Raw genomic sequence first — 57,671 nt, forward strand, 5'->3', positions numbered from 1 at the left:
TAATTTCCATAGCAAATACTTTAGACGCAAATGGCCGAGTTCTAGAGACTTCCATTTTTTCAGCAATATATTCAGCGAGCGTTTCTGCTGGATCATCATTGACAGTAGCTTTGTCAAAGCTAGAATTCCAAATCGCCATTATTTGCTGCAGTACTGCTAAGTAAACGCCTTGTTTAGACTTAAAATAGTACAACACATTTGTTTTTGGTAAACCTGCGCCATCTGCAATTTGTTGTACCGAGGTACCTTTAAAACCATGCTTTGCAAACGCCCGCTCTGCAGCCTTTACGATCGTTGCTTTATTTTTAGCGCCAATACGCCCATCTAAAGCAGCTTTTGTTGTCATTCTACATTTTCCCTTTTAGAAACTTCAATCTAATGATTTCAATACATAAAAAACGATTAGAGAGGCATCCCACCTTCATTTCGATATAAGATCATATTTTATGCATAGCGTCTCTTAATCGGCTGCGCATAACTATCCTAATGTTGCCATAACTCTGTGCAAATTCAATATCTATCGCCCTAATATGAAGCACATTCGATTGCGCCTTATCTCTAAGCAAACAGATTAAAAAAACCGAAAGCTAGCAAAATTAAGCGCTACCACAGTAGATCAACTTATTTTTTGTAAATCATCTATGCTTAGGTATATAACTTGCTAACATAAACCGCAAGATTTTTTTGACCATTTGGTCTGTTTTTTATAATGAAACACATATATAGTAATGACTCAACGATATCATGAAATTTAAGAGAGTGCTCGATGATTGAATTTTTATTAAATGATGAGCTTGTGCGTATCGAGCACGAAAGAGCCGATTTAACCGTGCTAAATTACCTACGTGATTCACGCGCGATGTGCGGGACAAAAGAAGGTTGCGCGTCAGGCGATTGCGGCGCCTGCACAGTTGTCGTTGCCGAACTTAACACAGAACAAGCATCGTCTCGACGCTTAAACTACTACTCCCTAAATAGTTGCGTTACATTTTTATCGGCGATTCACGGCAAACAGCTCATTACGGTAGAACACATCGGTAATACCTCAAACATGCACCCGGTGCAACAAGCCATGGTAGATAATCATGGCTCACAATGTGGTTTTTGTACACCTGGCTTTATTATGTCGATGTTTGCACTTTACCATTCAGATAAAACAACAAACACTGAAAAAGAGGCGACCTTAGCGCGACACCACGTGACAACGGCTCTCTCTGGGAATTTATGCCGCTGCACTGGCTATCAGCCTATTATTAATGCCGCACTGGAGGCATGTTCAAATACACCAAATGACGCATTTACGGCAAATGAAGCGTTCACTATTACTCGTTTGATTGACATAAACAAAAATACTGATATCGGTACCGAACAACTCATCCTTCCGACCACAAGAGCTTTGCTGAAACAAGCATTGAACAAATATCCCAGAGCTCGATTAGTCGCCGGTAGCACCGATTTAGCATTGGAGCATACGCAGCAATTAAATGCGTTAGACACACTCATTAGCGTATCGCATATACCAGCGCTTTCGCGCATTGAACAACGCCCAGATAAACTAGTGTTTGGTGCAGCGAGTCCATTAAATAAAATCCATGACGTACTCACGCAGTATTTTCCGATGCTCGACGAAATCGTCGAACGTTTTGCCTCACTCCCTATCCGCAACCAAGCAACATTGGGCGGTAACATTGCAAACGCCTCTCCTATCGGCGATATGCCGCCTGTTATGTTGGCCTTAAATGCTAACGTTTTAGTCGATAGTGGAGACAGTGTGAGAAAAATACCAATAAACGAATTCTTCGTAGATTATCGAAAAACTAAGCTCCAAAAAAATGAATGGATTGATGCGATTGAAGTACCGCTGCCTGAAAGCAAAAACCAAATTAGAGCATATAAGATTTCGAAACGTTTTGAAGACGATATTTCCGCAGTATGCGCTGCATTTAATTTAGCATTAGATGAAAAAAATTGTATCAAGGCCCTTTCGACAGGATTTGGTGGCCTTGCGGCTACACCGATACAAAGTAGCTTGCTGCAAGACTCGCTCATTGGGAAACACTGGGCGTCTAAAGAAACCTTAACCCTTGGAAAGTCGATACTGCAAGATGCCTTTGCTCCAATTGACGATGTGCGTGCTAGTGCCGCGTATCGAAAAACGGTGGTAGTTAACCTTTGGCATCGCTTTTGGTTAGAAACCAACACAAGCACTCAGCAAATTGCTACGAGGGTGATTGAACATGCGTAAACTGGTAGAACAAAGCGCTGTTATTTCTGAAAACCTTCATGCCAATAAGCAAGTAGGTAAAAGCAAAAGACACGAAAGCGCCACGCGGCAGGTCTGTGGCAACGCGCGTTATGTCGATGACATGCCCGAGCCAAGCAATACCAAATACGCGGCAATTGGCATTAGCCAATCGACAAGTGGCAAAATTTCAAATGTTAATTTGGAGAAGGTCCGTGCGAGCGAAGGCGTTATTGACGTCATCACCGCTAAGGACGTACCAGGCCATGTTGACATTGCCCCGGTATTTGATGGCGACCCGGTGCTTGCTGACGGCGAAATAAAATTTAATGGTCAAGCAATATTTGCGGTATTAGCAGATTCGATAATGAATGCAAGACGCGCTGCTTTGCTTGGCAATATCGACATAATTGAGACGCCACATATTTTAGACGTTGATGCGGCTCACGAAGCAACTAGATTTGTGCGTCCATCACACGAAATGCAGATGGGTGACGCAGATAAAACAATGGCATTGGCTGAGCTTACGCTCGAAGGCAGCTTATCCGTTGGCGGGCAAGAACATGTTTATCTAGAGGGACAAGTATCACTCGCCGTGCCTGAAGAAGAAGACCGCATGCATGTTTATACCTCAAGCCAGCACCCTAGCGAAGTACAAAAACTTGTGGCCGAAGTATTGGATATTAAGCTTCACAAAGTAGTGGTAGATATGCGCCGCATGGGCGGCGGTTTTGGTGGTAAAGAAACACAAGCGGCACAATGGGCATGTATTGCTGCGCTTTTGGCAAGTCGCAATAATTGTGCAGTTAAAATTCGCTTACCGCGACAACAAGATATGATGGTGACAGGTAAACGGCATCCATTTGAAAACAGCTTTAAAGTTGGTATTAACAACAATGGCATAATTCAAGCAACCCAAGTTATTGTTAACGGCAATTGCGGACATTCTCCGGATTTGTCCGACGCGATTGTCGATCGCGCCATGTTTCATGCTGACAACGGCTACTACTTAGGTGATAGCCACATTGCAGGGCATCGTTTGCAAACAAACATGGTATCACATACCGCCTATCGCGGTTTTGGTGGACCACAAGGCATGATTATGGCTGAAGCCATAATGGACGCCATTGCACGTAAAACAGGGCAAGATCCGCTGACCACACGACTTAATAACCTATATGACGATGCAAAGAGAAACACTACGCAATATGGCATGACGGTCGAAAATAATTTACTGCCAGATATCTTAAGTAAACTTGCGGAATCAAGTGATTATTGGCAACGTCGCGACAGCATCAAAACCTTCAATCAAACTCACGCTATTCTGAAAAAAGGCTTGGCGATTACACCGGTTAAATTTGGTATTTCATTTACCGCTAAGCATTTAAATCAAGCGGGCGCATTAGTGCATGTTTATACAGATGGTAGCATACAGGCAAACCATGGCGGCACTGAGATGGGGCAAGGTTTACACACTAAAATTGCGCAAATTACTGCAAATGAATTTGGTGTTTCTGTTGATGATGTAGATGTTACTTCTACACGCACCGATAAAGTACCTAACACCTCGCCAACGGCAGCGTCGAGTGGTACTGATCTGAATGGCAAAGCAGTACAAAATGCTTGCTTCAAAATTAAATCTGAACTTGCGCAATTTTTTGCATCACAACATCAAGCAAAAGCAGAAAATGTGAGATTTGCAAACAATAAGGTTTACGTCGATGAACATTGCATCGACTTCGTTGCGCTTGTACAGCAGGCATATGTTGGTAGAGTCTCTTTATCAGCCAATGGCTTCTATAAAACGCCAAAAATCCATTACGATAGAAGCACAGGCAAAGGCCGCCCGTTTTTCTATTTTGCCTATGGTGCTTCAGTGTCAGAAGTAACTATTGATACCCTCACTGGCGAATATGTTGTCGATAGAGTCGACATACTCCACGATGTTGGTGCCAGTCTAAACCCAGCAATTGATAAAGGACAAATTGAAGGCGGCTTTATACAAGGCATGGGTTGGTTAACCACTGAAGATTTGCGTTGGCATGAAGACGGTCGACTAATGAGTAACAACCTTGCCACCTACAAAATACCGGCAATAGGCGACACACCTAAAATATTCAATGTCGACTTATACGATCGGCCGAATACAGAAGACAGTATTTATCACTCGAAAGCAGTAGGAGAGCCGCCTTTCATGTTAGCCATATCTGTTTGGTGCGCACTGAAAGATGCAATTTCGAGCCTAAGTAACTACACGGTAGATCCACAACTGGATACACCAGCAACCGCTGAACGCGTGCTAAACGCCGTGAATGATATGCAAGGTGGTATTTGATGAACAATATGGCAAGCATCCCTGTCAATACGTGGTTTGAAGCTTTGTATCAATGCCAGCAACAGGGACGATCGTATGTACTAATCACGGTATTGCAAACCGCCGGTTCTACTCCCCGCGAAGGCGGTACCAAAATGCTTGTTACCGAAGATGCTCAGTTCGATACCATCGGTGGCGGGCATCTTGAATTTGACGCCATAACAAAAGCAAGAGAATTGTTAATTCAAAACGAGCAACAACAATATATTCACTCTTATCCGCTCGCAAGCGCCCTAGGCCAATGTTGTGGTGGTGCAATGAAAGTACTATTTGAAGTACAAGTACAACATACGCAACATATTGCTATTTTTGGCGCTGGGCATGTAGCACAGGCTTTAGTCCCTATATTAGCTCAACTGCCACTGCAAATACGCTGGGTTGATAATCGCGCGTCGTTACTTGAAGAGTTTATAGGCACTATGCCGTCAAATGTCGAATGTGTCATAGATGACGACCCAAGCGCTGAGATGGCATCGCTCCCTAAAGATGCATGGGCAATAGTGTTAACCCATAATCATCAATTAGACTATGACTTAGTTGAATGTGGTTTAAAAACGAGCCGACTTAACTTTTTGGGTATGATTGGTTCAAACGCAAAAGCTAAACGATTCAAAACACGTTTAGCAAATCGAGGGTTTACCGAATCTCAAATTACATGCCTTAGCAGCCCGATAGGTAACTTGGATATTTCAGGTAAACGGCCAGTAGAAGTCGCGGTGTCTATTAGTGCACAATTAATAAACCTCCTCAACAATACTAGCAGCAAAAAAACCGAAACGCCGCAAGAACCTGCGACGCACAAAGCCCAAATTAATAACACTAGTGAGCAACTAGTATGACAATGACGATTAATACCTTGAATACACTGACGACAGTGGACGCCATCAATTGGTTTATGCAAACCTGCACTGCCTCCCGCTGGTGCAAATTAATGGCGAGCAATCGCCCCTACAACGACACGATACAATTAAAAGAACAAGCGTTGCGTTGTTGGGGCGAGATGCAAACTGAAGATTTTTTAGAAGCGTTTGGTGGTCACCCCATGATTGGTGATTTAAGTACATTACGTAAAAAATATGCAAACACCAAAGCATTGGCATCAAATGAGCAAAGCGGCACTCAAGAAGCAAGCGACGCAGTTTTACTTAATTTAAAAACGCAAAACCAAGCATATTTGGACAAACATGGATTTATATTTATAGTGTGTGCTAGTGGGCTTTCTGCCCAAGCAATGCTCGATATGTTAAATGCACGCATTACAAATACTACCGAATCTGAATTTGTCAACGCGGCGGCAGAACAGCTAAAAATAACCCAACTACGCATTGAAAAAGCATTTGGAGAAAAAAGTGCATGAATAGCTTATCCAGTCACGTATTAGATACTACGACAGGTAAACCTGCTGCAAATATGCAGATTAGCTTAACCGCGCCAGACGGAGAAACGGTATCATCCATCACAAACGCAGATGGAAGATGTAAAGAGTGGGGAGAGATAACATTTGTTGCCGGTACCTATTCTCTTCGCTTTCATTGTAAAGAGTACTTGTTAAATACTCACAGAGAGAGCTTTTACCCACATGTCGATATTGCCTTTGATATCACCGAAAACGGCGGGCATTACCATGTCCCCTTACTCATATCACCTTATGGTTTTAGTAGTTATAGAGGTAGTTAGTAAGTGATATCAACGCCATATATATACAGAGCTAATATTGCGCATTTTCCCAAAGTGAGTACCTCACCCAAGGATGATTTAATCTATCAAAAAGATGGCGGTTTGGTAGTGAAAGGCGACAAAATAATTGCGTTAGGCGAATATGCCGCAATAAAAGCAGCATATCCTGACGCAGTGACAATTGACTACAGTAACAAGTTAATTGTGCCAGGCCTAATTGATGGACATGTGCATTTTCCGCAAACAGAAATGATTGCTAGCTATGGCGAACAGCTGCTGACATGGTTAGAACAATATACCTTTCCAACAGAATGCAAATTTTCGTCGTTTGATTACTGCCAAAAAATGGCTGATATATTTCTGTCGCAATTAGTTGCAAACGGCACAACGACCGCCCTTGCCTTTTCTACCGTTCATTCCCACTCTGCTGATGCGTTATTTGCCGCCGCCTCTAAGCGCAATATGGCAATGATCACCGGGAAGGTGTGTATGGACAGGCACTGCCCAAATGAACTCAGTGATTCCGCTGAAAGCGCCGTTTCAGATAGCGAAGCTCTAATAAAAAAATGGCATGGCCTGGGACGAAACCTATACGCTATTACGCCAAGGTTTGCGCCAACAAGTACAGACGCACAGCTCAACGCCTTGGGCGAATTGGCCGCCGACTATCCAGACGTATTTATTCAGACCCACTTGTCTGAAAACCTTGAAGAGATTGAATGGGTTAAACAACTATTTCCTGCACGCAAAAGCTACTTAGATGTGTATGCACATTTTGGCCTATTGCGGAAAAGAGCGGTGTTTGGCCACTGCGTACATATGACTGACGATGATTGGCAAAGTTTAGCGGATGCTGGCGCAACCGCCGCCTTCTGTCCTAGCTCAAACCTATTCTTAGGCAGTGGTTTTTTCGACAAGGCAAACGCCGACAAATTTAATGTAAATATTGCGCTTGCCAGTGATGTGGGCGCAGGAACAAGTTTTAATTTATTACGCACCTATGGCGAAGCATATAAAATTAGCCAAATAAATGGTGCACCAATAGACGCATTAAATGGACTATACATGATGACGCAAGGCGCCGCTGCCGCGCTAGATCTCGAGGCAGACATAGGCAACCTAAATCCCAATAGTTTTGCTGATTTTGTCGTCTTAGATCCTCATTTTAATGACTTGTCTACCTTGAGAATTGACGCAAACGCTGAATGTGCAGACATTCTCTTTGCCTTATCAATTTTGGGCGACGAACGATGTATTAAACAAACCTATATTGCCGGTGTCGCGCAATTGGGAACAACCAACTCTCATAAGGAATCCGTAAATGCCGTGGCTTGATTGGTTATCACTCGCCGTAAGATGGTTTCACGTAATCGCAGGTGTCGCCTGGATTGGTGCGTCATTTTATTTTATATGGCTAGACAATAGCTTACGTGAACCCCCTCAGTGGAAAAAAGACAAAGGCATTAAAGGCGATTTGTGGGCAGTACATGGTGGCGGGTTCTACGAAGTAGCAAAGTATGCATACGGCCCTGAAAAAATGCCAAGTACGCTTCATTGGTTTAAATGGGAAGCTTATACTACATGGATGAGCGGCTTCGCCCTGCTTATTCTGGTGTATTACTTTGGCGCCTCTGCTTATCTAATTGACCCAAGCATTAAAGCAATGTCGGAAAGCCAAGCTATCACAATGGGCGTTGCATATATCTTTGTCGGTTTAGCCGTATATGAAGTCGCATGCAGAAGCCCTTTGGGCAAATACCCAAAAATCTTTGCATTAGCATTAATGTTGTTTATTACCTTTGCTACATGGTTAGCGACACAGTGGTTTAGTGGGCGCGGTGCATACATTCATATGGGCGCACTCATTGGCACAATCATGGTTGGAAACGTGTTTTTCAATATCATGCCCGCACAGCGTAAAATGGTAAACGCTGTAAGCAACAAGCTAGACATTGATCCTGCATGGGGCGCAGGTGCAAAGTTACGTTCTGTGCATAACAACTATTTCACGCTTCCATTGCTATTCATCATGATAAGTAACCACTACCCTATGACTTATCAACATGAATTGAATTGGTTAGTTTTAGTGTTGATCATTGCCATTTCAGCTTGGATAAGACATTTCTTTAATTTAAAGCACTTAGGTATTGTTAAACCAGCAATATTAGTATCAGGCTTCGTTGCGATGCTTGCTTTAGCTGCATGGGTATCATGGCCTAAATCGCCAGCACCGGCTACAACTGAACATTCGCATGTGAGTGATGGCGGCTTAGCCAATGTTAACATACCTTCGAAAGAAACCGTGCAAACGCTTATCAAAACTCACTGCGCGGGCTGTCACTCCGCAGCACCGACTGATGAGGTGTTTAAAATCGCCCCATTAGGCGTCATTTTAGATACTTGGGAAGATATTGAACGTTTAGAAAATCAAATCATCCATCGCACGACTGTCACGCGAGACATGCCATTTATGAATAAAACGAAAATGACAGACGAAGAACGAAATTTGTTGACCATTTGGCATACGCGAGAAAAGCCCTAGTTGACAACGCATCATTTACGACGCGCTTTAAACACTTCAAACAAGTCGGCAGGCAGTTTTTTTGCTGACTTGTTAATGAATGTTTGGTCGTTTTCAATAGCGCTATTTTCACTTAATGCTGCATGCCCTCCATTCCGGCGACGGATTTTTTTATTCACTTGGTTTGCAACGATTTTCACATTCTTAGTGGATGTAAATCGGTATTCGATGGCATTTGGATAAGAGTGTAACAACACTACCTTATTGTTTTTAACGATAGTGTTAGGTGACTCTTCTAAAACAATACCAACATCAGCACTGGGGTGCGTTAAGTCCGCATGAACAATCATATTATTCATAATTACGCCAGCCTCGTTTTTTAGTCCTTGCAAGCCAAACCCAATACCTCTGTCTGAATTAATAATGAGATTATTCGTCACTACATTATTCGCGCTGCTATTCCACAAGTGAATCGCATGTTCAGCGACGCGTTTTTCTGGGCTTGCAATGCCAAAAAACTGATTATTGCGAATAAGCCATTGTTTTCCACCATGCATATCTATCCCTCCAATGTAATATTGAGGTCCAACACCCGCGGTATATGCAAATACGCAGTCTTCAATGCGCCCGAGGTCTGATGATACGTTTTGCTGTGCATTCGAGCTCACTTTAACAATCTGCTCTCGCGCATTTTGCAATCGACAATTTTTAATGGTTGTGAAGTCTGCGTCAGACTCACCGGCAATTTGTATTATGTGGTTGGGCGAGCCTTCAGCGGTCAAGCCACTAAGCGTGAAGTATTTCCCAGATACACGAATGAGATTAAATACTCTAGGCATCTTAATCATGCCAGGGCCTTTTAATACCACTGATGATGGCGCATTGTCCGCTGAGCGAATGGTAATATAATCACCAGTAACATTTAATGTCGAGTGTAATAGATACGTTCCGCGTCTAATGACTATTGCTGTGCGCGAATTAGCATTTGCTTGAGACACAGCTGCATATAATTCCGCCTCATTTTTTACGACGATTTTATCTAGCGATACCTTTGCGCGATGCAGCTCTGAATGTGCCGAATCAACGTTAGCGATACGTTTGTCGACAGCGTTTGTTTCTGCATTTACCTTAACGCTGATAACGCATGAAACGAGAGCCAAACACAGATTAATGAAGCTAAACGCCTTTATTATTCTTGTCATTGATTAAGGTCGTTTTCCACGCCATATTTTTTTGCATGCTGAATTAGTTGCTCACTATTTAAGTCGTCGGCAAAACAACAATTACGTCCATTCGCTTTGGCTTTATATAGCGCAATGTCTGCTCTTGATATCCAGTCTCTAGCACTTTCATGTTCCAAAAATTGTGCAATGCCAGAAGACACCGTGACATTTAAGTCAACATTACACCACGTCGCTTTATTTACCTCTTGCCCCAAATACATCGCCAATTTTACAGCGTCTAAAATAGCGGTTTGTTCCAATACAATCACAAACTCTTCTCCACCGTAACGAAACTCCTGGTCCAATTGTCGATACATCCACCCTAGACTATCTGCTTTCTACCATACTAATGTAGCATAGTAGAAAGCTGACACAAGAACCTCGCCCCTAGGGTGTTTGCATTAGGCGTTCACTAATAAAACTTGTATGCGTGGTAACCACATAAACGCTGCGGCACCGATGACACCAATTGCAGTAACAGCAGTACCCAAGCCCATCATTATGCTCACACCAACTACGCGAAGTGTATTGCCTTGTTTTCTAGCCCAAAAAACGAGCTCAACTATCAGCATCGGCAATAGGTAACAGGCGAACGAAAAAAACATGTCTGCCGGACCATCAAAAGTATTGTTATTACCATTTGGACCTTGGTTTATTATAAACCATCCCATCATGTATAAACGTAGCGTCCAAACACCATTCACAAGCATGAAGCTATGCACCGCCCATCGTTTGTGCGCATCAACTCTACCCTTGCGGGCATATCGCCATGCCAAATAAACGGCAATAGGAATTAATAAACCATTTATGGTAACACCAACTGCGCCAATATCACTGAATCTAGACCCTCTGATCCACGTTAAATATAAACCTGTTAACGCGCCAATCAGGCCCAATAGTAAAAAAAGACGACCATTCCAACGATGAAAGGCTGGGTAGCGCAATTTGATGTGTGGCACAAGTTGTAAAACACCACAAAAACTCAATATTGCGGCCGGTATCAAATGCGCAAACAATATAAAATTGCCTTTGTGATCCCCCACAATTAGCCCTGTTATCATGTGCGAAAAATCGGCTGACATAGGCTTACCTGAAATCACAGGCAATACCGATATTAAAAAAACGTAAACAGCAAAAAACCACTGTCCAACCAATGCCACAACAAACCATGACTTCACCAAGGTATTCAAGGATTGTTGTGGACTACTTAGTCTAAAAAAGGCCAATGTATTGTGTAGCGGAGCTGTTGTATTTCCATTCATACTGATTATCCAATATTGCTTAAACCAGCAGAAATTATCGATACAATCGCATATATATTCTCGCCGAATTCGGAATTTGATACCAAAAACACAAAGGTATGGGAGTAAATTGAGACACATTGCTTTACAAATGCTATTCGCGTTTTGTGCTAACAGCCAATAAACTACTAACACAATGCTTGACTGAATTTATGTAATCATATGTCTCTTCACTCTATCTATTTGCTTTTTTTAGTCATTAGTTTAAGCATGCTTATTGCCCAACTAATGGTAAAAAAGAAAAAAGCCGTTCATTTAGCGTTTGCAGCATTTAGTGGTTCGATGGCAATGGTCGCCGCTCAGCACCTTAGTGCAGAAAGTTTAGGTCCTTATCAGTATCTCATTGCACTGGGCACCTGTGTGACTTGCAACGGTTGTTGGTTAGTTGCAAGAGGTTTGTTCAGAACGCAGAATGCCATTCAATTAAGACATATTGTGTTTGCCGGCATCATTGGCATATTGGTTGTATTTATTCAAAGCATAAAGATGGCCGATGCATTTGGTGCAGGCAGTTCAACACCACTAGATACTATTTCACACTTTATTGGCGCCATTACAGAACTATTGTCTTCCACTGTATTAATGCTCACTGCTTGGGAGGCGATAAGAGGCTTTAACAATGACACAAAAATAATGCGTTACCAACGCATGATGTTTTTAGGCGTATTCGGCAGTGCTGTATTTGCGTGTTCAGTCATTGCGACAACGTTTATTGAGCCTAGTCGTTTTAGTAATGTTTTTCCTTGGTTTGTAGTTGTTTCGGCCATTAGTATTTTAGTGACGATTCAAGCAATTTTACTTTGGCAACACTATGATTCAATTGCAAACAAACGCAAATCATTGGCAAATACTATTCCTCAACATTGTAATGATACCAGCAGTCAGAATGCGGCGAAAACTAATAGCGTATTAACAATACCAGACGACGAACAACTGCTGATTGATGCTCTAAAACGTTTACTAATTGACGAAAAACTCTTCTTGCAGAACAACCTAAAAATGCAAGATATAGCCGCTCGGCTAAACGTACCTGAATACAGAGTAAGTAGAATAATTAGGACATATTTTGAAGCTAAAAACTTTAACCAATATGTAAATCAACTGAGGGTGGCCTACGCTAAAGACTTACTTGAAACACCAGATTACAATCATTGGACAATACTCGTCATAGGCTTAGAAAGTGGTTTTGCTTCAATTGGACCATTTAATCGCGCATTCAAAAGTGTATTTAATTGCTCTCCCAATGCATATAGACAAGACTTTCACAACAACAGTAACAATCGTAATTTAGAATTTAAAATCGATGAAAAAGCACCTATAAACAGTTAATAGGTGCGTATTCTATTCATCGATTTTTTCGAGGGAAAAAGGAACATACCCGAAAACGAACAAATAATAATAATGAATTCTAAAGATATATTTGTCAGTTTAGCCAAAATAGCACCTGTCCCTGCCCCTAAAATAATACTATTTATAAGGACATTCGAAAATTTAGGTGCTAATAAACAATGACAATGAGGACAATTAAAGTAATCCTCATTGACGTTTTTTCTAATCCAATTAAAAGATATTTTTTGCTTACAAGAGGGACAACGCCTACTAAACATATTTTTATCCTTTTGTGGAAACCTAGTAATGGAAGCCTTATTTTATAGAAATCCAGTGCTCTAGTTCAGTTAAAAATAGCGCTAGAACAATCTACTATCTCCTAGCTCGCACAACATATCGACTGAAAATTAACAGTGGCAAAGAACGTTCTAATTGAACCATATTGCAGAGATTTAAAGTAGGTAGAATTGCGACATTTCGAAAACAGTTTTTTTAAATATGTTGAGAGAGTTACCTAATTGATTCCTTCTCGGCTACTTAGCCAGTAGTGGATCTTCCTTATAGATTAAATACCGATAGCCGTTAGCAAAAATAAATGAAAATAGGAGTAAAGATAAATGCGCGAATTAAATATGAACGAAATGAGTGATGTCATGGGTGGCGTCAGAGCGGCAGTTGCGATTAGTGTATTAGGCTATATAGGCGGTCGAATTGCTAATAGCGTTGAATCGTACATTAAAAATAGAGAAAGAACGGAAAGCTCTGGTGGGCAAATGAATCAAGGTAGACGACTATCCCAATAAACAATTTTCTTTAATAGATGGGAATAAGGTAAACTTATTCCCGATTAAGAGGCTGCCATCTAATAGAGCAGTTAAATTACGTAAATAAGAAGCAAATTGGTTACAGTTTGGAGAATACTTTTTGAAAAACACACATACAATAAGCACTTGTTAAGCTCATGATCACCTTTCCTCCGTACATTGTTATTTGGATAAAAAACCTTGATTTTATACCCTATTGTATAGTCGTAGGTTTAATCAGTTTTATTGGCGCGTATACCATTTCACTTGGGGCAGAATTCTTCGGGATCAATTTGGAAGGCCAATTAAACGAATATACGACAAGTATCGATTTATCGATGCGTGGCCTGCTAATTATCATGTTTGTTGCGCCCATTGCCGAGACAATACTACTGTGCGCTTTTGTCAGTTTGCTAATAAAAAGTAAACTAAGCAATCAACAATGTTGCGTAATATCGGCTTTGGTTTGGGGAGCGCTACACGGACTTTTGGCACCCATCAAATTCTTAACCGCGACATGGACTTTTTATTTATTCAGTATTAGTTACGTCTTTTGGAAGCGGAAATCGCTCAAAAAAGGGCTCATAGCAGCCGCTATACCTCATATTATTTTAAATACACTGGGCATGGCCATTATACTATTGTCCTAGCAGCACCTCGCTTTTTACCAGCTATTTAGGTCGCTGAACGACAAATGGTTCAGTAATCCCTGCATATTCATTTGCGCCTAAACGTGCAAGAGGATGTACCTTTTCGGCATGCACTTTTAAGCGTAATTTATCGTCCATCGACGTTATATCTTCGTTAAGATAAATATGCTTTATCTCAACAAAAATTAACGCTTGGCTGGTGTTATCTAAATACTTAACTTCAAATAAATCACATGCAAAAGCAATGTCACATTCTTTTAATCGAGGCAGTTGAAAACCTTCAAAATCCACCGTAGTCAGGACATTGTCAGGCGCGTGACTGTTTATTGCATCTAGCTCTGACTCACCGTGTGCTAAGGTAGCTGCAGACTGCGTCACGGCTGTGGCTTGCTTAGCGCATGGAATGTGAATGACCATTTTTTTATTTTCAAGCACATTACTTAGCGTATCCTTATTTTCACACGTGGGTTTCTTGCCGACAGACAACATTAATAAAGCTGGGTCACTGGATACCGCCGTAAAATATGAAAACGGCGCTAAATTGAGTACACTATCATTGTCAATTACAGACTCAGTCAATGCCCATGCAATGGGTCTTGGAATAACGGTTTGCGTCATCAAGTGGTAACGTTCGCTGGCTGAGTATTCTGCAAAATTTATGTTCATATTCCGGGCATCTTCATGTAAGTGTGTTTTAATTGATGTATTATTTTATTGACCTGTATATCTGATTTATGGACACGTGCTATTCAGCGTCATCCTCATGAGAAGTATCATCAGAATGCGCTAGCGCCTCATCTTCAGTATTGTATTTTGCGTCAATTGATTTGGTGGTGTTTACACCTAATTTTTTAAATGCTTGCGCTTGATTAATTAAGTTACCTCTGCCTGTAGATAATTTGTTCATCGCTGCATCGTATGACCTATTGGTTAACTCAATGTTTTTACCGATTTTTTCCATGTCACCGACAAAATTCGCAAATTTATCGTACATTTTTCGCGCTTGCTCAGCTATTTTAGCCGCATTTTGATTCTGATATTCATACTGCCAAATATTGTGAATAGTACGCAAGGCCACTAACAAATTGGTTGGACTAACCAATAAAATCTGATTATCTAAGGCCAGTTTAACTAAGCTTTGGTCACCTTCAATAGCCGCAATGAATGCCGACTCCACTGGTACAAACATCAGGACGTAATCAAGCGTTTTAAGGCCTTCTAGGTCTTGATAGTCTTTTTTACTAAGCCCTTTAATATGTCCACGAATTGAGTTCACATGCTCTTTAAGTGATTGTTCTTTCACTGTTTTATCTTCGCTATTTACATAACGCTCATATGCTACCAACGAAACTTTTGAGTCAATGACAATGTCCTTGTTATCTGGCAAGTGAACGACAACGTCGGGTTGATAGCGCTTCCCCTCTTGATTAACAGTACTCTTTTGCACTTCATACTCATGACCGCTGCGTAAACCGGACTCTTCGAGTACTCGTTCAAGCACGATTTCCCCCCAATTTCCTTGCTGCTTATTGTCGCCTTTTAGGGCATTCGTTAAAGCAGCGGCTTCTTCGGTAATTTTCTGGTTTAACTCTTTTAAGCCTAAAATTTCAGACTTCAGCGCCGCGCGCTCTTTGCCTTCAGACACATATTGGTCAGTAATTTGCTTTTTAAAATCATCTATTTGCAATTTTAATGGGCTCAATAACTGATGTAGTCCTGATTCACTGGTTTTGGTAAATTTTTCAGACTTTTGTTCAAATATCTTATTCGCAATATTTTCAAACTCAGTCCCCAAACGCTTTTCAGCCTTATCTAACACATCCAACTTTTCTTGCATGTGTTCGCGCTCTTTTTCGATAGATGACTTCAAAGCTGAGTTTTCAGCACTAACTTTCTGTATTGTTTCTAGTTGCATTTCCAAGCGAGCTTGCAAGTCTGCTTTATCTTGCACAAGCTGATCTAAGTGGCTCACTTTTTGATGCATTTCACCCAATACACGTTGATTGTGCGTATTGGTATTTTGTAATGCATCTATCTTCGCGTCGTTTGCTTGATTATCGATGACTTTTTGTTGTTTCAATTCCGCAATTTCTGCTTGCAAGGCTTCGATTTTATCTACTGATTGTTGCTGTTGAAAATGCCATATTTCATTGTTTTTCTCTGCTTCAATACAAGCATTTCTATGCTTTTTATTCGTGTTCATCAACACAATCAAATAGATGATACAAACGATAAGTAAGATGATCGGTACAACTATGCTTATTTTAAACAGTGTCGATAATGCCAAAAATGCGTCCATTGAGCTTGCTCATCTCCATATTACTCTTTTAGTAAACGAAACAAAAAAGGCTCACAGCAACTGTACTATAAGCCTTTAACATAACTGACAAGTTTAATGCGGTCAGTACTACTTAGAAAGCTCAGTGTCTAAATCAGCAATTTTAGCTTTCCAAATGGCAGGGCCAGTTTCGTGAGCATTAGCCCCTGTACTATCAACGGCCACGGTCACCGGCATATCTTCAACATCAAATTCATAGATTGCTTCCATGCCTAAATCCTCAAAGGCGACTACCTTTGCATTTTTTATTGCTTTAGAAACCAAATACGCCGCGCCGCCAACAGCCATTAAATAGACAGATTTATGTTTAGCGATACTTTGTACTGTTGCAGGGCCTCGCTCTGCTTTTCCAATCATGCCAATAATGCCTGTATCTTCTAGCATCAAATCCGTAAATTTGTCCATACGCGTTGCCGTCGTTGGCCCTGCAGGCCCTACCACTTCGTCACCCACTGCATCTACGGGTCCAACGTAATATATGAATTTGTTACTAAAGTCGACGCCTTCTGGCAAACCTTCACCATTGTTAAGCATGGTCTGAATACGTTTGTGAGCCGCGTCACGACCCGTTAACATCTTCCCGCTCAACAACACCGTTTCACCCACCTTCCACTCTTGGATATCATCTTTAGTCAGCGTATCCATATTAACTCTGCGAGTGTCTTTGCCAACTTCCCACGTGACTTCCGGCCAATCTTCAAGCGCTGGCGCTTTTAATTCAGCAGGACCACTGCCGTCTAGGTAAAAATGCGCGTGGCGTGTTGCCGCACAATTAGGGATCATCGCAACAGGTTTAGACGCTGCATGGGTTGGCACGGATTTGATTTTTACATCAACGACTGTCGTCAAGCCACCAAGCCCCTGGGCACCTATACCTAATGCATTCACTTTATTGAAGATATCAACGCGTAATTTTTCTTCTGTTGTCTCAGGACCCCGCGCCAATAACTCAGGCATGTCAACTGGATCCATCAACGACTCCTTAGCAAGCACGGCCGCTTTCTCTGCTGTGCCACCAATACCTAAACCAAGCATGCCGGGAGGGCACCAACCTGCGCCCATCTGTGGCAAGGTCTTTACCACCCATTCAGCAATATCATCGCTTGGGTTCAGCATAACCATTTTAGATTTGTTCTCTGAGCCGCCCCCTTTTGCAGCTACCATCACCTCTATTTTATCACCGGCAACCATGTCGATATGCACCACTGCTGGTGTGTTATCTTTGGTGTTTTTACGTGCACCTGCGGGATCTGACACGATTGATGCACGTAAAGGGTTATCTGGGTTGAGATAAGCGCGGCGAGTCCCCTCATCTACCATTTCCTGTACTGTCATATCTGTTTTGTCCCACTGAACGGCCATGCCTATTTTAACAAAACAAGTTACAATCCCGGTATCCTGACAAATAGGGCGTTTTCCTTCAGCAGACATCCTAGAATTAATGAGAATTTGTGCCATCGCATCTTTTGCCGCTTGGCTTTGTTCTTTGTTATATGCATCCTCTACCGCTTTCACATAGTCTAGGGGGTGGTAATAGGAGATGAACTGAAGCGCGTCTTCAACGCTATCAATGAAGTCTTGTTGACGAATAGTGGTCATATCTTCCTCATAAAAGTATGTTGCCGAGAGATTTTCGCAAGTATACTACCGTTAAAGTGTCGATAGACCAACAAAACCAATACTTACTTTCGCCAGTTTTTAATTATCGGGAGTAAAAAAAGCGTTGTCGGCGTAAAATTTAGGCAAATCGCACAATTTGCATCAATACTACGTTACGAATAAACGTCGATGAAAACACATCGCAGAGAAGAATGTCGCAGCAAAAAATACAAATTACAAAAATAGACTTGCCGTATTCTACAAGTCATGAATTGTTTAGGCATGTTGAAGCACAGGCGTGGTCAATATTACTAGATACGTCAAATAACCGCCTAAGCGACGGACGATACGATATTATCGTGCACTCGCCAACGTTTACGTATGAGTTTTGGGCAACTACCGGCTCAGGGAAAAGTAAAGTCACAACATACAATGAACATCACTCCTTACCTAACGTAAGTACGCAAACTTGTCCGTATACCGCCTTGTCGATACTTCAAAAAGCATTTGATGCCAAGGTAATAAAAGACATTTCAGACGAAAACGAAACGCTGTCTAATTTACCCTTTAAATTAGGTGCAATGGGGTTGTTTGGTTACGACGTTAATACTGCTACGGATAAAATCAGAGACAACTCGCCAACGCAATACGCACTGCCCGATATTGCAGTCGGTTTTTACGAACAATCACTTATTTTCGACAATTACACTGGGAATATTTATCATTGCAGCGCCGTTAGCAATACTGATGCTTGGTTAGCGCCTTTTTTCAGGCGTTTACCCAAAACCCCAACGTCTTTTCAATTGATGTCGTCTTGGTCTTCTAACATGTCAGAAAAAAGTTACTGCGCTAAGCTGGCAGAAATTGATAACTATTTGCGAGCAGGCGATTGTTATCAAATTAATTTTGCGCAGCGATTTAATGCGAGTTATTACGGCTCTGAATGGGAAGCATATCGATTGCTTAGTTCAAAAAACAAAGCGCCGTTCTCTGCGTTTATAAGACTAGAAAATGCCGCCGTACTAAGTGTGTCGCCTGAGCGCTTTTTAAAAGTCAAAAACAGACATGTAGAAACAAAGCCGATTAAAGGGACACGTAAGCGTGATGATGATCCCAATGTCGATCAAGCGTTAGCAAGTGAACTACAAGCCTCAGAAAAAGACCGTGCAGAAAATTTGATGATCGTAGACTTGTTACGCAATGACTTAAGTAAGCACTGCAAACCATTTTCAGTTCAAGTCCCATCGCTATTTTCTTTGGAAAGTTACCCCGCCGTTCATCACCTCGTTACCACCGTTATTGGCGAACTAAAAGAAGAAGCAAGCCCATTTGAACTTTTAAAGGGTGCTTTTCCAGGCGGGTCTATCACGGGAGCACCCAAAGTTCGTGCGATGCAAATTATTCAAGCGCTTGAGCCAGACAAGCGAAGTATATATTGTGGCAGTATCGGCTATGTCGGTATTCATGGAGACATGGACACCAACATCTGTATTCGTACGGTACTTGCAGAGACAGCAACTGATGGAAGCAAACAAATGTATTGTTGGGCTGGCGGCGGCATCGTGTTAGATTCTAAAGCAGATGCAGAGTATCAAGAAACCTTCGACAAAGTCGCTAGAATACTCCCCGTATTTGAACAAACACTTGGTAATCATACCAGTAAGAAATCTGCTAACAAGGACAGTTTTTCTTGAATACGAATGACTTCATCAAGGCTTTTCAAAGACCTTGGGACTATAATTTACACCAAAGGAGTATTTTTCCCGAGGCAAATCGCCCTGCTGCCGTATTACTTTGCTTAAATCCACAAGATACTGAACCTCACGTTATTTTTACAGAACGAGCACACCATTTAAAACATCACGCGGGGCAAATCAGTTTTCCTGGCGGAAAAGTAGAAAATTCAGACAAAGGGCTGGAACACACGGCATGCAGAGAAGCGGAAGAAGAAATAGGTTTGTCTTCCGAATTAATTAACGTTGTTGGCGCAATGCCAGAATACAAAACCATCAGCGGATTTGCAGTAACGCCAATTATCGCTTACTTATCGTCGATGATAAATATTCACAAAGATTTACGTCTGGACGAAAACGAAGTCGCCAGCGTTTTCGAAGTACCTTTGTCTTTTTTACTTTCACATGAAAATTATGAGACAAAACAGTTAACGCGTAAAAACCAACAAACGAATGTACACTATATCAAATATCAACAACACACGATATGGGGCGCAACAGCCGGGATGTTGTTCCAATTAAAAGAACACATCTTACACAAATAAGTATCAAGCCTACCGTTATTTGTTCGTCGAAATATTTATCTCTGGGTAAGTTGCTGACTGTCGCTTTACCAACTCAAAATCAAGAATATGACGATGCCCCCGCGCCAAAAGTTTATTCGTTTGCATCATATTTGATGTCAATAGATCTACGGCAAGTTCGGCCATTTCCATAATTGGTTGGCGAATAGTGGTTAAATGCGGAGACATTGTGACCGCAAGCTGTGCATCGTCAAGTCCCCCTACAGACAATTGCTGTGGCGTCTTAATGCCAAGTTTGTTTGCGACGGATATTGCAGCCGCAGCCATTTCATCATTTGCGGCAAAAATAGCAGTCGGCCTGTCATCTCCGGCTAACAACGCATGAGATGCCGGAATACCGGAATCGTAAGTGTAGTAACCTTGGACTATATATTCCGGTCTTATTTTTAGGTTATTTGCTTGCATAGCTGCCTCAAACCCTTCTTCTCTCAAGCGGCTAGCGGCTTGGTTTGGGTGCCCTTTTATATGTGCAATTTTAGTATGGCCCAAGCTAATTAAATATTCAGTCATCGCATAACCTGCCTTGAACTCATCAATAGCAATGAGTGGCGATATATTTGAATGGTCATCTGGTGATATTCTTACAAACGGTATCTGCGCATTTTGCAATAGCTCAAGGATTTGCGGATTGTTACTTATAGGTGCAAGCAAAATGACACCATCAATTTGTGTCACATCAATCAATTTTTTAACGGCTCTGTAAAACTCATCGATATCGCCGTCAATGCCATCAGGCACCAAATGGTGATCAACATTTCGGCAACTTTTCAGTGCCCTCAATAAAAATTTACTGACGTAAGAAATATCCAAGTCTTGATACAATAGACCAATCATGTATGATTTTTTACTGGCAAGGCGCCTGGCCGCCGCATCTGGACTATAATTTAATCGTTCAACAGCATTCATTACCGCTTTACGTTTTACTTCGCTGACTTTAACACCGCCATTCAAAACTCGAGAAACGGTCATGTTCGATACGCCAGCAAGCTCCGCGACATCCTGGATACGCGCTCGTTTTACTTTTTCCATAAACTAATAACTAACCTTATATATACGAGAAAGATTATATCATTCGACATAAGCCCACAAGACTGCCTTACATCAAATTCTACAACGCCTAAACTTACTTTATCCGTTATTGTCTTTACTAAATTTCAAATCACCAACATTTCTTTACACCAATACCAAATGCTCTCGCGGGGTTTACTGTCAACAACTGGTCTATATCTTCCATAGTAAACCCTCGTTTCATTAATTGGGGAATCAGTTTTGTAAAAATATGTGTGAATGGTTTTATACTTTGCTCGGGCCTCTGAGGGTCGTACCACCCAGCATCATGCGAGAGCAAAATGCGATCTAGTATATTATTCTGTTTCGCAAATACGAGTTTGTTTACATGCAAATCAACATCCCATGCGACGCCATCGAGTCCTATCCACATGCCCTCTTTAGCAGCTTGGATATATTCGGTATTGTTTTTTTCAAATTGGGCGTGCACCCAAACAAACGCCGCAGGAGAAACCCCCTCTTTCTTTAATATCTCTATTTGTGGCCATAACCCGAGCGCAGGGCCTGTATGCGATAGTATTGTTAAGCCTGTTTTTAAATGCGTTTTTGCAGCAGCATGTACCAACTTACTGTCAATCGGGTGAAGGGGTATTGTTGCGTCAACACCAATCTTAATGAAGCCGGGCCTTATGCTTGTTCCATCTATTCCTTGTTCGTATTCGCTAATCCATTTTGCTGCCAAATCGGTGTCTGACATAGATTTTACATACTGAGGAATGAATATTTTCCCGCGAGCGCCGTACAAGCCCGTATTTGTTAATATCGCGATATCTTGCGCTGTAGACACTTTCGCCAATAAATTTACGTCACGACCAAGGTATTTTGGCGTAGCATCTACAAAAAACTGTACGTCAAATTGTTTGACTGCCTCTAATTGTGGCTTCATCGTTTTCACAACGACATCGTGATTCCAATCGGCAGCGCTAATTTTATCAGCGCCGATAAAATCCACTAAAATATGTTCATGCGTAAGCCAGATAGAATCTTCTGTGACTTTCATCCCACCGCCAACGGTTAATATTTGATGAGGAGAAATATAGGCATGCTTAACGCATGGATCATCCATGTTTTTTAACTCTGCATAACTACTCTTTATCGCGATGGCTAACCCGGCCAAAACGCCAAATATAAACATATATTTTGTTACACTCTTTATCTGTTGTTTGAGCATAATAACCACCTTGATTTCATTTCAAAGAGTAAATTGTAAACAATTAAATACGTACAACCCTTATCACTCGTTCACCTGTTTAGATTCACGTTGAGATTTTGCACTCACATCTTTATCTTTTTAATTTATATAACTATTTTCTTTCATTGTGCATTTTAAGCACACATCCTAGTAAAAATCATATATGAACAGATACGTTTAAATTTTATCAAATGTTTTACTTGAAAATAATAAAAAAACCTCACATATAACAAAAACAACATTTTACAAACAAAATATTATATAGCGCATCCATCTGCAAAACTTTTCTGTATGTTTGATAGCGTTCAAATCCTGTTGCAAATTCGATTTAGAATCTTCAAAAATAAAAAATCTATTAAAATCAATGTAGTTGAGAGTTACATTTAATTAACATACACAGCATTCCCAAGGCACCAAATACACTTAAATATGTTAACGCTATCACCATATTAAACAATAGCTGAAGATCCATTTGATGCAAATTTTAATTTCACATAACAAACTGCTTGACGAGTGTTAAGTAAATGTTGTCTCCTTTAAAGGTATTTGTAACAAAACCTAAACAAAAGCATCGCAATTCGTAACGATTAAATTCACCTCTTTACGATGCTGATTGTTGTAAATGCAAGATAAGCACGTTGCACAGTAGTTTCGTCAACTTTGTTACTCGTGAAGTTGGCTGAACACAAATATTTACCCATTGGGAGACACACATGAGTAATACTGGAACACGATTCAAGTTGAGTGCTCTGACGCTAGCGATGATAGCGGGAGGTGCCAGCCACCTTGCTTACGCTCAAGAAGAATCAGAAGTTGAAGTACCGTCCACACAAACCAGCGAAAATGCTGCGGATGCTGAGGACAATGTAGGTACAGAAGTTATAAAAGTTGAAGGCTTTAGAGGCAGTTTGTTTAAAGCGCTTAACGAAAAGCGTTTTTCAGATACAGTATCAGATTCAATATTTGCTGAAGACATTGGTAAATCTACCGATCAAAATATTGCAGATGCACTTGGCCGCGTAACTGGCGTTACCGTGCAGTCCGTTGATGGTGAGGGTTCAAGAATTACCGTTCGAGGTGCTAACCCGAATGAGAACATCATTACATTAAATGGCGTGCAATTAGGTAGTTCAGATTTTAACCAATCGGTTGATTTAAGTTCATTGTCTTCAGATATTCTTTCGCGTATCACCGTTAAGAAAACGGCGAGCGCGGATGACGACGAAGGCTCATTGGGTGGTACAGTTGAACTGGCAACAGCAAGGCCATTAGAAATTTCTGAAAACTTACGCAGCGTTACCTTGCAAGGGCGATATAACGACTTTTCAGAAAAGTCTAACTACAAGCTTTCTGGCTCATTCTCTCAAAGTTTCTTTGACGACACGGTTGGTATACTCGTTACCGCCTTCGATGAAACCCTAGACGTACGTCGCGATCAATTCAGTGTCGGCAACTGGCGTGCACAAGATGTACGTATTGCCCGAGATTTAGATGGCAACATCATTTCAAATACCAAGGCAATCACTCCATCAGGTATTAGTTACCAATTGTGGCAAAACACGCGTGATAGACGCGGTTTTACGACTACCTTACAGTGGTTACCGACAGATAGCACAGATATTACGCTTGATGTGACATCAAGTAAGCAGAATGTTGCCAATTCATTTGACCAATTAAATATTGCGTCTTTTGTTCAAAACTTGGAAAACTTAGAAGCAGGCGTTCCCCACTCAAATCAGTTATTTGGCCGTGAATATATCCCAGATTTTTCTGACCCTCAACAAGACTGGTGGACAGTAGATACTGACAATCACACTATAGTAAAAGCCATAAACCGATTCGCCGATGGTGGCTTTAATAATTCGAGTAACGAGCAAGAAGTTACTAACAACGTATTTACGCTCAACATTAAACAAGAAATTACTGATAGCTTCCGTGTTGAAGCGCAAGTAAGCAGTGCAGAAACAGAACTTGAACAACCACTAAGTTTCAATTTAAACCTGATTGCAAATGGTGCGACGCCTGCAACGAAATTACAAGCAGGCCCTTTTGGGACGCCGCACACTGGTATAGACCCAGCAGGTTTTGATTGTACCTCAGGTGTGTGTAATGCAGTGGTTAGTACCGGTGTTGGTTCTCAACTTAACCCCAATACACCATGGGACAACCGCGGTGTTGCGTCATTTAACCCGTCCGATCTACGCTCCATTTTCATTAACTTAGGTATCAATGGTACCGAACAAACCGTTACAGATGAAATACAAACCGCGGAAATTGATTTTGATTGGGACTTAGATTTTGCAGGTATTACCACAGTAGAGTTTGGCGCTAAATACACCAAGCGTGAAAAGTTTGTTGATAACCAAGCCCAACGCTTCACAAACACAAACACACCAATAGAAGTTCTCCAATACGATCCAGATGGCACTATTATTGGTACCCGTTTAGTAGCTGCAAACATTGGTCTTGGCAACATTAGTGCGGATAACTTGGCCACTGGTGAAGAATTCCCATATTCTGATTTTATGCAAGATCTTGGATTTGATTTGCAAGGTTCAGTGGCTACTTGGCCTTTGTTATCTCAGGAAGACTTACTAGCAAGAGCTTTTGCCGAAGAGGAACTGTCGATTGCCGTAGATGATTCTCAAACCAGAAGAGCCGAGGTAGAAAGTCAAGCAGCCTATTTGAAGTTTAATTTTGCATATTTTGATGACAGATTGTCAGGCAACGTCGGTGTTAGATGGGTAAGAACTACACTAGAAACATTGGGTAGTTCGGGTTTTCAATTTGATAACAGCGAGCCTGTCAACAGACGTTACGACCCCTTCTTATTCGCAACACTGCGTGATGTGACTAATCAGTCTTTAAGTCCTTGTGAATTTACCAATGTGTTCGAGCCAAACCCGAATGCATGGAGAAATAGAATTGACGGCACGGGTTGGGATAGAAATGGTACAAACGACGACCCGTCTGACGATACACGAATTCCAGTAGACCCTGCGGGCTACCCTTGTTTTGACGAAGGTCTATTGCAAGGAAACCTAAACGAGTTCACTGCAAACAGGCACATCGACATTACCCGTCAGCAAACTTGGCAATGGGGAGACGATCCTTCACAAATTATTGACAATACCTTAGTTGTTTTCCCCACGGCAGGCGACAATGAGTATGACCTTTTCTTACCCAGTTTATCTTTAAACTATCAAGTAAGAGACGACTTAATTGGCCGTTTTGGCCTATCTAAGACAATGTCTAGACCGAACTTTGAAGCGGTAAGAGCTGGTTTCAGCGGCGGTGAAAACATTTGGGCCGGTCAAGGGCAATTGCGTGGAGGTGTAGCAGAATTCAACCCAAAACTTAACCCGCAAGAGTCAGTTAACATTGATTTATCTATCGAGTGGTATTTCAATCCAACAGGGTTATTGTCAGTCGCATTGTTCCGCAAGGACATGACTAATTTCTTAGAAACAGAACTTAGACAAGGTTTCATCGACGACTTAAGACGCTTAGACACGTCGGTACCATATGACACTAATAACTTATTTAAAGATGCAGACAGAGTAAGAGCGGATTGGGCTGCAAATCCTGAGTTACTTACTGGTTTGGGTCCAAATGCATGTTTCCCACATAGAGCAAACTTCTTTGATGTTACTGGTAACCCAGAATGGATGTTTGATGACTCAGACCTTACAGAATGGTGTGCAATTTACAACTCAACTCGTCAACGCAACGGTGACGGCGCAGTTATAAATGGTATTGAAATTGGCTATCAACAGAACTTTGATTTCTTACCGAGCTTCTGGTCCGGCCTAGGGGTTACCGCAAACTATACCTACCAAGAAAGTAAGTTAGATGCAGAAGAAGGAGAGGACGCAGAAAAATTCCGCTTCCCTCGTGAACTAACGCCTGAACATACCTACAACGCCACCGTATTCTGGGAGCAGGATGGACATCAACTTAGATTAGCTTATCGAGCTAATAGCGAGCAGCTTGCACAGCGTACCTTTGGTCAGGGCGCACTCTGGCTAGACGGCACGGAAAGTTTAGACTTTTCCGCCACATATAATTTGTCTGAGAATGTCGACCTAACCTTTAATGCGATTAACTTGACCGACGATGCTCCAAGACAGTTCTTTACATCGCGCACATTCGAAGTGTTACCAAATGGCGATGGAACATACGCCCCATTAGATGAGAGTAATATTTTCGAGACTGGTGCATACCAAGGAAGAACTCAAACATTAAGTAAGACCGGGCGTATTTATCGTTTAGGCATTAGAGCGAAATTTTAGGAGTTATGAATATGAAATTTACACATAAAAGTTTGCTAGCTACAGCGGTAGTTACTGCACTAACTGGCTGTGGCGGTTCTGATGGTGATTCATCTGCCCCAAATTCTGCACCGGTATTCGATAGAACTGTTGTTGAGGCGAAAGACTTTTCCGATGTAGTAAGTGAAACTGCAATTGCCAATGGCGATTTTACAACCGCTGTGGTCGAAAATGGCGAAGACGTGCAATGGGAAATAAATGTTTCCGAGCGGGTACGTTTTTTTACAAACCCAATTAATGCGTCAGCGGAACGAGTTGACTATTTTACAGTTGACCTACTTGAAGGAGTTTCAGACCCTGACGGTGATGTTCTTTCAGTCAAAGAAGTTGAGTTTATCTGGCCAGGACCTGACTGTTCTGACACCTTGTCAAATGCAGTGCAGTTTGACTTTATCTGCGATGACATTTTAGAGCCACTTGGTTACTCAGCGGGTCAAGAAGGCTTAACCTTCATTGACATTACCAGAATTCGTGAAGCGCAAAACTTGCCATTAATAGACGAACCGGTATACGGATTTGATTTACGCCAAAGCGAATTACGAGTATCTCCTCGTTTATTCGCCCCCCTGTTACGAAATACGCAAACCGCTCAAATGCACATGCGTTACGTTGTAACCGATGGTGAAGAAGAGATAGTCCGCATTGTCAAAGTCACTGTTGACGGTTGGGATAGTGCGCCATTATTTGTTGAAGTTGAAGATGACGGCTCACCACGCATGGAAGGTGGCGAGTTTGTACCAATCCCTGAGATGGCGTCACAAATCTCAGAGAAAAGCGATGTTGTTACTATTGACATGTTAGAGGGTGTATTCGACCCAGACGTGTTTAACACGGAAAATATAGCCGAAGAATTTGGTGACCTAACAGAACTCTACGACGGCAGACAGACGTACCAACCTGAATTGATTTCAGTTGTGAATGCGGCGGTAACAACGCTAGACGGCTCGGAAGTGCCTGAAAACTTTGCGTCGACCTCACAAGTTTTTAATCCTCTCACTGAGAAGTTTGAGTTTACGCTTACCATAGACCCTTCTGTTTACGCTGACATCCTAGCAGGCGGTGAGAATCAAGAGGTCATAATCACTTATCAAGTCACTGATGGCGATAATTTTACGACACGTTCTATACCCATTACGGTGTTAGGCGCGAATGAATTTAATGCACCTATTTTTGATAGCGACTTAGCATTATCTATCGGTACGAATGACTTCATTACGGAAGTGGATTTACGAGATGGGTCGGTTGACCCTGATGGCGACAGTATAAGTGTTGTTAACCTCACACCACTGCCAGGCAGTGAAGAGCAATATGGTGTCGACCTGTCAAAAGAAAATTTTGTGACGATTGACCCTTATGCCTTTACCAATTTAGCAGAAGGTGAAACACAAACCCTTTCGTATACTTATGTATTATCTGATGGTGAACTTGCATCGCAAGAACGCCGCGTAGATATAGAGATAACCGGCGAAGCTGCTAACCTGATATACAAGGATCCTGGCTTTGAACAAGGTCCTGGTTCTATCGGTAATGGTCAGGAAAATCCAACACCGGAATCGGGCTGGGTATGGCAGTGGTCGGCAAATAGCTTCGATTTACTCAGTGTTAGCGCTGACGCCGCCCATTCAGGCGATTGGGGTGCGCAAATTGGTGACCAAGCCACCTTCCTAGCAATGCATAGATCGGGCATTACTCAAGGTGAAATTGTTGAAGGCAATAGGTTCTACTTGAGTTACTTCTCAAAAAGCCTTGATCCTAACGCTGCAGCAGATACGCGTATTCAAACGTTCTTAAACAAAAACGGCGTGTTTAGCGATTCTGACATCTTAGAGTTCAGATTCTTAGGCAGCAATGAAGCGCCTGTTACTGAATGGGGTGAGCGCATTGCGACTTATGTTGCGTCTAATTTCTTCGATAAAGATTCGACACCAGACTTTAACTTTACGGTACAAGTGAATACTGACTGGGTACTTGATGACTTTAGGTTGATTAAATTTGAATCCCCGCTTGAAAGGCAGCTTATACCTTTTGGTAACTTCAATGCTAACAGCAATGAAGGCTGGAAAGTGGAAGGCGACGGCGCAACACTTGCGGTAACAGAAGAAGCTAACCGTAACCCAGATCCTGACGGCGTAGAGTATGGCTTGCAGATTGAAACGGGTGACACAGGCGGCGCATTAGTGTTGGACGCTGACAACTTTGCTCAAGGAAAAGTAAAGTCAGGCATTCGTTACATTGTGCAATTTGATGCCCGAACGGCGTCAATGGCCTCTTTCCCATTTAATTGGAGCTTTAGTGAAGTAAACGGGTCTGACAATTTCACTCGACGTCTGCAAGTGGGCGAGCCATCGAATACTGCGTGGAACACGTATTTTATCCACCTGGATACTGGCAGTGATGCGTTTGACTCTCAAGGCCCAGTGAATTCAGATCTGAATTTCAACTGGTCTGACGCAGAAGTTGAAGTACGACTGCAATTACCACCAAACTCAGAGATTCAGCTAGATAATATTAATATCTATCCTGTTCCTCGTTATTAATTTAGTGGAGTAAAACTCAACTATACAGTTGTGTGTGCAATAAACCTCGTTCCGAGCTAGTGTGCGAGTTCGGTTCGGGGTTTATTTTTAATTTAAAGCATATAGGTTGTTGATACTGACTTTTGAATGGTGAACGAATCATATATATTTGACGCAACAACACGCAGTTAACGAAGGCCTACAAGTGTTACCAATTCCAGAAAATATCGCCATTGTTGGCCTAAATATCGAAAGCCTCATAACGGCATTAATACTAAGAAAAGCGTACCATAGAGATTTCGTTAATATACGAATCGTCAATATCGCAAACCCAACGCCGCATTCAAACATTAGCTTAGTTGATAAGCAGCTAAATCAATTACTTACCCATTATGAAGTACCAGAAGCCCAATACTTAAAAACGCTCAAGGCCGTCCCAATTATCGCGACTGAGTTTGATGAATGGTCAAATACTGAATTTATTATTCCCAAAAAACATGAGGCTGATATATTTTTTCATCCATTACTTCAAGAGATTTCATCGTTAAAGCGTCAACATTTTGATCTACGCTTAGACACAAACGACTTTTTCTTTTCTCATTATTTGTCTGCAAAGAAACTACAAATAACTTCAGAAAGTTTTCCTTTTGCTATAGAAAACGGCTACCAAGTCGATTCGAACGCACTCCATGAATTACTCGTCGAAATTGCTGAGAACAACCATATACAAATAGACCGCAAAGACACATTTGATTTTAGGCTTGATACGTCTGGAAACATCTTTTCAGAAGATTTTGGTGACGGTAACGACAACGAATATATATTTGATTGCTCGGGTTTTAGCCAGATACTGACGTCTAAGTTACCCGGCTACTGCCAAAAGCAGTTGCCGAAAATCAGACAAAATAATAGATGCCTAAGTGCAACACTAACAAACACCCATCAAGACAGAAAAATTACCTGCGTCGCCATGAAAGCCGGCTTTTTAACTATATGCAACACTGAACAAATCACTGAAATTCAGTACTTTTACAGTTCTCAATATACGAGTGATGAAGACGCAAAAACTGAGTTGCTGGATTACATACAAAATAAAAAGCATACCAACGTCGCCAGCCTTAACTTGTACTCTTCAGGCCAACACCTTGTCGCAGCACCATGGCAAGGCAATTGTGTCGCCCTTGGGTTAACAGCAGGTTTTAATCAACTACCTGTCGTAAGCAGTATTGAGCATTTAATGCTCTCGGTGACTGATTTTGTTGACAGCATACAAATAGATGCAAACGAAGATGAAATAAAGGCGGCATTTAACGCGCGCGTTACAAAGCGATATGAGTACTGTCGAGCGTTTGGTGATTTGAGTTTGTTGCTGCAAAGCAAACTAGATTTCCCGTACTGGCTCATCCCTCAAGACAACACACTATTGAGCGAAGTATCAGGAGCAATGCTCGCCTTATGGCGTAAAGGGGAAGATCTAAACGCTTTGTCAGTAGCAGATATAATAGGCGAGCAAGCATGGTATGCACTCTTTTGTGGCTTAGATCATTTTCCACAATCAAACCTCCAAAAGCACGTCAATGAAAACGCAATTGAAAAAGAAGTATACGAAATGAAACGCCGATTTGAAGGTTATAGTAATAACTTCACGCCGATAAATGACAGTTTCGACAAACCCGCCGACCAAAAAACAATTGAAAATAGCGCAGTGAGCGAGGAAGACAATGTATAAAAATATCGTCGTTTTAGGTGGCGGCACCGCTGGTTGGATGAGCGCCGTATATATCGCTAAAAAATGGGCGCACAAAAACTTTCGCATTCAGGTCATTGAGTCTGATGCAATCGGCACAATCGGTGTAGGCGAAGGCACTGTGCCATCCATCGCAGACTTCTTTGACGCCTTAGGCATTCCTGAACATGAATGGATGCCTAAGTGCAACGCAACTTATAAAAACGGTATCCGCTTTAAACAATGGTCTTCTGTAGACGGTCATGAAGACTATTTTCATCCTTTCTATTCAGAACTTGATGCATTTCACAAACAAGCACTTTTAACTAGCATCGCGTTAAGAACACAAGGTTTTAATACGTATGCTCACCCTGATGTATTTTCGGTGGTTAGCAAACTTGACCAAGAAGATAAATCGCCAATATCATCAGAAAACTACTTGTTTAAATCAGCATATGCTTATCATTTTGACGCCGGTTTATTAGCTGATTTTTTGAAAAGCAAAGCAATTGAACTTGGTGTAGAGCATACCGTCGCGACCATCTCTGACGTCAAACTAGACAATACAGGGGCTATCGCTTCAATAATATCTAACGATGGGACCGAATTTTTAGGCGACCTTTTTATCGATTGCAGTGGCTTCAAATCGATGTTGCTTGGCAGAGCGCTCGGCGTTGAATACATCAGCTTTAATGACACCTTATTAAATGACGCAGCGGTTACCGTCGCTACCGAAATGGACAGTTCAATTCCCAGTGCAACATATTCCACTGCGCTGTCATCCGGTTGGGCTTGGCAAATCCCGTTAACGCATAGATACGGCAACGGGTATGTTTACTCCAGTAAATACATAAGTCCAGAACAAGCCACAATAGAATTACTAGAACACTTAAATTTACCCGAAGGCACGCCTGTAAATCACGTAAAAATGCGCGTTGGACGGTTTGCCAAAGGTTGGGAAAAAAACTGTGCAGCCCTCGGTCTAGCTCAAGGCTTTGTAGAGCCTTTAGAAGCCACGGCGTTACATTTTGTTACTCAAAGCGTCATTGACCTAGTAAGCGCGATAGAGGATGCAAATTATAGCGATGCTAACCGTGATATTTACAATAAAAAACTCGAAGCTAGATTCACCAGTACTCGAGACTATATCGAACTACACTACTTGGCAAATAGTCGAACTGACAGTAAATACTGGCATGCAGCACGATCATTTACACCAAACAGGCGATTACAACGACTAATTAATGCTTGGCAACGCGGTGAAAACATAGCGCATGTATTGAACGAAGAAAAAGTTAGCTTGCAATTATTTAGTCTAGAAGCTTGGGTGTATTTACTTGCTGGTAAAGGATTCTATTCGACGACAAATGAACGAACACTAAAAGTAGCGCCCGACAACGTAAACGTAAATATTGAACGCATAAAGCAATTTGTTAACATCAGTGCCACACATTTTAAAAGTCATAAACTTTCGCTAGAAAATTTGAAACCTTAACATCGACGACTGTGTACATATGATAGTTATATGTTTGATATTATTGACTTTTAAAGTAAAAACCACACTATTTTCACTCACTAGGTCTTATGTATTTCATTGCAAAACATTTTATCTAATGTTACTTTATTGTAAATATGATAACGCTATCATATTGATGCACACTGAGTTTAGAAGTAACAAAGGACGTATTTAGAATGATTAAAGTTAAAACACTAGCACTGAGCTTAATTGCCATCAGTGTCATTACGGCTTGTGGTGGTTCCTCTTCATCAGATCCCACACCAGCGCCTGAACCTACGCCAGCACCTATGCCTGATCCTGCACCAGAACCAGAGCCAGAACCAGAGCCAGAACCAGAGCCAGAACCAGAACCAGAGCCAGAGCCAGAGCCAGAGCCAGAGCCAGAGCCAGAACCAGAACCAGAGCCAGAGCCAGAACCAGAGCCAGAACCAGAGCCAGAAGGCACGCCTGTATCAGGTGACTTTATTTTGCAAGCAGAAGACTTTGTTGCTAGTGGTGGTGACGGTCGAATTGAGCGCGGAAATGGCGACATTATTAACTGGTTTAACGCTGGTGATTACGTTGAATTCGTGATTAACATCGATAAAGGCGGCCTTTACGAAGTATCATACAGGGCCGCGACGCCCGAATCTGACGCAGCGGCTGAATTGCTGGTCAGTAACGCGAAAAAGACAGGACTTGTTTCCATTGGTAAAACGCAAATATCTACTGGTGATTGGGGCATATTTGAAGACTTTAAAGCCAGTGCTCAATTTAATATCTGGACGGCTGGCGACAATACGATTCGTCTCGTAGGTGCTGGGACGTCGGGCTTCCAATTTAATACTGATTACCTAGAATTTACTCGCGTAGGCGACGTCGATACTAGCGTCGATACGGATGATGACGGTGTCGGCGATTTAGACGACGCGTGTGAAAACACACCTGACGGTGAAACTGTTGATGCCGTTGGTTGTGCTGCGTCACAACTTGATTCAGATGATGATGGCATTAAAGATGACGTCGATCAATGCCCTGATACTTCCAGCGACGTTGTAGCAGATGCAACGGGTTGCCAGCATACCGGAAATACCATCGATGTGAATATGGCAAACCCTAGCCTCCCTTCATTTGTGACCTTTAGTCAGACTACCCCAGCAGGTAAACGTTGGGAGAAAGTAGAAAGCTTATCGGATGAATTTGAAGGCGATTTCAATGCCAGTAAATGGGCAAAATCGTTTTGGAACTATGCTGACACACCTGTAGATATGCAAGCTGATAACTCCGGTGTTAGCGACGGTAATATGTGGATAAAAGCGACGTTAGCGCCTGACCACGAAACGAATACACAGTGGTTTGAAACCGCACGTGTTGTTTCAGTTGATAAAATTAAGTTCCCGATGTACACAGAAAGCCGCATAAAAGCTTCCTACATATCAGCCTACAATACGTTTTGGTTGAACAACGGTGATGCGGACAATCGAGATGAAATTGACATTATCGAGAATAACGCTAAACCGTCCTACACTGGCGTTGGCGGTAACTTGAATCAATTTGTGTACGCTGATTTTCCATGGAAAATGGCCTCTCAATACTTTATCGTCAAAAATGGCGTGACCGAGCGCCGAGATGATAACGTTAGCAACAGAGACTTGTCTGACGAAAACACCTTAAAAGGGATTGCTTGGAATGAGGCATATCACGTATTTGGTGCATGGTGGAAGGACGCAAATACGGTCCAATTTTACTTGAATGGTGAAGAAGCGGGCTTAGTAACCACAGACCAATCCTTTACATTAGACCAACAATTGCTGTGGGATCTTTGGACTCAGGATTCACCTTGGGTAGGCGGACTGCCCGAAAAAGAAGAACTTTTGGATGACAATAACAATACTATGTACATTGACTGGGTGCGTACATGGAAATTAATCGATGAGTAATCACTAGTTCTGATTTACAAATACAAACCGGCAGTGATAATCACTCGCCGGTTTTTTTCTTAGTAAACATGTTTACGTGACTCTTTCGACAGAGGGGTAGTACTTTCTATTGGCGACACTAGCCTTGCGTATTGAAGCTATTAATAACCATTTTTTCGTTACTTTTTTGGAGTTTATCGATAGCCTCCTGACTAAGCTTAGTGTGAGATACATCGAGATTTAGCAGGTTTCCAGCACTTGCAAACCTTAACAATTGTGTATCTGTAATTGAACTTTTACTAAGCTTTAACCACATTAGATGTTCATTAATTTTAAGCAAACTTTGCAGTTTTTCGTCGCTAAACTCCTTGGCATAGTCAGCGTAAATTACACTCACATAAGGCTTTCCTTGTTGCACTCTACTAATATGAAAACCCGCTTGCTCGAGTTCGGCAACCAACTGTGGTGATATCTCATCTATCGTTTTAATCACTTTCAGCTCGCCAAGCCCAAGCGTTTCAATAAGCAAACTAGTTAAATCTTCACTTGTATTTAAGCTACTCACACTAGTAATATTTTGCGCGCCATTTTCGATCCACCAACCTATCAATGTCACCTGTTGCTCAGTTAAGGGCGTTTTACCGTCGGCAGGCATAAAGTCGTCATGGTATTCAGGCAGAGTGATTCGTCTGTATAGCTCACTATTTTCTAATCCCCCCCTTGTTCCCACCGCCATCATAGTGGCTTCATAACTGGCAACACTGTATTCACCTTTTGCTTTTGAGTCATTGTGACAACTACTGCAGCGTTGCTGCAATATTGGCTCAATGATATGAGGATAAACACTAGCCTCGTCTAACGAGCTGGGATTATCACCTTGCACTTCCATGCCTGTTAGTTTTTTTACAAAATTCGGCGCATGCTCCACAAGAAACGTTTCACCATGTGTCATATTTGCACCATAGTGCCCTGTCGCAAATAATAAAAACAACTGGAGTAAAGATAAACTGACGATAGATTTTCGATGCTTGTGTTCATCTTTCGTCGATATCTTTCCAAAATAAAACCAGCAAAGAAATGCACACAAAATTACGCCTATTGCCCAATTCCTATGGGTAGCAATGGCTTGTTCGTTATATCCGCCGCCAAGCGACAAAAGATAACCCAGCAAAGCAGCTCCCGCAGCACTTATTGCTCCCCACAGCCATACAGTCTTAACTAAGGGGGGACGCGCTTGTTTTTTATAAACTGCATAAATCTCTAAACAGGCCACCATTAACAAAATGCCTAAGGGTAAATGCAATAAGAGAACATGAAAACGACCTAAAAATTGTATTAAGTCCATATAAAAACCTCGAAATCAGCTAAATAAAACATTTAGCTCGGAGCTAAACCAATAGTTCTTTAACTACATGACCGTGCACATCAGTTAAACGAAAACGGCGTCCCTGATACTTGTATGTTAGGCCAGTGTGATCAATCCCCAATAAATGCATGATCGTGGCTTGCAGGTCATAAATATGCACAACACCTGGTACGTAGTGATGTTTATCTCCCGCAATGGGTTGTCCATCAGCATTCACAATGTTGTATCCATAGTCATCTGTCTTACCGTATATTAAGCCGGATTTGACTCCTCCTCCCGCCATAAACATAGTGAAACACCGGGGATGATGATCCCTACCATAATTTTTTTCTGTTAACTCACCTTGACAATAACTTGTACGGCCAAACTCTCCTCCCCACACCACAAGCGTATCGTCTAACAGCCCACGTTGTTTCAAATCGGTAATTAAACCAGCGGTTGCCTGATCGACATCTCTTGCTTGTTTAGGCAATGCTCCTGGCATATTGCCGTGTTGATCCCATCCAGTGTGATATAACTGTATGAATCTGACATCTCGCTCGACAAGACGACGTGCCATTAAACAGTTTGCTGCATAGGTACCTGGCGTCCGCGCGTCCTCACCGTAAAGTTTAAAGGTATGCTCAGGCTCATCCTTTAAATTAGTTGCATCAGGTATAGAATCTTGCATGCGATACGACATCTCGTACTGAGATATACGAGATAAAATTTCATGGTCACCACTACGCTGATATTCTTTTTGATTAAGTTTCATGATCGTATCGAGCATTCTGCGGCGTGTAAGCCCCTCAATTCCACTAGGGTTGTTGAGGTATAAAACCGAGTCTGCTCCCGAACGAAATTGCACACCTTGATAATCTGATGGCAAAAATCCACTTCCCCAAAGCCTCGAATATAAAGGTTGGCCATTTGGTCTGCCCGTACCTCTCGAAGTCATTACAATAAATGAAGGTAGACTATTATTCTGTGACCCCAAGCCATAGCTTACCCATGCACCAAAACTAGGGCGCCCAGGTAACATGAAACCCGTTTGCATAAGGGTTATTGCCGGATCGTGATTTATGGCATCTGTCGCCATCGAATTGATGATGCACAAATCATCGCTTATTCCCGCAATATTTGGCAATAAATCACTAAACCATGCGCCGTTTTCGCCATATTGTTTAAAATCCCATTTAGAGCCACAAATGGGGAAAGAGTTTTGATCTGCAGTCATCCCGGTAAGGCGTTGTCCGTTGATCACCCAATCCGGCAATTCTTGTTTGTGCTGCTCTCGTAACAATGGTTTGTAGTCAAATAAGTCTTGTGTAGATGGCGCACCACTTTGGAATAGATAAATAACGCGTTTTGCTTTAGGTAAAAAGTGAGGAGAGCCAAGATAACCATGATCTATCCCCGCATTGGCTAACATTGGCACACCACCACTCATTGCAGCCGCACCAGCCATTAAACCAGCACCTGACCGCAAAAATTCTCGGCGACTTATAGATTTAGCATTCGTCATTATTATTGTCTCGTAATAAATTCGCTAAGATTCATAACTGCAGAACTTAATACTGCGTAGGCAGCAATATCAGCCTGATATTCGTTTGTTATCTCGCTGTTGTAAGCCCCCACATTCAGTAATGCACGAGCACGCTCTGGATCGGTAATAAACTCTTGATTAACTTCATCATAGAAGCGCAACAATTCCTGCATTTCTTCGCTTCCTAGATCTCGGTTTAGCAAACTTCTTGCAATATAATTAATTCGTTGTTCTGACCCAGAAGTGTGTTCATAGGCTTTATGGGCTAATACCCGAGCCGCCTCAACATACTGGGGATCATTAAGTAACAACAGTGCTTGTAAGGGAGTATTTGTACTTTGCCGACGAGATACACAATAATCTTTTGTTGAAGCATCAAATAAAGTCATGGAAGGCACACCCACTGTACGTTTCCAATAACTATAAATCGAACGTCGATAAAGTCCTTTACCACTGCTTTGTTGGTAAGTACCTTTGGCCGCAATCGCTTCCCACAAACCATCCGGTTGATAAGGCTTGACACTAGGGCCACCTAGCTCGTCAACTAACAAACCCGAAGCCTGCAACGTACTGTCTCTTATTGCTTCAGCGCTCATCCTAGCGCGAGTGCCCCGTGCAAGAAAAATGTTCTCGGGGTCGTTAGGTGTTATACCTCCCGGAATATCTGAACTTTGCCTGTAAGTACTTGACAACATCATTAACTTCATCATGTACTTAACGTCCCAACCTGATTGTTTAAACTCGATCGCTAACCAATCAAGTAGTTTAGGATGAGATGGCAGTTCACCTTGGTTGCCAAAGTTCTCTGAGGTAGTGACAATCCCCCTGCCGAAGATTATTTGCCACAATCGATTAACCATTACCCTCGCTGTCAACGGATTGTCGTCTGAAGCTAACCATTTAGCCAGTCCTAATCGGTTTTGAGGGTACTCTCCTTGTAAGTCACCAAAATATGAAGGAATGTTGGCTTGCAGAATTTCAGATTTCTCTGGCTGACTATAGTCCCCTCTGCTAAGCAAATATGTAGGGCGAACAGGGTCTTCAGTTGGCGCAACATCTTGCATTACCATAGCAACAACTGAATGATATCCTTCTAAACGCTGTTGCTTTTCCTGAGCGATAAAATACTCCGATTTCTCAGATAAGTAGAGTTTATTACTACTTAATTGCTCTGTTGGGTACGCTTCATTGCGATTACCCTCTAGTCCCCAAGGAGACAAACTTGCAAGTTGTGCTACAGTTTTCTCATTTAAAGTTGTTTCAAAAAAGCGTACTTCATCAATATCTCTGCCGCGGTATTTATTTGGCTCACTAAAAGGCGTCGCGCCAAAGTTCAATCGAGTCCAACCGGGATCGGTATCACCACTTAAATTGTCTTGAATCACTTTGCTCTGAAGCTTTTTTCCATTTAAAAACAGGCCGACACCAGAGGCTTTTCCATTTCCGTCATATTGAACATAAACATGTTGCCACGCATTGTCTTCAGGTAAAGAGTGAGAAACCACTTTTAAAGCTGATTCAGGCCAGGCATTGATTACTGTAAACTCCAACTGATTTTGCAAGTTCAAGCTTAGGTCAAATCCCCTGTTCGTAGTATGTGATAGCATCGACGCAAGCTTGAACCCTTTAGAAGGCGCTGAATTGAGTTTCACAGCGGTTTTATCTTGATATTCTGGGATGCTGTCGAGAATGGCTAGTTCATCATCGGTAGGACTGCGAGTCCAAAGACTTACGCCAATGGCTTGATTATTCTTAAAGCTCGGGCGGTGACGTGATTGTAAGAACCCAGTATATTTTCCACTTGCAGAAAAGCGCAGGGCGTTACCGTATTTTCCAGGCACAATCAAGGTATTCGCAAGGTCGATATTTTCATTTTTACTGTTATAACGTTTATCAAACGCAAAATATCTGCCCTTATCATGACTCAAGCTGTCTACTAGCGCTTTATCAAACGAAGAACTTTTATATTGAACGTCGTTCTGATTTTCAAATATTTTTAAATCACTACCAATGGCATTGATTTTTTTTATCAACCGCTCAGCTAACTGTCTATTCTCGTCCTCAGCGTAATAATGAACATAAGGCTTAGACGTTAGACCATTAGCCTTTCCCGTTTCTGCTGTATTATTAAAGAATGCAAACATTCTATAATAATCTCTTTGGGACAGTGGATCATATTTATGATCGTGACAACGGGCACACGCCATGGTCTGTCCCAAAAATGTAGTAGACGTCACATCTATTTTGTCGGCAATATATTCAACCCTAAATTCTTCAGGAATAATGCCACCTTCATTGTTTAAAGACGTATTGCGATTAAAACCAGTGGCGATTATTTGCGATTTACTCGGGTTACTCAACAAATCTCCAGCAAGTTGCTCCGTCATAAATTGATCAAATGGCATGTTTTCATTAAAAGCGTTTATCACCCAATCGCGCCAAGGCCACATATTTCGTGGACCATCGTTTTGGTAACCATCCGTATCTCCATATCGCGCCAACTCCAGCCAATAGCTAGCCATTTTCTCGCCATAGCGGGGCGACGCAAATAAATCCTCAAGTAAAGTTTCATAAGCATTTTCTGAATCATCACGCAAGTACTTATCCATCTGTTCAGCCGTAGGGATAACTCCTGTTACATCAATAAATGCACGGCGAATTAATGTCGCCTTATCAGATGTTTGTGTAGGAGTTAAACCTTTTTGTTGCATTTTACGCAGCGTGAAAAAGTCAATGTCGTTACTCGGCCAGTCACTTTCTATTTTGGGTAACGCTGCTTTCTTTGGTGGAATATACGCCCAATGCTTCTCATACTCTGCTCCTTGATCTATCCAAGCTTTAATTATTTGTATTTCTTGCTGAGTAACCGTTGTGTGGGATGAAGGCGGCGGCATAATATAATCTGGATCTTCGGAAATGAGTCGTTGATACACGACACTTAATTCTGCATTACCCGGGACAATTGCTTGAGAACCATCTTTAAACTTTTTATAAGCCATTTCTGGTGAATGAAGTTGTAAATCTGCTTTGCGATTGTCGGCATCTTGCCCATGACAAGCAAAACAACGGTCAGACAAAATTGGCTTTACTTGCAAACTATAACTTATTGACTCATTTGGATTAAAACTCTCACCAAAAACACTTGATTGCGTTTGTTGCTCGCTGTTACATGCAACTAAACCAATATAAGCAATTGCTACCCAAATTGGCTTAGTCAATAAGTACAGTCGTACTCTCATATTTACCGCTCATACTCTAAATTGTCATTTATATTAAAATATTGTCATGAATGTTAAATTTGTTTCCTTAAATTTATATTTATTTCAATTATTTTTAACAATATAGTAATTACTGGAAGTTAACGGCTATGTATAAACCAGTCAAACCTCACTTCATGCGCATCGCTATTCAGTCGCGTTGCTTGTTTTTTAAAATCATTGCAATCAACCCATTTATTATTTAATTTTTATACAGAAAGAACAACATGCACTATTAACACTGATGAGAGTTTCTCATTTTGCATCTTAGCGCCGACTAATCATGCTCAGTCAGCAGTGCTATAGTGAGCGAAAAGGCCTAAACATGATAAGCGTACTTGATATATTTAAAGTGGGGATTGGGCCATCGAGCTCGCACACGGTTGGGCCGATGCTGGCAGCAAAAACGTTTTGTGACTACCTTCAACGTGAGCAAAAATTAACTGACGTCACACACATTTATACTGATCTCTATGGTTCTTTAGGGCAAACTGGCATAGGCCACGGAACAGGGAAAGCCATAATTTTGGGGCTACTTGGCTATACGCCAGAAGACGTGCCCGTAGATAAAATTGACTCTCTTCTTCAGACCGTTGCAACACATCAGCGCTTGAATATAAATAATCAACACGATATTGATTTTCCTAGTCAAGGTGCAATTACATACTTTCGCCGAAAAACACTTCCTAAACACGCTAACGGTATGATTTTTAGAGCATATTCTAACGACAAGATATTGTCTGAAAAAACCTACTATTCAATTGGCGGCGGCTTTGTAGTTGAAGATAGCGAGTTTGAGGCACAAAAGCTGGTAAAACTTTCAGAGCAACACAAAGACGTGCCCTACCCGTTTACGACCGCAGCAGAATTATTAGCCTTATGTTCTGACGAAAACATGTCTGTAAGTACGTTAATGCTGAAAAACGAATCCGTGTTTTTGGACGAAACCACCTTGCGGCAACACTTAATTCATATATGGCATGTGATGAAATCTAGTATCCAAAATGGTATCAGTAAAAAAGGGGTTCTTCCTGGAGGCCTTAGAGTCAATCGGCGAGCATCGTCTTTATACCAGAAATTACGCTCCGAAAGCTCGACGACCAAAAATAGTGATGTAAAAGTGGCTAACGATCCTATGCAAATACTTGATTGGGTGAACCTTTTTGCGTTAGCCGTAAATGAAGAAAACGCTGCTGGAGGCAGAGTAGTTACCGCCCCTACAAATGGTGCAGCAGGCATTATTCCAGCTGTCATGAGCTATTTCGATGAGTTTGTAAAACCATTAGATGACGACACCGCCTGTCGCTTTTTATTAACAGCAGCTGCGATTGGCATATTGTACAAAAAAAATGCCTCAATTAGCGGCGCAGAAGTTGGCTGTCAAGGTGAAGTTGGCGTCGCTTGTTCTATGGCTGCTGGCGCATTGACCGAATTGGTTGGAGGAAATATACAACAAGTAGAAAATGCCGCTGAAATAGGCATGGAGCATAATCTTGGCTTAACGTGTGACCCCGTGGGCGGCTTGGTACAAGTACCATGTATAGAACGCAATGCTATGGGCGCAGTTAAGGCCATTAACGCGTCTCGCTTGGCTATGCGAGGTGACGGACATCAAAAAGTATCTTTAGATAAGGTGATAAAAACTATGTGGGATACAGGTAACGACATGAAAAGCAAATACAAAGAAACCGCCCGTGGCGGTCTCGCAGTAAACATAATCGAGTGTTAAGTATTAATAACTTAAGAGCAAAACTTTATTTTACAGGTAGGGTCAAACCTTTGAACATTTTTTCAACTTCGTCGTTATTTTTTTGCATCATTGCGCGCTCTACAACATCTTTTGTCAAGTGCGGTGCAAAACGTTCAATAAAGTCGTACATGTAATTCCGTAAAAATGAGCCTTTTCTAAAACCAATTTTCGTCGTACTGTAATCAAACAGATGGCTCGCATCAATTTTTACTAAATCAGAATCCAAGTTTTCATCCACCGCCATTGAAGCAATTACACCAACACCGACGCCTAATCTCACGTACGTTTTGATCACATCGGCATCAGTAGCTGTGAAGACTATTTTGGGTTCTAAACCTGCTTGAGTAAACGCGCGGTCGAGTTCAGAGCGGCCAGTAAAACCAAACACGTAGGTAACCAAGGAATATTTTGCAAGATCTTCGATTGTTATCGAGGTCTTTTTAGCTAAAGGATGTGCCTTGTTAACGATAACTGAACGATTCCAATGGTAGCAAGGTAACATGACTAAATCGTTGTATAAATGCAGCGATTCGGTCGCAATTGCAAAATCTGCTTCACCTTTTGCAGCTAAATCGCTAATTTGTGACGGCGTTCCTTGATGCATGTGCAGCGATACTTTTGGAAACTTGCTCATAAAGCCTTGAATCACATCAGGTAATGCGTAACGCGCCTGTGTATGCGTAGTCGCTATATTGAGTTTACCTTGATCTGGTAGTGTATGTTCTCTTGCAACCGCTTTAATACTTTCAACTTTTGCTAAGATTTCACGAGAAATATTAATAACTTCATTACCAGCATCGGTAACATGTGTAAGGTGCTTACCACTTCGACCAAAGATTTGGATGCCTAACTCATCTTCGAGCATTCGTACCTGTTTACTAATGCCTGGTTGCGATGTGTAGAGATTTTCAGCCGTCGCTGAAACGTTCAAATTATTATTTAATACTTCGACGATATAGCGTAATTGTTGTAGCTTCATGCAAAACCTTGTTGAAAATATCCAATGGCATAGATCGAGTTTGTCATTCGGTCTAATTTTTTCGGTACAGCTGCCGATAGTTTGTTACAAGAACTCGTTACTGATAATAGCGAATATAAAACTAAAATGCATAAGAAAATTACTTTTTTATCTGCATTTATTACTTATTAATTTTCATAAACGACGAATTGGCCAAATAACTATGTCGCAAATATCTTCTACAGACGCTGGGAACGCACCTGAACAAATTGAATTTACGTCGGTAATTGCGGTTGCAATTCATGATATGAAAAACAGCTTAAGTTTACTGATGCAGTCTATAGAACAAATGGCAAATAATTTTCCAGATGACGCAGTTGACGCCCTTGATAACTTAAATTCAGTTCATTACGAAGCAAACCGCATGAACACAACACTTGTACAAGTGTTAAGCCTCTATAAAGCGTCGGTAGACGCTTTACCCATCAATGTGGATGAAGTGTATGTTTGCGATCTTATTGAGGAATTAATCGACTCGAATGCTGTTTATGTTAAACAAAAAGATATTCAAGTATTGTCTGACGTAGATGAAGATTTATCGTGGTACTTTGACAGAGATCTTGTATACATGATGGTTTATGACGTAATAATAAATGCCATCCGCTATGGCTGTAGTAAAGTATCGTTAAAGGCCTTTATGGAAGACCAGAGACTGACCATTCAAGTAGAGGATGATGGCCCTGGGTACCCTTCGTCCATGCTTGAAATGTCCACTATCGAACTTACGCAGCAATGCATTAGTGAAGGACGCACAGGACTAGGCTTGTTTTTTGCCCGTTTGATCGCCCAGACACACAAGAATCAAGGTAAACAAGGAAGTATCACTCTCGCCAACAGTGATATCACTGGTGGTAGCATCTTCACGCTACAGTTACCGTAATAAAGGACTATTCATGAGTTACACTATTATCATTATTTTAATTACCGCCATCATTGTTGGTGGTATTGCTGCATCTGCTGTACAACAGCATAATGAGCGAAAAGAAGCGCAGAAACGTGATGAAATAAGTAAACATAAAGCTATATTAGATGAGACAGAAGTAGCAGTTTCAGCAGCTTCACAAATGCCCGTATCTAAAAAACTTATCGCGATATTACGAAAGCGCTCATTAATGGCGTTAAAAGGCATTAATGCACAATCTCCGTCCGCAGACATCAAAAATAAAATTAAAGAAACCACTAGGCTCATTGAAGAACTCAACGTAGAAGAGCCAGCGCCAGATCTATCGACTTTCAACCTTCCCTCATCGGACAAAATGATCATTAAATATATTCAGGCTGTCAAAAAGCTACGAAATATACTACGTGTTGAAAACGCCAAAGGGAACATTTCGGTTAACGACTACAAAGCAGAAGATAAAACCCTAGAATGTCTGCAACTCAGAGTAAATGTAGAAACGCTTAATAAAAGAGGGAATGATTCAGTGACGGCTGGTTTACAAGGCTCTGCGCGCCAATATTTTGAAAAAGGAATTGCTGCGCTTAAAAACCATAAGCCACAAGATGAGTATACGCAAGCTAGAGCAAGTGAACTAACGAAACAGATAAACCAATTGGAAAGCACAGTTAAAGATAACAATATGCAAGAAGTTTTAGCTCAGAAGAAAAAAGAAAGCGAGGATATCGACAACTTATTCGCGCCGAAGAAGAAATGGTAGGAAGCAATTAAGTTATTTGAGTAAATACCGTACATTGAAAAATATGATGAAAGCGCTGAATTGAAAAGTTACACAGAATTACTGGTAAAAATCATAAATTATTAACAAAATATTTTCATTCTTCCCTCATTTAGTTCACGATAGGATAGTCTTCTTTTCGCATCTCTCAAATTTGAGGCTCTCTAGTGAACAATTCTTGGTACATCGCAGGTTTACTGTGCGCATCTACAATTTCATGCACAACAACGTCTACTGAACCCTTAAACGGATCGTCGACGTTAACAAGTAAACATTTGGTAGATACGATAGTTGAAAAAGACGCCATTATTGTATTTGAAGCGGAAAACTATGCATCTCAAACGCTAAATGAATCAAGGCAATGGTTAAGTTTCAGCGAGACAAACAGTGAATCACTCTCTCATAATTTTGCTGACGCTGACCTTCCGCATCTAGATGGCGCAAGTAATGGTGAATATCTCGAAATATTACCAGATACGCGAACAAATCATGATGAAGCACTTATACCCGGGGAGAATTTTACGGACAAGCCTGGAGAAATGGCAATACTCAGTTACCCAATTTATGTAACGACTCCGGGACGATACTATGTTTGGGCCAGAGCATATAGTACGGGTACAGAAGACAACGGTATGCATATTGGCTTAAACGGAGACTGGCCGGAAAGCGGTCAACGTTTGCAATTTTGTAAAGGTAAATTTGCCTGGACATGGTCTAGTCAACAGCGCAGGCCAGATAACCACTGCGGAGACCCAACGACGCTCTGGATAGATATAGACAAGCCAGGCCAGCACATGTTGACTGTGTCGATGCGTGAAGATGGCACTGAAATCGACAAATTTATCTTAACGCAAGACAAGAATTACACACCTGTTGGTATGGGCCCTAGCGTAACAACATACAATGCCCCCGAATTAAGTGAACGTACCGCGCTAAAAGATATTACGCACTACTACAAAATATTGGATGCAAATACTTATTTTACGCCCAATGATGCCAGTAAAGAGTATTTCTATTTCGACGAATGGCGAAAAGCAGCGGCAATCAATGCGGGCAAGCCAGATGCTCGAAATATTTTCGTGCGTGCGAGCTATGAAGTCCCTGCGAAGTTACCTAGCAAAGCTCTCAATATGCAATTAGTAACCTTGTCAGAAATTGACGGAGAATCTTCTTATCGGGTATTCATCAATGACCAACTGATTGGCGAGTTTACAAATGCTGAAACAACTATCGACTATAGTGAAAATACTTTTGATCTAGGTCTGCAATCATTAAAGCAAGGCGACACTATTCACGTAGAAGCAAATGCTGTCACCAATGGCAAGATACCTGAAGGCGATATTACCGCATTTTCAAGAGGTAGATGGCGTGCGCTTGTGCTGCAGCATCCACTGAATAAGCGCTAGCCGCAGTACTAGTATTACGACTACTTGCAATAACACTACGAGTAATAAACATTGTTCATGCATTCTTTTTTACGCATTTAATTAAAGTGAATACTTCAATATGAAAAAAATAGTTATCGGCATTTTTTGCCTAGTCATTGCATTACCTAGTATTACGGCGTTCGCAAACTCGTCAATTGATGCGCTCCTTGTTACTGGCCGAGCAAATAAATATCACAACTGGGAAGCAACAAGTGCAGCAATAAATCAACATTTGAACGATGCTGGGATATTTAAGGTAACTAAAATTGTTACTTCACCGAGCGGAGAATCTCTCGATGATTTTAAACCACAGTGGCACAAGTACGATGTCGTTATTTTAGATTACGAAGGTGAAGAATGGATTGAATCCACAAAGTCTGCCTTCGTCGAATATATTAAAAATGGCGGTGGACTTGTGCTACTGCATGCGAGCGACAATAGTTTTCCTAATTGGAAAGAATACAATGATATTATTGGCATGGGTGGTTGGGGTGCGGCTAGTCTTCATTCGCCGCAGTTGTCAACCAAAGGCACACCAAAAGGCGGTAGCCGAAACGAAAAATGGGGCCCTTGGGTTTACTATCACAATGGTAAACTTGTAAAAGATACTTCTCCAGGCGGAACGTTTCACCCGCCAGGTCAAGATTTTTTAGCCACAACACGCAATTTTGAACACCCAATTACAAAAGGCATGCCTGAAAATTGGTTAATCAGTAAAGACGAATTGTATTCTCGCTTACGAGGCCCCGCAAAGCATATTGATATATTAGTGACTGGCTTTGCAGATCCTGCCAAAGGGCGTGCATCGCTGTATCATGAACCCATTCTTTTTACCGTTCAGTATGGTAAAGGACGAGTTGTTCACAGTACGCTTGGACATGCTGGATTAAGAGACACTTCAGATGCCGAGTCTCTCAATAACTTAGGGTATATTACGACATTACAACGCGGCTCAGAATGGGCTGCGACAGGTAAGGTTACACAAGAGTTACCTGACGATTTTCCTACCGCTTATACCAAATCTAACAGAGTGACATCGTCAAGCCATTGGACAAACTTGCTTGACAACGACTTAAGTGATTGGGAAATATTTATGGGCGTTCCTCACGCTAGCGTCGAATTTGATGATGACTTTTCTGTTGAAGAAGGAAAACCACTCGGTGTAAATGTTGATCCCAAAGGTGTATTTTCAACAAAACAAGAAAATGGCGAAACCATTCTACACATTACGGGTGAAGTATTTGCCGGATTAACAAGTAAAAAATCATTTAAGAACTATCACCTGCAAATGAAGATGCGTTGGGGCGACAAAAAATGGGAGCCGCGCTTAGATAAAAAACGTGATTCTGGCGTGTTGTATCATGCACATGGCGAACATGGCGCATTTTGGAATGTGTGGAAAAGCAGCTTAGAGTATCAAGTACAAGAGTCAGATATGGGCGATTTTATCACCCTTGCAGGTCCCAAAGCTGATGTTCGATACAGTAAGCAAGGAAAACGTCATGTATTTGATGTATGGAAAGACTATCAAGAATGGGATGGTTATTTACATGCTCAGGTTGAAGCAGATCGCCCACACGGCGAGTGGAATACCTTGGATATATATGTAATTGAAGATCAGGCAATTCATCTAATTAACGGTCGTGTCGTAATGGCCCTAAAAAATGCCAAAGATAAGAATGGACAACCATTGACGGAAGGTCAATTGCAAATTCAGTCAGAAGCCGCTGAAGTTGACTATAAAGATATCCGTATTAGACATATCCAGCACTTTCCAGCATTGTTAAAACAAAAAGCGAAGTTATAGCAAGCTTATCGTTATTCGCTTCGAACAGGAAAAATTTGGCGCCTAAACTCAAGGCGTCAAAAAAAGGCGCTAGACCAATTCAGAACATAATTGTTATTCTTTTGTGAAGATCTTTGTGTCTAAAAAATAGATGATACTACCATCATGACTTTTTAATGTAATAAGGTGTATCTCGATGACGACAAATAGGTCAACATTATTTTCGCTAACGCTCGTAGCTTCTTTTGTCCTAAGTGCCTGTGGCGGCGGTGGCAGCTCTGATACTAGTGCTCCTCAACCAACACCACCACCTGTTGCACAGCCTGCGCCTGCTCCACCGGTTGAACCAGAAGCACCAGCGGAACCAGAAGCACCAGCGGAACCAGAAGCACCTGCCGAGCCAGAAGCACCTGCCGAACCTGAAGCGCCAGTTGAACCTGAAGCGCCCGCTGAAGTGCTCACTGGTATTTTTGTAGATTCAGCTGTTCAAGGCTTGTCATTCAAAACAGCATCGCAAGACGGGCTTACCAATGCCGACGGTGAATTTACCTATGTAGAAGGTGAATCCGTCACGTTTTCAATTGGCGATATAGTATTTCCCGAAGTCAACGCCAGAGAAATGATGTCACCTCTAGACATATTTGACGTAGACGATGTTAACGACATTCGCGTCAGCAATATGGCAAGGTTGCTCCAAACCTTAGACTTAGACGGTATACCTGGCAATGGTATTACGATTACTGATGATGCGCACAATCAGGCAAATGGTGTTACTGTCAATTTTGGCGCTGATAATTTTGATGAGCAAGTCAATGACGTTGTTGCAAATGCTGGTGCAAATAAAACGAACTTGATTACCGCCAGCGAAGCAATAAGTCATTTAAATGTGACCTTAGGAAACATGCAAGCCAATTCAAGAGACTGTAACGCAGAGACGCCTAAAAAAGGCTACACAGGTGAGCTCACTAGCTTTGCTTATGAAGTAGCAGGCACTGTGACCGTTGTCGATAATTGCACACTTGAAGTAACGATGTTTACATATGTAGACGGCGGCGCACCAAATGTACAATTTTATACGGGAGAAAACTTAAATTTTGAGACAACAAATGCCTTTGGCTTTGGACCACAACTAGAAGGCAGAACACTCAGAAACGAAACCATTCGCTTGCAATTGCCTGCTGGCAAAACGGTTGACGATTTTGACAGTGTTAGTGTTTGGTGCATCGACTTCAACGTTGACTTTGGCAGCACCGTTTTACGCGCGCCCATATAGGCGTTAACGTTAGCCAGAAGCCCTTGTTAATTTAAAGGGCTTCCTTCGTTTTGGATCCAATTAAATTCAGAATATTTGCTGGAGTCACAAGTGATATGCAACGTAAATGCATGTCGTGATTTACTGGAAAGATTAGGCGCGCTAAAGTGAGGTAATAAGCCGTTAAATACAACGAGAGTACCTTTTTTTACGTCTAAAACTGTCGCTGATTCATCTTCTGGCCAAGGTGTTTCATCGAGCACTTTAAGTTCGGTGGTGTCGTCGGGATAACGCAAGAACTGCTCTCGTAACGGCGTATTAGTTGACGCTCTTGATTTATCCGGCGTTTGTACCCGCAAACAACCATTTTCAATTGTCGCGTCTTCAACTGCGACCCAAAAAGTAACTACCGAAATAGGATCGGTGTAAAAGTATGTTGCGTCTTGATGCCAACGTATTATTCCACCAATTTTTGGCTGTTTAAAAATGTACATCGATTGACGAATACGGGGGGTTTGTAAACCCACACTTTTAGCTACTTCTGCAATTTTTGGAGAGTGACTAAACGCGCTAAATGCCGGGTCCAATGTATGCAAAGCATGTCCTATTTTATTGATACTCAGAGACTTCTCTTGCACTAATTCCCCATTGACCGAAAATGCATCTTCTTCATAAAAACAACGTATTTTGTCACTTGAACTTAAAAAATAATCATTTCTAGTTTTATCATGATCTTTGGTCGAAAATATTGAACTCGTTGAACTCGGGTCAAAGTCATCAACTATTTTATTTGCGGCATTCTTAATAGACGACATTTCGTCATTCGAGAAAAACCCAGGTAACACTAGATACCCGTTATTCATATATTCTTGCTGCTGCAGCAGTGTTAACATTTGTACATCTTCTATAGGATTAGTTATTGTGTATGCTTCTTAAGGTACGCTATTGACAAATTTATTCGTCATTCATTCATCAATTGATCACCAACCATAATGGTGCTTCCAATGCCTTTGGTCAAAATTGCGTTTCCACCAAAAAATGCCCCAGGATGATTTTCAAGCGGATTTAATTCTCGTAAAACACCCAATGGTTGAGTTGGTTCACGGCGCTCGCCGGTTTCCTGATCAATCGTGGTTACAGGGCAACGCTCACACGCTTTACGGATAGACAGTTGATATTGCCCATTAACCTCGCTGCAGTTTTGGTAAAACAATTCGTGAAAAGCTGATTCGCAATTGTCTATCACGACATTTGGACGAAATCGTTCAATGCTGACTTCAGAAAACCCACGCGCTTTTAACTGCAAATTCAATGCGTGTAAACTCACCAATGAGGTAATTAGGTATGGAAACCCATCGGCAAAATACGTATTCGCCTCTTCTCCGTCAAATAAATATTTGTCTTTGATAAGGCGCCGGTCTCGTTTGTCAAAACGAACCAATTTTAACTGATGTTTTCTGAACAAGCCAAGTGCCTCAGTCAACCAATCACTGACGTGCCCGCCTTCATCAATCGCACTTACTTGGTTTCCCCAAACAGATACTGTTCTCACGGACTTAGATTCATCTAACACAAGAGGAATACTGATGCTGCCAGCAGATGGATGAGATAAAACCAAGCTATCCGCACTAATGTTAGTGCCTATTGTCGCCATTGAAGGCAGTTGACGTTGCGTAACAAAATTGCCTTTAACATCAACCAACATCCATTCTCGATCGTGAGGTAGCCCTTCGGTAAACAATCTACTTTTTTGCAATTCAATACCACGTAAACCTTTAACTGGATATACGAACAAGCGTGTAATTTTCATATCAACCTTAGAAATAACATTCTCTTATTGATAGTAAACCAGTACTCATGATTTTCAATAGTAGAAACACATATCGAGAATAAAATTGTACAAAATAGCCCTTGTAAACAATACTTTCGTGAGGGTGTTAAATGTGTAACAAGGAAATACATGGCAGGTTTTAACAAAGTTGTGAACAACTACGATGACGCAATGCAAGGGCTTAAAAATGGCATGACCATAATTGCTGGCGGTTTTGGCCTTTGCGGAATTCCTGAAGGATTAATCGCTGAAATTAAACGAAAAGGAACACGTAATTTGACCGTCGTGTCTAACAATTGCGGTATTGACGGTTTTGGTTTAGGTGTTTTACTCGAAGATAAACAGATAATAAAAATGGTGTCATCATACGTTGGAGAAAACGCATTGTTTGAGCAACAACTTCTGAATGGCGAATTGGAGGTAGAACTTACACCGCAGGGCACGCTCGCGGAAAAAATTCGTGCCGGCGGCGCAGGTATCCCTGCCTTCTATACATCAACCGGCTATGGCACACCAATAGGCGAAGGCAAAGATGTAAAGCTATTCAATGACCGGCCATATATATTGGAAGAAAGCATCACCGGCGATTACGCCATAGTGAAGGCATGGAAAGCCGACGCTTATGGAAATTGCATTTATCGCCACACAGCCATGAATTTTAACCCGCTAGCAGCGACCGCAGCAAACGTTACCGTCGTTGAAGTAGAAGAGATTGTTGAAATAGGTAGTCTGTCTCCCGATCAAATTCACACACCGGGTATTTATGTTGATCGCGTGATAAAAGGAACGTTCGAAAAACGGATTGAGCGCAAAGTGATTCAACAAACTGCGCCGTCGAAAGGCACACAATAATGGCCCTATCTAGAGAACAAATGGCAATGCGTGTTGCAAGCGAATTTAAGGATGGCGACTATGTCAATTTGGGCATTGGCATTCCGACGCTCGCCGCTAACTATGTGCCACCAAACATTAGTGTAATGTTGCAATCTGAAAATGGCTTACTAGGTATGGGCGCCTACCCTACGGAACAAGAAATTGACCCAGATATGATTAATGCAGGCAAAGAAACAGTTACTGCATCCATTGGCGCGTCAATTTTTAACTCAGCCGACAGTTTTGCGATGATTCGAGGTGGGCATATAGACTTTACTGTACTTGGTGCCTTTGAGGTCGATGTAAAAGGTAATATCGCATCTTGGATGATACCAGGGAAACTGATCAAAGGAATGGGCGGCGCAATGGACTTAGTCGCGGGAGCAAAAAATATCATCGTCACGATGACACATACTGACAAATACGGTAAATCAAAGCTCTTGACGACATGCAGCCTGCCGCTCACTGGTGTAAATTGTATTACGCGAATCATTACCGATTTAGCCGTGCTAGAAATTAAAAATAACGCATTCTATTTGAAGGAACGAGCACCGGGCGTTAGCGTGCAAGAAATTAAGGATAAAACGGACGGCGCATTAGTCATCGACGGCGTGATACACGAAATGAAAGTATAATGCTTTAGACATAGGGGCAAACCTTATATAATGGCCGTCAGATCATTAAAGCGAGCCTCATCTTTGTTATTTTCAGACCTTCCACTTGACTACAAATTAAAAAAAGCCCTTGAATTGCAGGGATTTTCTGAACTCACAGAAGTTCAACAACTTGCCATTGCAAAAGCCATACTTGGTCAAGATCTTATGGTTGCGTCTAAAACTGGATCAGGAAAAACCTTAGGCTTTCTAGTCCCAGCCATTAACCGTTTACTTTCACAAAAACCTTTATCTAAAAGAGATCCAAGAGTGCTAATACTTGCACCAACGCGAGAATTAGCAAAACAAGTCTTCATGGTTGCTAAAAAGTTAACGCAAAGTACGCGTGTTTCTTGTGCCCTTGTCGTCGGCGGTGAAAATTTTAATACCCAAGCAAATCACCTGAAAAAGAATCCTGATATTGTAGTAGCCACCGCTGGACGAATGGCTGACCACATTAATGCCAAGCACGTTTTTTTCCACGGTTTAGAATTACTAGTGCTTGATGAGGCAGACCGCATGCTCGAACTCGGCTTTCAATCGCAGCTTGAATTAATACATTCGCAGGCCAATCACAGAAAGCGCCAAACGATGATGTTTTCAGCAACCGTAGATTCTGCTGACATCAACCAAATGACAGACACCTTACTCAACGCACCTCAGCGTATTGTCATTGATAAGGTGACGGCGCCACATAGTGGGATTGAACAAGCCTTTTACTTATCGGATCACGTTGAACACAAAGATAAGTTACTGACGGCATTGCTAAAGTTGGACAATCGCCAACAAGCGATTGTATTTACTGCCACCCGAGATGATACAGCACGCATTCAAGCGCACTTAAATGAAAATGGTTATACTGCAATATTCTTGCACGGCGAATTACTGCAGAACCAACGTAACGCCGTTATTAATGATTTCATAAATAATAAAGCCGATGTATTAGTCACCACGGATTTGGCGTCTAGAGGACTCGATATTCGAAATGTTGCCTTGGTTATCAACTACGACTTACCAAAACACGCTGACGAATACGTACATCGAATTGGCCGTACCGGTCGTGCGGGAGATCAAGGACAAGCGATTTCTTTTGTTGGTAAACGCGATTGGTGGAGTTTTAAAGCAATTCAGTCACGACTCATGCAAAGCTTTAAGTTTTCTGAGCTTGAATCATTAAAACCAAAATTCAAAGGCTTAGTATCGGCTAAAACATTGGCTAAAAAATCGATTAAAACAAACGAACAAAAACACAAAAAAATTGATAAAAGCCAACAAGGCAAAGCAAAAATAGTCCGCAAAAAACGTGATGTAGATGCGACTGATGTTGGCGCAATGCCTATGCGCAGAAAGAAGCAAGACAGCGATTAAATGCTAGGGTCTCTCGACCCTACAAGCACTAAAATTTGGTTCAGAAATACCAATCCATTGTCAATTGTAAATGATCATCTTCCTTCAAACCGTATAGAAGATCACTACTTTCGCTGCTTTGAATAATACGAATATCCGCACTCACTTTAATACTATTGCCGACTCTGCGAGTAAACTCGAAAATAAACGAAGAAGCATTGTGTTCCAAGTCGGTACCAATGCCCATTAACAACTCACTGCTTTGAGCATCGTTTATTGCTAATCTAGCGCCCACATAAAGATCATTTTGAAAGTTAGTTGTAACCTCGTTTTCATCACCTTCTCCACGAGAATCCCACGAATGCTCCATCAACAAACCTAGATCTACTACCGAATCAAAAACACCGTATAAAGTATGCTCAAAACCGGCCTGTGTTGCCCAATGGTTCTCAGTGTTAGTATTTCTGTATATAGTTTCCAACTTCCAAAGCGTATCCCCTGCAATCATTTGTGCATCTAAACCAACTTGCTCCATTTGTTGATAATATTGCAGCAAAGCAGGTGTTTGACCGTCCGCACCAACATCCAGATGTAAAATGGGCTCGCGATTGGTCCCTCTAAACCAATGCGTACCAATATCAATATTACCAACGCTATGGCTCCAACGAATGGCTAAATCGATATGTTCATCTTCTTTTGACGACTCATAGCTAACATTATCTTCATCTATGATGATTGGCGCACGTAAGCGACCATCAACACCTGGAAATGTGCGTTCTCGAAAATTCGGCAGCACAAATACATCTAAAATGCCCCAGTCATACACGCCTGAATAGTTGATCATTAACTGACCAAGCTTATCTTCACCATCAAAGTCTTCAACGGTATCGGTCTGATTAATCACATCGACTAAATGCTGAAACTCCGTAACTCCCCAAAACTCTTTACGGATGCCTGTTCGCATTTCCCAGCCATTGTCACTGGCATAAACGTAAGACAATTCGCGAATGTCACCATGGCTGCGCGCGGTGTCTTGACTGTCTTTGCGATAAAAAGGTTTAAATGTGAAACTTTTACTGCCATCATCTGATTGCCAGTAAAGTTCAGGCTCTATCACCAACGACGCTTGTGTTTGGTCAAGTTGACTTTGTAACAGGGGTTCGTTAACAAAATAACGCCCCTCTACACCAATTTTTCCGCTAATTTCAAGCTCTGCCGTATACCCAGTCTCGGCATACGTCAGACAAAAAATTAAACTACTCGCCCATAGGCGTTTACTACAATTCAACATTATTTCGCTCGTTTTAATGCATTCCTGTTAAAATCAGCGTCTTGCAAGCCTGTTTTAAATGCATAATTTGTCCATTCTAAGGTAGTGCTTTTGCCTGTTTGGTGATTTATCATTTCCGCTTTATTTGCACGCCAATACTTCGATAAATATTGTTGATAATCTTGAAAAGTGAGTGTCTTCAACAAACTATTTTTACGATCATAAAAATCCGTTTTTTGGATTCGATATTCGTCTTTGTCCAACCAAACTATACGCCTAGTATAACCTGAGTTCTCATCGACAGGATACTGCTCTACGACAAAGTTATCTAGACCGTTGAGCGTCTCGTCACCAATATATTTATAGGTATATTTTTCGACCTCAAAAGAACTCAAATCTTCAAACGAGAATTCAGTCCCCATAAATGGGCCAGACTTATTGCTTGAAGATATACGTTTGACTCGTTTTAAGGCCGGTAAATATAACCATTGGTCATCTGGCCCCACGGGATGAGAAAAACTCAAAAAAGCCGTGCCTTTAACATCTCTTGGTTGGTTAAATATGGTAAGCGCCTTATCTCCATCATTTTCAACTTCCAAGGTTTTAGTCACGATTTCTCTAACGCTTTCTTCACCTTGTTTGTTACGAAGCACCATCCGCATATTTGCGGAATTGTCTTGCCACCCTTTATCTCTATTTTTTGCTTCTTTAGAGATTGCTAAACCTTGTTCTTCTGGGGTTTCAGCCACCACTCCAAATGAAATGGTAAATGTCGAAACAAGTAAAACAACCGGTAATACTTGCTTAGATAAATGAGCCTTTAACGTGTTTTTAATAAAAAGCATTGAACTGTCCTGTAAATTATAAATTCGAATAAACATCTATTTGACTTGAGTTAGGGTCACCTGCGCATCCCCGACACTATCATTCTTGGCGTGTTGACCAGAGCCACTCTTTTTATCCAACCAAATAAGCAGTGGCGGTAAAAAGAAGAAATCTACAACTAACGCAATCACAATAGTCATCGCAGTAAGCAATCCCATATCTGCATTCAGCGCAAAACTCGATTGTGCGAGTACTGCAAAACCTGCCGCAAGCACAAACGTCGTAACAATAAGTGCACGACCCACATTATCAAACGCATAATGAACTGCATCTATCGCATCTAAGTCCTTTTCTCTACGAGCACGTAGGTATTTACTCAAAAAGTGCACGGTATCATCGACTACAATGCCTAAGGTCATACCCACCACCACAGACAACCCTAAACCAACGTATCCGTAAAACAGCCCCCAAATACCAAAACCGACGGCTGCAGGCACAAGGTTTGGGATCAAACTTATTAGGCCATAACGCCAACTCTTTAGGGCAATACCTAGTAATAAAGATATTAGTAACAAGGCCAATGTTGTGCCAATTAACATACTATATATACTGCGCTGGCCAATATGCGCAAACATTACACTTGGGCTTGCTACCACTGCATTATATCCTCTGCCGTTGTTTGCAAACCACTTATTGATGCTATCTTCCAAATAAAGCATTTCGTTACTCGTAATGTTCTTTAAGGTAACCGAAATCTTCGACGCTGACTTATCCACATTTAATTGATTATTTAAGTCGAGCCCGTAAGGTAAAGACATCTCATACAAAAGCAAATACTGCGCTGATAGCGCTTGATCATCAGGTAATTTATACCAAGCGGCATCATCACCGTGCATGTTCTTATTTAAGCGCATTAATGTGTCAGTTATTGTATTGACATGATCAACCTCGGGTTGTTGACGTAACCAGTCAGTAAAGTCAGCGACGGTTTGTAAGTATTTAGGGTTGTTAATTCCGCTACTCTCACCGGTTTCTACTGAGACTTCAATTAACGCCATCCCCGAAATATTATCTTGCATAAAATCAGCCGCATTACGAAAATCTACGGTTTCATCAAAATATTTTACGAAATCATCATCCAGCTCATTCTGCGGCAGAAAGATAGAAGTACTTAAAATGGCCAAAGCCATT

Annotated in this window: 44 protein-coding genes (2 of these 44 cut by a window edge); 26 read left to right on the top strand and 18 right to left on the bottom strand. The window is 41.6% G+C overall.

Annotated elements, in window-relative coordinates:
* Window positions 1–346, bottom strand: the 5' portion of a protein-coding gene (locus QQK00_RS05990) for a TetR family transcriptional regulator C-terminal domain-containing protein (RefSeq protein ID WP_284216571.1). Its footprint begins 299 nt before the window's first position; the window shows 346 of its 645 coding nt (coding positions 1–346); its start codon is at window positions 344–346; the stop codon falls past the left edge of the window.
* A 420-nt stretch (window positions 347–766) separates the two neighbouring features.
* On the opposite strand from QQK00_RS05990, the gene xdhA reads away from it, so the two are divergent.
* Genes xdhA through QQK00_RS06025 form a run of 7 tightly spaced genes read left to right on the top strand, consistent with a single transcriptional unit; the run spans window position 767 to window position 8,835 of the window.
* Window positions 767–2,245 (top strand): xanthine dehydrogenase small subunit, encoded by a 1,479-nt coding sequence (gene xdhA / locus QQK00_RS05995; protein ID WP_284216572.1) that lies wholly within the window; start codon window positions 767–769, stop codon window positions 2,243–2,245.
* Window positions 2,238–4,577 carry a xanthine dehydrogenase molybdopterin binding subunit gene (gene xdhB, locus QQK00_RS06000; protein WP_284216573.1) on the top strand — a complete coding sequence of 780 codons (2,340 nt, stop codon included), beginning with the start codon at window positions 2,238–2,240 and terminating at the stop codon, window positions 4,575–4,577. The genes xdhA and xdhB overlap by 8 nt, the downstream gene beginning before the upstream one ends.
* Window positions 4,577–5,455 carry a xanthine dehydrogenase accessory protein XdhC gene (gene xdhC, locus QQK00_RS06005; protein ID WP_284216574.1) on the top strand — a complete coding sequence of 293 codons (879 nt, stop codon included), beginning with the start codon at window positions 4,577–4,579 and terminating at the stop codon, window positions 5,453–5,455. The genes xdhB and xdhC overlap by 1 nt, the downstream gene beginning before the upstream one ends.
* A gap of 2 nt (window positions 5,456–5,457) precedes the next feature.
* Window positions 5,458–5,973 carry a 2-oxo-4-hydroxy-4-carboxy-5-ureidoimidazoline decarboxylase gene (uraD, locus tag QQK00_RS06010; protein WP_284217571.1) on the top strand — a complete coding sequence of 172 codons (516 nt, stop codon included), beginning with the start codon at window positions 5,458–5,460 and terminating at the stop codon, window positions 5,971–5,973.
* Window positions 5,970–6,293 (top strand): hydroxyisourate hydrolase, encoded by a 324-nt coding sequence (uraH, locus tag QQK00_RS06015; protein WP_284216575.1) that lies wholly within the window; start codon window positions 5,970–5,972, stop codon window positions 6,291–6,293. The genes uraD and uraH overlap by 4 nt, the downstream gene beginning before the upstream one ends.
* Window positions 6,294–6,296: 3 nt before the next feature.
* A complete protein-coding gene (gene guaD, locus QQK00_RS06020) occupies window positions 6,297–7,628 on the top strand; it encodes a guanine deaminase (RefSeq protein WP_284216576.1) in 1,332 nt (443 codons plus the stop codon).
* Entirely contained in the window at window positions 7,615–8,835 is a 1,221-nt protein-coding gene (locus tag QQK00_RS06025; RefSeq protein WP_284216577.1) for a urate hydroxylase PuuD, read from the top strand. Before guaD ends, QQK00_RS06025 begins: the two co-directional genes overlap by 14 nt.
* Before the next feature lie 11 nt (window positions 8,836–8,846).
* On the opposite strand, the gene QQK00_RS06030 is transcribed toward QQK00_RS06025, so the two are convergent.
* The 3 genes from QQK00_RS06030 to QQK00_RS06040 form a co-directional block, all read right to left on the bottom strand.
* Window positions 8,847–10,016 carry a right-handed parallel beta-helix repeat-containing protein gene (locus tag QQK00_RS06030; protein WP_284216578.1) on the bottom strand — a complete coding sequence of 390 codons (1,170 nt, stop codon included), beginning with the start codon at window positions 10,014–10,016 and terminating at the stop codon, window positions 8,847–8,849.
* Entirely contained in the window at window positions 10,013–10,354 is a 342-nt protein-coding gene (locus QQK00_RS06035; protein ID WP_284216579.1) for a GGDEF domain-containing protein, read from the bottom strand. Before QQK00_RS06035 ends, QQK00_RS06030 begins: the two co-directional genes overlap by 4 nt.
* A gap of 84 nt (window positions 10,355–10,438) precedes the next feature.
* A complete protein-coding gene (locus QQK00_RS06040) occupies window positions 10,439–11,299 on the bottom strand; it encodes a DUF2306 domain-containing protein (RefSeq protein WP_284216580.1) in 861 nt (286 codons plus the stop codon).
* Window positions 11,300–11,500: 201 nt separating this feature from the next.
* On the opposite strand from QQK00_RS06040, the gene QQK00_RS06045 reads away from it, so the two are divergent.
* From QQK00_RS06045 to QQK00_RS06055, 3 genes are all read left to right on the top strand, one after another.
* The gene (locus QQK00_RS06045; protein WP_284216581.1) at window positions 11,501–12,667 is read left to right on the top strand and encodes a helix-turn-helix domain-containing protein; all 1,167 of its coding nucleotides are present in this window, start codon (window positions 11,501–11,503) and stop codon (window positions 12,665–12,667) included.
* A gap of 617 nt (window positions 12,668–13,284) precedes the next feature.
* Window positions 13,285–13,470, top strand: a complete 186-nt coding sequence (locus QQK00_RS06050; RefSeq protein WP_284216582.1) for a hypothetical protein — start codon at window positions 13,285–13,287, stop codon at window positions 13,468–13,470.
* 158 nt (window positions 13,471–13,628) lie between these two features.
* Window positions 13,629–14,120, top strand: a complete 492-nt coding sequence (locus QQK00_RS06055; RefSeq protein ID WP_284216583.1) for a CPBP family glutamic-type intramembrane protease — start codon at window positions 13,629–13,631, stop codon at window positions 14,118–14,120.
* 21 nt (window positions 14,121–14,141) lie between these two features.
* Here the strand turns inward: QQK00_RS06055 and QQK00_RS06060 are convergent, their stop codons facing one another.
* The 3 genes from QQK00_RS06060 to QQK00_RS06070 all read right to left on the bottom strand — a co-directional run bounded on the left by QQK00_RS06060 (window position 14,142) and on the right by QQK00_RS06070 (window position 18,057).
* Window positions 14,142–14,786, bottom strand: a complete 645-nt coding sequence (locus tag QQK00_RS06060; RefSeq protein ID WP_284216584.1) for a flavin reductase family protein — start codon at window positions 14,784–14,786, stop codon at window positions 14,142–14,144.
* A 79-nt stretch (window positions 14,787–14,865) separates the two neighbouring features.
* Complete coding sequence (locus QQK00_RS06065; RefSeq protein WP_284216585.1) at window positions 14,866–16,419, bottom strand: DNA recombination protein RmuC; 1,554 nt, start codon at window positions 16,417–16,419, stop codon at window positions 14,866–14,868.
* A 108-nt stretch (window positions 16,420–16,527) separates the two neighbouring features.
* Window positions 16,528–18,057: a fumarate hydratase gene (locus tag QQK00_RS06070; protein WP_284216586.1), complete on the bottom strand. Its 1,530-nt coding sequence runs from the start codon at window positions 18,055–18,057 to the stop codon at window positions 16,528–16,530.
* Window positions 18,058–18,269: 212 nt separating this feature from the next.
* Between QQK00_RS06070 and pabB the strand changes: the two genes are divergently transcribed.
* Window positions 18,270–19,751 carry an aminodeoxychorismate synthase component I gene (gene pabB, locus QQK00_RS06075; RefSeq protein WP_284216587.1) on the top strand — a complete coding sequence of 494 codons (1,482 nt, stop codon included), beginning with the start codon at window positions 18,270–18,272 and terminating at the stop codon, window positions 19,749–19,751.
* Window positions 19,748–20,335 carry a CoA pyrophosphatase gene (locus tag QQK00_RS06080; protein ID WP_284216588.1) on the top strand — a complete coding sequence of 196 codons (588 nt, stop codon included), beginning with the start codon at window positions 19,748–19,750 and terminating at the stop codon, window positions 20,333–20,335. The genes pabB and QQK00_RS06080 overlap by 4 nt, the downstream gene beginning before the upstream one ends.
* A gap of 15 nt (window positions 20,336–20,350) precedes the next feature.
* Here the strand turns inward: QQK00_RS06080 and QQK00_RS06085 are convergent, their stop codons facing one another.
* Window positions 20,351–21,403 (bottom strand): LacI family DNA-binding transcriptional regulator, encoded by a 1,053-nt coding sequence (locus tag QQK00_RS06085; protein ID WP_284216589.1) that lies wholly within the window; start codon window positions 21,401–21,403, stop codon window positions 20,351–20,353.
* Window positions 21,404–21,533: 130 nt separating this feature from the next.
* The gene (locus tag QQK00_RS06090) at window positions 21,534–22,613 is read right to left on the bottom strand and encodes a phosphotriesterase family protein (RefSeq protein ID WP_284216590.1); all 1,080 of its coding nucleotides are present in this window, start codon (window positions 22,611–22,613) and stop codon (window positions 21,534–21,536) included.
* A gap of 734 nt (window positions 22,614–23,347) precedes the next feature.
* Between QQK00_RS06090 and QQK00_RS06095 the strand changes: the two genes are divergently transcribed.
* The 5 genes from QQK00_RS06095 (at window position 23,348) to QQK00_RS06115 (ending at window position 34,645) form a co-directional block, all read left to right on the top strand.
* Window positions 23,348–26,926, top strand: a complete 3,579-nt coding sequence (locus QQK00_RS06095) for a TonB-dependent receptor (RefSeq protein WP_284216591.1) — start codon at window positions 23,348–23,350, stop codon at window positions 26,924–26,926.
* Window positions 26,927–26,937: 11 nt separating this feature from the next.
* A complete protein-coding gene (locus tag QQK00_RS06100) occupies window positions 26,938–29,502 on the top strand; it encodes a hypothetical protein (protein WP_284216592.1) in 2,565 nt (854 codons plus the stop codon).
* Between the two features lie 148 nt (window positions 29,503–29,650).
* Window positions 29,651–31,210 carry a tryptophan 7-halogenase gene (locus QQK00_RS06105; RefSeq protein ID WP_284216593.1) on the top strand — a complete coding sequence of 520 codons (1,560 nt, stop codon included), beginning with the start codon at window positions 29,651–29,653 and terminating at the stop codon, window positions 31,208–31,210.
* Window positions 31,203–32,702: a tryptophan halogenase family protein gene (locus tag QQK00_RS06110; RefSeq protein ID WP_284216594.1), complete on the top strand. Its 1,500-nt coding sequence runs from the start codon at window positions 31,203–31,205 to the stop codon at window positions 32,700–32,702. The genes QQK00_RS06105 and QQK00_RS06110 overlap by 8 nt, the downstream gene beginning before the upstream one ends.
* Before the next feature lie 197 nt (window positions 32,703–32,899).
* The gene (locus QQK00_RS06115) at window positions 32,900–34,645 is read left to right on the top strand and encodes a carbohydrate-binding protein (protein ID WP_284216595.1); all 1,746 of its coding nucleotides are present in this window, start codon (window positions 32,900–32,902) and stop codon (window positions 34,643–34,645) included.
* Between the two features lie 118 nt (window positions 34,646–34,763).
* Here QQK00_RS06115 and QQK00_RS06120 read toward each other — a convergent pair whose 3' ends face one another.
* From QQK00_RS06120 to QQK00_RS06130, 3 genes are read right to left on the bottom strand one after another with little or no spacing between them, the layout of a single operon-like run.
* Window positions 34,764–35,969, bottom strand: coding sequence for a c-type cytochrome domain-containing protein (locus tag QQK00_RS06120; RefSeq protein ID WP_284216596.1), 1,206 nt, complete (start codon window positions 35,967–35,969; stop codon window positions 34,764–34,766).
* Between the two features lie 43 nt (window positions 35,970–36,012).
* A complete protein-coding gene (locus QQK00_RS06125; RefSeq protein ID WP_284216597.1) occupies window positions 36,013–37,494 on the bottom strand; it encodes a DUF1501 domain-containing protein in 1,482 nt (493 codons plus the stop codon).
* A gap of 2 nt (window positions 37,495–37,496) precedes the next feature.
* Complete coding sequence (locus tag QQK00_RS06130; RefSeq protein WP_284216598.1) at window positions 37,497–40,754, bottom strand: DUF1553 domain-containing protein; 3,258 nt, start codon at window positions 40,752–40,754, stop codon at window positions 37,497–37,499.
* A gap of 343 nt (window positions 40,755–41,097) precedes the next feature.
* Here QQK00_RS06130 and QQK00_RS06135 point away from each other — a divergent pair, with 343 nt between their 5' ends.
* Window positions 41,098–42,501, top strand: coding sequence for an L-serine ammonia-lyase (locus tag QQK00_RS06135; RefSeq protein ID WP_284216599.1), 1,404 nt, complete (start codon window positions 41,098–41,100; stop codon window positions 42,499–42,501).
* A gap of 25 nt (window positions 42,502–42,526) precedes the next feature.
* Here the strand turns inward: QQK00_RS06135 and cysB are convergent, their stop codons facing one another.
* Window positions 42,527–43,501 (bottom strand): HTH-type transcriptional regulator CysB, encoded by a 975-nt coding sequence (cysB, locus tag QQK00_RS06140; RefSeq protein ID WP_284216600.1) that lies wholly within the window; start codon window positions 43,499–43,501, stop codon window positions 42,527–42,529.
* A 202-nt stretch (window positions 43,502–43,703) separates the two neighbouring features.
* On the opposite strand from cysB, the gene QQK00_RS06145 reads away from it, so the two are divergent.
* The 5 genes from QQK00_RS06145 to QQK00_RS06165 all read left to right on the top strand — a co-directional run bounded on the left by QQK00_RS06145 (window position 43,704) and on the right by QQK00_RS06165 (window position 49,702).
* Complete coding sequence (locus QQK00_RS06145; protein WP_284216601.1) at window positions 43,704–44,420, top strand: sensor histidine kinase; 717 nt, start codon at window positions 43,704–43,706, stop codon at window positions 44,418–44,420.
* Window positions 44,421–44,433: 13 nt separating this feature from the next.
* On the top strand, window positions 44,434–45,198 hold the full coding sequence (locus tag QQK00_RS06150; protein WP_284216602.1) for a hypothetical protein: 765 nt from the start codon (window positions 44,434–44,436) through the stop codon (window positions 45,196–45,198).
* A 185-nt stretch (window positions 45,199–45,383) separates the two neighbouring features.
* On the top strand, window positions 45,384–46,622 hold the full coding sequence (locus QQK00_RS06155; RefSeq protein ID WP_284216603.1) for a hypothetical protein: 1,239 nt from the start codon (window positions 45,384–45,386) through the stop codon (window positions 46,620–46,622).
* Window positions 46,623–46,722: 100 nt separating this feature from the next.
* On the top strand, window positions 46,723–48,450 hold the full coding sequence (locus tag QQK00_RS06160; protein WP_284216604.1) for a 3-keto-alpha-glucoside-1,2-lyase-like domain-containing protein: 1,728 nt from the start codon (window positions 46,723–46,725) through the stop codon (window positions 48,448–48,450).
* A gap of 175 nt (window positions 48,451–48,625) precedes the next feature.
* On the top strand, window positions 48,626–49,702 hold the full coding sequence (locus QQK00_RS06165; RefSeq protein WP_284216605.1) for a DM13 domain-containing protein: 1,077 nt from the start codon (window positions 48,626–48,628) through the stop codon (window positions 49,700–49,702).
* A 26-nt stretch (window positions 49,703–49,728) separates the two neighbouring features.
* Here the strand turns inward: QQK00_RS06165 and QQK00_RS06170 are convergent, their stop codons facing one another.
* On the bottom strand, window positions 49,729–50,574 hold the full coding sequence (locus tag QQK00_RS06170; protein ID WP_284216606.1) for a phytanoyl-CoA dioxygenase family protein: 846 nt from the start codon (window positions 50,572–50,574) through the stop codon (window positions 49,729–49,731).
* A gap of 68 nt (window positions 50,575–50,642) precedes the next feature.
* Complete coding sequence (locus QQK00_RS06175; protein WP_284216607.1) at window positions 50,643–51,491, bottom strand: MOSC domain-containing protein; 849 nt, start codon at window positions 51,489–51,491, stop codon at window positions 50,643–50,645.
* Between the two features lie 150 nt (window positions 51,492–51,641).
* Here QQK00_RS06175 and QQK00_RS06180 point away from each other — a divergent pair, with 150 nt between their 5' ends.
* Genes QQK00_RS06180 through QQK00_RS06190 form a run of 3 tightly spaced genes read left to right on the top strand, consistent with a single transcriptional unit; the run spans window position 51,642 to window position 54,406 of the window.
* Window positions 51,642–52,364: a CoA transferase subunit A gene (locus tag QQK00_RS06180; protein ID WP_284216608.1), complete on the top strand. Its 723-nt coding sequence runs from the start codon at window positions 51,642–51,644 to the stop codon at window positions 52,362–52,364.
* Complete coding sequence (locus QQK00_RS06185; protein ID WP_284216609.1) at window positions 52,364–53,020, top strand: 3-oxoacid CoA-transferase subunit B; 657 nt, start codon at window positions 52,364–52,366, stop codon at window positions 53,018–53,020. Before QQK00_RS06180 ends, QQK00_RS06185 begins: the two co-directional genes overlap by 1 nt.
* A gap of 30 nt (window positions 53,021–53,050) precedes the next feature.
* A complete protein-coding gene (locus QQK00_RS06190; protein ID WP_284216610.1) occupies window positions 53,051–54,406 on the top strand; it encodes a DEAD/DEAH box helicase in 1,356 nt (451 codons plus the stop codon).
* 40 nt (window positions 54,407–54,446) lie between these two features.
* Here QQK00_RS06190 and QQK00_RS06195 read toward each other — a convergent pair whose 3' ends face one another.
* The 3 genes in view from QQK00_RS06195 to QQK00_RS06205 are tightly spaced (at most 36 nt apart) and all read right to left on the bottom strand, a layout consistent with a single transcriptional unit that may run on beyond the window.
* Complete coding sequence (locus QQK00_RS06195; RefSeq protein ID WP_284216611.1) at window positions 54,447–55,676, bottom strand: hypothetical protein; 1,230 nt, start codon at window positions 55,674–55,676, stop codon at window positions 54,447–54,449.
* Complete coding sequence (locus tag QQK00_RS06200) at window positions 55,676–56,500, bottom strand: outer membrane lipoprotein-sorting protein (RefSeq protein ID WP_284216612.1); 825 nt, start codon at window positions 56,498–56,500, stop codon at window positions 55,676–55,678. The genes QQK00_RS06195 and QQK00_RS06200 overlap by 1 nt, the downstream gene beginning before the upstream one ends.
* Before the next feature lie 36 nt (window positions 56,501–56,536).
* Window positions 56,537–57,671, bottom strand: partial view of an efflux RND transporter permease subunit gene (locus QQK00_RS06205; protein ID WP_284216613.1) — the end only. The gene runs 1,214 nt beyond the window's last position; only the last 1,135 of its 2,349 coding nucleotides appear in the window; its start codon lies off the right edge, out of view; its stop codon occupies window positions 56,537–56,539.

It is taken from the genome of Agaribacter marinus, from assembly GCF_030160655.1.
Classification (GTDB): Bacteria; Pseudomonadota; Gammaproteobacteria; order Enterobacterales; family Alteromonadaceae; genus Glaciecola; species Glaciecola marina.

Excerpts from the sequence above, each read along its gene's own strand:
- QQK00_RS06095 (WP_284216591.1), top strand. The coding sequence starts at position 23,348 with ATGAGTAATACTGGAACACGATTCAAGTTGAGTGCTCTGACGCTAGCG.
- pabB (WP_284216587.1), top strand. The coding sequence starts at position 18,270 with ATGTCGCAGCAAAAAATACAAATTACAAAAATAGACTTGCCGTATTCT.
- xdhC (WP_284216574.1), top strand. The coding sequence starts at position 4,577 with ATGAACAATATGGCAAGCATCCCTGTCAATACGTGGTTTGAAGCTTTG.
- QQK00_RS06195 (WP_284216611.1), bottom strand. The coding sequence starts at position 55,676 with ATGTTGAATTGTAGTAAACGCCTATGGGCGAGTAGTTTAATTTTTTGT.
- QQK00_RS06180 (WP_284216608.1), top strand. The coding sequence starts at position 51,642 with ATGGCAGGTTTTAACAAAGTTGTGAACAACTACGATGACGCAATGCAA.
- QQK00_RS06045 (WP_284216581.1), top strand. The coding sequence starts at position 11,501 with ATGTCTCTTCACTCTATCTATTTGCTTTTTTTAGTCATTAGTTTAAGC.
- xdhA (WP_284216572.1), top strand. The coding sequence starts at position 767 with ATGATTGAATTTTTATTAAATGATGAGCTTGTGCGTATCGAGCACGAA.
- QQK00_RS06135 (WP_284216599.1), top strand. The coding sequence starts at position 41,098 with ATGATAAGCGTACTTGATATATTTAAAGTGGGGATTGGGCCATCGAGC.
- QQK00_RS06145 (WP_284216601.1), top strand. The coding sequence starts at position 43,704 with ATGTCGCAAATATCTTCTACAGACGCTGGGAACGCACCTGAACAAATT.
- QQK00_RS06160 (WP_284216604.1), top strand. The coding sequence starts at position 46,723 with ATGAAAAAAATAGTTATCGGCATTTTTTGCCTAGTCATTGCATTACCT.
- QQK00_RS06050 (WP_284216582.1), top strand. The coding sequence starts at position 13,285 with ATGCGCGAATTAAATATGAACGAAATGAGTGATGTCATGGGTGGCGTC.
- QQK00_RS06065 (WP_284216585.1), bottom strand. The coding sequence starts at position 16,419 with ATGGACGCATTTTTGGCATTATCGACACTGTTTAAAATAAGCATAGTT.
- QQK00_RS06130 (WP_284216598.1), bottom strand. The coding sequence starts at position 40,754 with ATGAGAGTACGACTGTACTTATTGACTAAGCCAATTTGGGTAGCAATT.
- xdhB (WP_284216573.1), top strand. The coding sequence starts at position 2,238 with ATGCGTAAACTGGTAGAACAAAGCGCTGTTATTTCTGAAAACCTTCAT.
- QQK00_RS06170 (WP_284216606.1), bottom strand. The coding sequence starts at position 50,574 with ATGTTAACACTGCTGCAGCAGCAAGAATATATGAATAACGGGTATCTA.
- QQK00_RS06175 (WP_284216607.1), bottom strand. The coding sequence starts at position 51,491 with ATGAAAATTACACGCTTGTTCGTATATCCAGTTAAAGGTTTACGTGGT.
- QQK00_RS06110 (WP_284216594.1), top strand. The coding sequence starts at position 31,203 with ATGTATAAAAATATCGTCGTTTTAGGTGGCGGCACCGCTGGTTGGATG.
- QQK00_RS06085 (WP_284216589.1), bottom strand. The coding sequence starts at position 21,403 with ATGGAAAAAGTAAAACGAGCGCGTATCCAGGATGTCGCGGAGCTTGCT.
- QQK00_RS06120 (WP_284216596.1), bottom strand. The coding sequence starts at position 35,969 with ATGGACTTAATACAATTTTTAGGTCGTTTTCATGTTCTCTTATTGCAT.
- QQK00_RS06035 (WP_284216579.1), bottom strand. The coding sequence starts at position 10,354 with ATGTATCGACAATTGGACCAGGAGTTTCGTTACGGTGGAGAAGAGTTT.
- QQK00_RS06060 (WP_284216584.1), bottom strand. The coding sequence starts at position 14,786 with ATGAACATAAATTTTGCAGAATACTCAGCCAGCGAACGTTACCACTTG.
- QQK00_RS06100 (WP_284216592.1), top strand. The coding sequence starts at position 26,938 with ATGAAATTTACACATAAAAGTTTGCTAGCTACAGCGGTAGTTACTGCA.
- uraD (WP_284217571.1), top strand. The coding sequence starts at position 5,458 with ATGACGATTAATACCTTGAATACACTGACGACAGTGGACGCCATCAAT.
- QQK00_RS06030 (WP_284216578.1), bottom strand. The coding sequence starts at position 10,016 with ATGACAAGAATAATAAAGGCGTTTAGCTTCATTAATCTGTGTTTGGCT.
- QQK00_RS06200 (WP_284216612.1), bottom strand. The coding sequence starts at position 56,500 with ATGCTTTTTATTAAAAACACGTTAAAGGCTCATTTATCTAAGCAAGTA.
- QQK00_RS06070 (WP_284216586.1), bottom strand. The coding sequence starts at position 18,057 with ATGACCACTATTCGTCAACAAGACTTCATTGATAGCGTTGAAGACGCG.
- QQK00_RS06025 (WP_284216577.1), top strand. The coding sequence starts at position 7,615 with ATGCCGTGGCTTGATTGGTTATCACTCGCCGTAAGATGGTTTCACGTA.
- QQK00_RS06115 (WP_284216595.1), top strand. The coding sequence starts at position 32,900 with ATGATTAAAGTTAAAACACTAGCACTGAGCTTAATTGCCATCAGTGTC.
- uraH (WP_284216575.1), top strand. The coding sequence starts at position 5,970 with ATGAATAGCTTATCCAGTCACGTATTAGATACTACGACAGGTAAACCT.
- QQK00_RS06190 (WP_284216610.1), top strand. The coding sequence starts at position 53,051 with ATGGCCGTCAGATCATTAAAGCGAGCCTCATCTTTGTTATTTTCAGAC.
- QQK00_RS06090 (WP_284216590.1), bottom strand. The coding sequence starts at position 22,613 with ATGCTCAAACAACAGATAAAGAGTGTAACAAAATATATGTTTATATTT.
- QQK00_RS06040 (WP_284216580.1), bottom strand. The coding sequence starts at position 11,299 with ATGAATGGAAATACAACAGCTCCGCTACACAATACATTGGCCTTTTTT.
- QQK00_RS06150 (WP_284216602.1), top strand. The coding sequence starts at position 44,434 with ATGAGTTACACTATTATCATTATTTTAATTACCGCCATCATTGTTGGT.
- QQK00_RS06055 (WP_284216583.1), top strand. The coding sequence starts at position 13,629 with ATGATCACCTTTCCTCCGTACATTGTTATTTGGATAAAAAACCTTGAT.
- QQK00_RS06185 (WP_284216609.1), top strand. The coding sequence starts at position 52,364 with ATGGCCCTATCTAGAGAACAAATGGCAATGCGTGTTGCAAGCGAATTT.
- QQK00_RS06165 (WP_284216605.1), top strand. The coding sequence starts at position 48,626 with ATGACGACAAATAGGTCAACATTATTTTCGCTAACGCTCGTAGCTTCT.
- QQK00_RS06125 (WP_284216597.1), bottom strand. The coding sequence starts at position 37,494 with ATGACGAATGCTAAATCTATAAGTCGCCGAGAATTTTTGCGGTCAGGT.
- cysB (WP_284216600.1), bottom strand. The coding sequence starts at position 43,501 with ATGAAGCTACAACAATTACGCTATATCGTCGAAGTATTAAATAATAAT.